We start from the raw sequence: 55,996 nt of genomic DNA, 5'->3' as shown, positions 1-55,996 counted from the left end.
TGCAAGTCCACTTCAACGGCGATCACGCCCAGAACGTCGCCCACTGCAGTGATTTTACGCGAATAGATAAAGGAAAAACCACCTGCTTCGCGAGGCGTGACAGAAAAGGACGTGCCATTGTTGCGCAGCGCATCAAGAAAAAATGGATCGGTGCGGTGATTGGTGCCCAGCCGATTGCGGTCCGTGGCGGCAACTGCACGCCCGTCATTGTTCATAAGCATCAGGTTGGCGGCGCCGGTTTCTTCGACAAATGAAATCAGACGTTGTGTGGATCGTTGATAATCCGCTGAGTTCAGCGCGCCTATCAGTGCCGGGTCACGAGCCAAGAGTTGCGCCACAATCGCGTTCTGACTGAGCTCGCTTTGCAGGTTCCCGGAATAGAGCGCCAAACGCAGTTCGGCACGGTTGCGTGTGGTTTCAGTGAACTGGTTCGTCAGCAACCGATTGGTGAAAAAGACCGTGGCGATGGCAGCCCACACAAGAAGAACTAGTGCAAGACGCACACGCCAACCTACGCTGCGCGGCGCTTGGTCGGTTTCTGAACTGTGCGTTGCCGGCTCCATGACAGCACTGTAGGCGTCCGTGCGGGGCCGCTCAAGTCACGCAGTGGTCAGCTGAGACGCCATTGCGCGGAACAGCGCCTGCCCGTCGGTGCCTCCATGGCCCGAATCCGCCGCTCGTTCGGGATGCGGCATCATGCCAAGCACGCGACGGTTGTCGGACAAGATGCCAGCGATGTCGCCAAGCGAACCATTGGGATTGTCGGTGTACTTGAAGGCAATGCGATCTTCGCCCTTGAGGCGTTCAACCATTTCATCATCGGCAAAGTAGTTGCCGTCGTGATGTGCGATAGGGATGTCCACAACGTCCCCTGCATTGTAGCCTTTGGTGTAGATGGACTGCGAGGTTTCAACCTTGAGACCAACCGTCTTGCAAATGTATTTCAAGCCAGCGTTGCGCAACAGTGCGCCGGGGAGCATGCCAGTTTCGGTGAGCACCTGAAAGCCGTTGCAGATGCCAAGAACGTAACCGCCCCGATCGGCGTGCGCCTTAACCGCCCGGCAGATGGGTGAATTTGCCGCGATAGCGCCGCAACGCAGGTAGTCGCCGAAGGAAAAGCCACCCGGAACGCCGATAACGTCGACGCCACTTGGCAGGTCCGTATCCTTATGCCAGACCATCTCGACATCGGCCCCTGCCGCGCGAAACGCTACGGCCAGATCACGGTCACAGTTTGATCCGGGAAAGACGACGACGGCCGCCTTCATGTCATTTCCACCCGGTAGGATTCGATGACTGTGTTGGCGAGCAGTTTTTCACACATCGCGGTCACATCCGCCTCTGAGGTGCCATCGGCCAGATCAAGTTCGATCACCTTGCCCTGACGCACGCCCTGCACCCCGTCAAATCCGAGGGCTCCAAGAGCATGGCGCACAGCTTCTCCCTGCGGATCCAGTACTCCGGTCTTGAGCATGACATGTACGGTTGCTTTCATACTGCGGTCCTCATTCGGTCTTAGTTTATCAACGTCGGCTTGGTGATCGGCGAGGACGTCTTGGGCATTACACCCAAACGCCGGGCCACTTCGGTATAGGCATCTGTCAGATTGCCCAGATCGCGGCGGAACACGTCTTTGTCGAGCTTCTGGCCCGTTTCAATGTCCCACAGACGACAGCTGTCTGGGCTGATCTCGTCCGCGACTATCAGGCGCATAAAGTCGCCGTCATAAACGCGACCGACCTCGATTTTGAAATCAACCAGACGAATGCCGACTGCCATCATCACACCACTGAGAAAGTCATTTACGCGCAGCGCGAGACTCAGGATGTCGTCCATGTCCTGTTGGCTGGCCCATCCAAAGGCGGCAATGTGCTCTTCGGTGACCAGCGGGTCGCCAAGGTCATCGTCTTTGTAGCAGTATTCCACAATCGGCCGAGGCAGTTGCGTGCCCTCTTCGATCCCTAGCCGTTTAGACATCGTACCTGCGGCATAATTGCGCACGATGACTTCCAGCGGGACGATCTCGACCTGGCGCACCAACTGTTCGCGCATGTTCAGGCGCTTGATAAAGTGGGTCGGCACGCCGATCTGGGTCAAACCTGTCATGAAGAACTCGCTCAGGCGGTTGTTCAACACGCCTTTGCCATCGATCACTTCTTTTTTCTGTGCATTAAAGGCTGTGGCGTCGTCCTTGAAATACTGAACGATTGTGCCCGGCTCCGGACCTTCATAAAGGATCTTGGCCTTGCCTTCGTATATTTTTTTGCGTCGCGCCATGGGCGTCCTTTCGCTTGGGCGCGGTCACTGAGTCTGCCCCGCCTCGCGCCCTCATAAGCAATCAGTTGTGGTGTCGCAAGCAAAGGGGTTGCAAGCCGCGTGCGGCCTGCGCATATCTTGATCAACCAATAGACACTACGGAGTTGCCCCATGAGCACTTTTGATGACCGCGAACACGCATTTGAGAACAAATATGCCCATGATGCAGAAATGCAGTTCAAAGCAGAGGCGCGCCGCAACAAGCTGTTGGGTTTGTGGGCCGCTGGTTTGATGGGCAAGGCAGGCGACGCTGCAGACGACTATGCGCGCGAAGTGGTCGCGTCCGACTTTGAAGAGGCCGGCGACGAGGATGTCTACCGCAAAGTGTCCGGCGATCTGGGCGATCTGGCAGATGAAGCGACGATCCGCACTCAAATGGTACAGCTGATGGCAGAGGCCAAGTCACAGGTTATGACCGAAGTCGATAAATAACAGCCAGGTACAGGCGGTACTTCACGTATTTTAAGGCGCACAGCTGACAGGCTGTGCGCCTTTTTTCGTGTCTGCGCCGGGTGAGCTGTGGGGTTTGCATCGGCTTAAAATCATACACAACTCATAATCTACATGAATATTATGAACTGGTTTCAATCACGCATGCGTGAAAGGACGAACGGAGTACGCGCGCGCGAGGAGCAGACCATGACCAACCCATTCAGCGATCTTTTGGCCGAAAAAGGCACTCTGCTGGCTGATGGTGCCACGGGCACCAACCTGTTTGAAATGGGGTTGATGGCCGGGGACGCACCCGAATTGTGGAATGAAACTGCACCGGAAAAGATCACGACCCTCTACAAAGGGGCCGTGGATGCGGGCAGCGATGTGTTTCTGACCAATTCTTTTGGTGCTAACGCCTCACGGCTGAAATTGCATGATGCAGGGCACCGTGCCTTTGAATTGAGCAAAGTGGCCGCCGAAATTGCGCGCAACGTCGCAGATCAAGCGGGTCGCACCGTGATCGTGGCGGGCTCGGTCGGGCCAACCGGTGACATTATGGAACCCGTGGGCACGCTCAGCCACGCTGACGCGGTTGAGATGTTCCACGAAACCGCTGCAGGCCTAAAGGCTGGCGGGGCCGACATCGGCTGGCTGGAGACCATTTCCGCCCCCGAAGAATACACCGCCGCGGCCGAAGGTTTCGCGCTGGCCGGCATGCCTTGGGTCGGCACGATGAGCTTTGATACAGCTGGGCGCACAATGATGGGTGTGACCAGTACGGACCTCGCCTTGCTGGTTTCGCGGCTTCCCAACCCACCACTGGCCTTCGGTGCAAACTGCGGCACTGGTGCCTCGGACCTGCTGCGCACGATTCTTGGTTTTGCCGCAACTGGCAGCCCCATCCCTCTGATCGCTAAGGGAAATGCCGGTATCCCCAAATACCATGACGGGCACATCCACTATGATGGGACGCCTGAGTTGATGGCAGACTATGCCGTTCTGGCCCGCGATTGCGGGGCCTCCATCATTGGCGGATGCTGTGGCACCACACCTGCTCACTTGCGCCAGATGCGCACCGCACTCGACACGCGGCCCAAAGGAACTGCGCCAACCCTCGATCAGATCGTTGATGCGCTTGGCGCGTTTTCATCGGCCAATGACGGCACCGGTGAAAACACGGCACCGACGCGCAAGCGGCGCGGCAATCGTCGCGTTGCGTGAGCTAAAACAGGCTCAGCTGTGCGGATTCGGGAACCGGGCGTTGGAATAGGTCGGTGCACATGGCAGTCGCGGTTTCCTTTAACCCCAACCGCTTGATCGCCACCGCAAAGCGGGCGGCCACCATCTCGGCATAGGCACCCTCGCCTTTCATTCGGTGCGCCCAACGCGCATCGTATTCCTTGCCCCCGTGCATTTCGCGCAACCGCGCCATAATCCGCCCCGCGCGGTCGGGGTAATGGGCCGCCAGCCAGTCTTGCCACAGAGCCGACACTTCACGCGGCAAACGCAACATGATCCAACTCGCCGTTCGCGCACCAGCCTCCTTGCCACGTTTCAAGATCTCTTCCAACTCGGGGTCGGTCAACGCAGGCACCATCGGGGAGGCCATGATCCGCACTGGAACCCCTGCTCGGCTCAAGTGTCGGATCGTCTGCAATCGACGCTCAGGTGCCGGAGCGCGCGGCTCCATCAAACGCGACAACACACGATCAAGGGTAGTTACCGATATTCCAACGCGGACAAGCCCACGCCGCGCCATGCGCCCAAGAATATCAAGGTCTCGTTCAATCAAAGCGCCCTTTGTGACAATGGCGACTGGATGGCCACAGTCTTCAAGCACCTCAAGGCAGGCCCTCATGATACCGTGCTCTTTTTCAATTGGTTGATACGGATCGGTGTTGGTTCCAATGGCTATCGGCGCAACAGAATACGTCCGCTTGGCCAGTTCAGCTCGCAAAACATCCGGCGCATCCGGGCGCGCGACCAGCCTTGTTTCGAAATCCAACCCCGCAGAGAGACCCAGATACGCGTGGCTCGGACGGGCGAAACAATAGACACACCCGTGTTCGCAGCCGCGATAGGGATTGATCGAACGATCAAAAGGCAAATCGGGAGAGCGGTTATATGTGATGACAGTGCGTGGGCGTTCAATGCTTACCTCAGTACGTAGCGTCGGCAATTCCTCATCACGGCCCCATCCATCATCGACCGAATGGCGCGTGATGGGCTCGTATCGCCCAACCACATTGCTAAGCGCAGAGCGCCCCCTGGGACTTCTTGTTTGCAGGTCTTTATTCATTCAGAAATACTAGAACATAATGGGAACATACACCAGAAAACAGTTCCAAATCAGACACAGCAAGGGCAAAATGCAACGACGCTATGCGCCTCAGGTCGCGGCTGATCCGAACCATGTCGTAATTCGGACAGTCCATCTGCGGCAATCTGACAAATTGGCGATTAAATTGGCACGGCGCTTGCGCGCCCGAACTTCAAGGAACGGCCATGTCTGACGAAGACGAAATCATCCTGTCGGAACTCGACGACGAAGAGCTTGTCCAACAGATGTTCGACGATCTCTATGACGGTTTGCGCGAAGAGATCGAAGAAGGCGTGAACATCCTGATCGAGCGGGGCTGGGCTCCCTACGACGTGCTGACCAAGGCACTTGTCGGTGGTATGACCATCGTCGGGGCTGATTTCCGCGATGGTATCCTGTTTGTGCCTGAAGTGCTGCTGGCAGCCAACGCCATGAAAGGCGGCATGGCCATCCTCAAACCCCTGCTTGCCGAAACTGGCGCGCCGCGTGTGGGCAAGATGGTGATCGGGACGGTCAAAGGCGATATCCACGACATCGGCAAAAACCTCGTGTCCATGATGATGGAAGGTGCAGGTTTCGAAGTTGTCGATCTTGGCATCAACAACCCTGTCGAAAACTACCTGGAAGCCATTGAAAACGAAGGCCCGGATATCCTTGGTATGTCCGCCCTGCTGACCACCACGATGCCCTACATGAAGGTCGTGATCGACACGATGGTCGAAAAAGGCATTCGCGATGATTATATCGTTCTGGTCGGCGGCGCCCCTCTGAACGAGGAATTCGGTAAAGCCATCGGCGCGGACGCCTATTGCCGGGACGCGGCAGTGGCAGTTGAGACGGCCAAGGAATTCGTCGCGCGCAAACACAACCAACTGGCGGCCGGCTAACCTTCGGCCACTCGCAAGATGCGAAAGGACGGCCATGCTGACAGGACCTCCTGTATGTGAATTTGGTTGGGCCGCACCTGCGTTCGAGTTGCCCGACGCGGGTGGAACCATGCATCGTTTTGATCAGCACCTTACTCCAAAAGGGTTGCTCATTGCCTTCATTTGCAATCACTGCCCCTATGTGATCGCCATTGCAGACCGTCTGGCAACCGATGCTAAGGCATTGATGGACGAAGGGATTGGCGTTCTCGCCATCATGTCCAACGATTATCAAAGCTATCCGGCAGATTCGCCTGACCGGATGACTGAATTCGCCGGCAAATACAGCTTTTCTTTCCCCTATCTTGTAGACGGGGATCAGACAGTCGCACGGGCCTATGATGCAAAATGCACCCCTGACTTTTTCGGACTGAACGGCGATGGCCTCTTACAATATCGTGGGCGCCTAGATGACGCGCGGATGGGCGATGCGGCGGAACGCACCTCCGAGTTGGTCAACGCTATGCGCATGATCGCCAAGACCGGCGCAGGTCCGCAGGATCAAACTGCCAGCATGGGCTGTTCGATCAAATGGCGCTAAGCGATTCCCACCTCACTGAACACGGGCTGGAGGCTGAAGGCAGCGGTCCGATACTACTGATTGCCTGTGGCGCGCTGGCGCGTGAAATTCTTGATCTCAAGGCGTTGAATGGTTGGGGCCATATGGATCTGACGTGCCTGCCTGCAAAGCTACACCTTTACCCCGAAAGGATCACAGACGAGGTGCGAAAAGCGGTCGCAAAGCACCGAAACTCATATTCTAAAATCTTCGTCGTCTATGCCGATTGCGGGACTGGAGGGCTGCTTGAAGCGGCCTGCACACAGCTTGGCGTCGAGATGGTTTCAGGCCCCCATTGCTACAGCTTTTTCGAGGGAAATGAACGCTTTGCATCGCATAGTGAAAGTGAAATTACAGCTTTTTACCTGACCGACTTTCTGGTGCGCCAGTTTGAGGCATTCATTCTGAAACCCATGGGGTTGGATCGCCATCCCGAATTGCGCGACATGTATTTTGGCAACTACGAAAAGCTGGTTTATCACGCACAAACCGACGATCCTGCCCTTACGGCCAAGGCGAAAACGGCCGCAGACACCTTGGGGCTGGAATTTGAGCGTCGGTTTACAGGCTATGGCGATCTGAAAACCACGCTCGCCAACCTTTGACTATCATTGTTTTCAGGCCCGTGTCAGCAGAGGAACGATTGCAGAGGGAACTTTCCAAAGGAAATCCCGCTACCCAGCGGCCACGCTGCGCACGCGCTCGATCATCGCGCGCAATCCGTTAGAACGCTGCGCAGACAAATGGTCGTTCAACCCTAGCCGCGTCATCTCTGCACGCGCATCCACTTTCAGTACGGATTCGGGTTCCAATCCGTTGTAAAGACGACGTAAAAGCGCGATCAAACCTTTGACAATCATCGCGTCACTGTCGCCATCAAAATGGAACTGGCCATCTTCGACGACCGCGTGCAACCACACCTGCGATGCACAGCCCTCTACTTTGGTCGCAGGCACTTTGAGCGCGTCATCCAGCGGGGCCATCGACTTGCCCTGCTCAATGACATAGCGATAGCGATCCTCCCAGTCCTCAAGGAACTCAAAGTCTTCTACGATCTCTTCGAATGCAGCCGTTGCCATGTCACCCTCACGTCAGTCAGTCTTCCCGGTGACCTAGGCGCTGTCCCGGCAAAGGTCCAGTGCACCAATGGACGCTTTTCAAGCGGTGCGACTTCAGTTACCAACATGCCAAGCAAAAACACGAGCAGACAATGCGCCTTTTGACCACATCAGTTCTGATCGCGACGCTCGGTCTGAGCGCCTGCGGCGAAAGTCGCCTGAACCCAGTGAACTGGTTCGGAAACGGTCGCTCACAACCCGTTGCACAGACGACCACTGTTGAGACCAACCCCCTTATCCCCACTGAGGAACGCGGCAATCTGTTCACTGTTTTTGGCCGTCGGGACGTGGAGTATACGGGAGCTCCGGTGGATCAGGTCACGGAATTGGTGATCGAAAGGGTGCCCGGAGGTGCGATCGTGCGCGCGGCAGGGGTCGCCTCCTATGATGGCCCATTTGGCGTGCAGCTGACCCCGGTCAACGAAGATGCTGAACCTGTTGACGGTGTTTTGACTTATCGGCTCGAGGCCGAGAGGCCACGCGATGCCGGGCGGACCACTGCAACGCAGGTCCGCACCGTCAATGCAGCCGTTCGGTTGACCGATCGTGACCTTGCTGGTGTGAAAACGATCCGTGTCGAAGGCGTTCGCAACGCGCAAACCTCTGCCCGTCGGTAAGACTTTCGTTAATCGAGCGCGATAATACGCACATCCGCCCCATTGGCCGTCAGCGCCACACGCCCCTCGCACAGGCGAATTGCGTCTTCGCCAAACACTTCTGACCGCCAACCTTGCAGCGCAGACACGTCCCGCATCCCAGCCGCCAGTGCGTCCAGATCAGAAGCGGTTGCAATCAGTTTTGCCGCGACGCCCGCACTTTCGGTCTTTGCCTTCAACAATACCCGTAACAAATCAGCAAGAGCCGGGTTAACTTGCAGCTTTTCGCGGCTGCGATCCGGTTTGGGTTGAGCCTCGGGCGGCATCGCCACACCGCGCGCCACAGCCGACAGAATGCCATCGGCAATTTCGCCCTTGCGCGCCTCACGCAAAAGCAGCCGTGAACGGCCCAGATCCTCATGGCTTTTGGGTTTGTTACTGGCCAATTCAACCAAAGCATCGTCCTTGAATACCCGGTTGCGCGGGATGTTGCGGTTTTGCGCATGGCTTTCTCGGAATGCGGCCAGCTCCTGCACGACAGCGAGGAACTTTGATGACGAGGTTCGCGTCTTGACCCGCTTCCAGGCGTTCTGTGGATCAATGATGTAAGTCTCCGGACTCAGCAGAATTTGCAATTCTTCGCTGACCCAGCGCGCCCGTCCGCTTTCTGCCAATTTCGCGGCAAGGAACTCGTAGATTTGGCGCAAATGCGTGACGTCGGCGAGCGCATAGGTCTTTTGCGCATCCGTTAGTGGGCGACGAGACCAGTCCGTAAACCGCGATGTCTTGTCCAGCGGCTGGCGCGCGATTTTGCGCACGAGTGTTTCGTACCCGACCTGCTCACCAAAGCCGCAGACCATGGCTGCAACTTGCGTGTCAAACAGCGGCTCGGGAAAGACCTGCGCATCTACATAGAAGATCTCAAGGTCCTGCCGCGCGGCATGAAATACCTTCACCACGGATGTGTCACGGAACAGGTCGTAAAGAGGCTCCAGTGACAAACCATTGGCCAAGGGATCAACCAGAACAGCACCGCTGTCATCTGTGCCGGGCATCGCCAGTTGCACAAGGCAAAGTTTGGAATAGTAGGTGCGTTCCCGTAAAAACTCCGTATCGACCGTCACATAATCATGTTGCGCCGCCTCTGTGCAGAATGCGGCGAGGTCTTCGGTCGTGGTGATCGTTTTCATACAAGAGCTTCTATGCTGCGCGGTGGTCATCACCGACTGGTTTGAATGAAGCTATAGCAAAGCCAAAAGGGTTGCTAGAGCGTGATGGGCGTCGTATCTCCGGCAGCAAAGCGGCGCAAAACGGCTGGATAAAGGATGTGTTCCTTTGCCAGCACCCGGGCCGCAAGACTGTCAGGGGTGTCTTCAGGGTCGACTGGGATCCGCGCTTGCCCGAGGATGGGTCCGTCATCCAGCACAGGTGTGACCAGATGCACGCTACAGCCGTGGTCTGTATCGCCGGCTTCCAGCGCACGGGCATGGGTATGAAGCCCCTTGTACTTGGGCAGCAAAGACGGGTGAATATTCAGCATCCGGCCCTGCCACGGGGTCACGAACCCAGCCGTCAGCACGCGCATGAACCCCGCAAGACAGATGATGTCCAAGGCGTACGGCGCGAGTGCACTGTTGATCGCGGATTCAAATGCGGCGCGGTCTTCGCCGAATGGCCGGTGGTCGATGACTTCAGTGGCAATGCTTTGCGACCGCGCCCACGCAATCCCGCCGGCAGTTTCATTATTGGACACGACCACCGCTGGGCGCGCCGGGTGATCGTCGACCATATCCTCGACCAGCGCGCGCATATTCGACCCGCCGCCCGAGACAAAGATCCCGACCCGTTTTTTCACCAAAGCGCACCCGTGTAAGAGACGCCCTGCCCCGCTGTGATCGACCCGAGTGGGACGACGGTTTGGCCTGCATCGCTCAGAGCCCTTGTCACGTCAGTGGCAGCCTCCGGTGCGACCACAACAATCATCCCGATACCAGCATTAAAGGTCTTGAGCATTTCTGCGGCTTCCATGCCGCCGCCTTGGGCTAGCCATTTGAACACGGGCGGCAAGTCCCATGCATCCAGATCTACTTGTGCGCCCAGACCGTCTGGCAGGACACGAGGCAAGTTCTCAGTCAAACCACCCCCAGTGATGTGGGCAAATCCATGTACTCCACCCGCTTTGATCGCGGCCAAGGCGGCACTCACGTAAAGCCGCGTAGGTGTCAGAAGTGCCGCACCCAAAGTGCCCTCACTCCAAGGACAGGCATCATTCCACGCAAGACCCGAGGCTTCGACAATCCGGCGCACCAATGAGTAACCGTTCGAATGCACCCCGTCTGAGGCAAGGCCCAGCAGAACGTCGCCCTCGGTGACCCCCGCAGGCAGCGCCGAGCCACGCTCCATCGCGCCCACGGCAAAGCCTGCCAGATCAAAGTCACCTTCCGGATACATCCCCGGCATTTCAGCCGTTTCTCCACCGATCAGAGCGCACCCGGATTCGGCACAGCCTTTGGCAATCCCTTCAATGATCCGCGCGGCCTGATTCAGTTCAAGTTTTCCAGTGGCGAAATAGTCGAGAAAAAACAACGGTTCTGCACCCTGGCAAACCAGATCGTTCACGCACATCGCCACCAAATCGACGCCCACGCCGTCCACGTTGCCCGTATCAATGGCAATGCGCAGCTTGGTCCCGACGCCGTCCGTTGCTGCGACCAGAACAGGGTCGGTGAACCCTGCCGCCTTTAGATCAAAGAGCCCCCCGAATCCGCCCAGCCCCGAAGCAACACCGGGTCGCTTGGTTGCTGCTGCCGCAGGCTTGATCTGTTCGACCAGCGCGTTTCCCGCATCAATGTCCACACCCGCTTGGGCATAGGTCATTCCGTTTTTCTTGGGATCGGTCATTGCAGGCTCCGGTACTGGCAGTTTTGCCTCCCCTACCAAGGGTGTCTCGCGGGGTAAATGGGCTTGGGCCTCGCGGCGACCTTTTCAACTGCTTGACCTTTGGCGATTGGCTGGCTAGCCAAGCACCCATGGCGGGCCTGTAGCTCAATTGGTTAGAGCAGAGCGCTCATAACGCTTTGGTTGCGGGTTCAAGTCCTGCCGGGCCTACCAACCGCCTCAGTAGAATCGTAAGAGACGCTTTTCTAAATTCTATCGTTTCGGCTGCTTGCGAAATCTTGGTGCCGCATCGGCTTGTGACCCAACAGCAAAAGCAAAGGGATTGCGACCAGAGGCGTAAGAAGGCTACTGACCAGAACCCCAAAACCATGGATTGCGTCGACGCTTATTTGCCATCTGGACGGGCACCAGGATGAACAACCAGAACCAAATGATGAGAACAACGACTGCAACGACACTGAAGGCCAAATTCTCCATCATAGTCGCTGTCATGATTTGGGTTGCCCGCCAGTTTTCACATGCCAGTCGACATGCATGGTCACAACTGTATCGCCCGCCTCATCATGGATATCTACGTCGACGGAAAACGTGACCTTGCCCACATCCTGTAACGTCGCCAACAACTCTGCTCCTGGTGCGCTGGTTTTTGCGGTAGCTGTCAGGCGCCCTTTCGCTATCTTGACGTAGGAAATCTGCGCACCGGACGCGACCAGTCGCACGTCCAGCAACACTGGTGCCAGCGCCCCACCCAACGCGGCCCCCGACGCAGCCTCGCCCAACGTGAACATCGCACCTGCATGTTGAGTCTGGATATGGTTTGACGTCTCGCGGCGCTGATCCAATGCGGCTGTCGCGGTCCCGTCCCCAATTTCAATCAGCTCAATGCCGACATGCGCGGCAAAGGGGATGGCTTGGGTCATGTGCGCCTTGATCATGTCATAAGGGGTCATCTGCGTGCCTCTTGGAAACCGGGTATGCTCTTGGTTAGGGCCCGCACCGAACCCAAGGCAAGCGTGCCGTGGCGGAACAAGCGTCTCAGCGCGCGATCACGATGTCTGCGCGCAAACCGCCCAAGGTTTCACTGCGCCCCAGACGCAGCACACCTCCATGGGCGCGCGCGATATCCGTGGCGATGGCCAGTCCCAGCCCCACGCCAGAACCACGATCCTGATTGCGAGACTGGTCCAGACGCACAAAGGGGCGTTGCGCGTCTGCACGCATATCTTCGGGAATACCCTGGCCTTCATCTTCGACGCGAAACCGCAAGGAAGTTTCGCTCAGGCGGACGGACACCTCAGCCCGCTGTCCATATCGCACAGCATTAGCGATCAGATTGTCCAGTGCTCGTTTCATTGCTGCGACACGCAATGTGACGGTCCCTGTCCCCTCAATCTCTCCCATGGTAACGGGTTGGCCGCCGCGCTGTGCGTTGGCCACTAGTCCAGCCGCCAGTGCAATCGGATCAGTGTCTTCCGGCTCGGCCTCACTTTCACCTTTCGCAAAACTGAGAAACGCATCAATCATGCCCTGCATGTCATCTACGTCACGCTCAAGTGGAATGCGATCTTCATCGTCCAGCATAGAAAGCGCGAGTCGCATCCTCGTTAACGGTGTACGCAGATCATGGCTGACACCTGACAACATGAGGGTCCGGGTTTCAATCTGACGTTCAATCCGCGTACGCATATCAACGAAGGCAGTACCTGCAGCCCTGACTTCCGTAGCACCCGAAGGTGTATAGGGGATCACGTTTCCGCGCCCAAAGGCCTCGGCCGCATTGGCGAGCCGCTTGATCGGACGCAGTTGATTGCGCATGTAAATAAAGGCGACAATGGTGATCAGCACCCCAAAAAAGACCATGTTGACCAGCAATTGGTGGGGGGCGGACGCCGATACGCGACGCCGATCAAACAGCAACTCGATCCAACCTGCCTCAGTGTCAAGGATCAACCGGACCACACGGTCATTTGACAGATCGACCGCAGTGACTTCAGGCACCTGAATATGTAGCCATTCCGTTATGGTAATGCCGGTAAAGTCATACCAGTACTTTTGGTCGGTCTCTTCTGCGGCACCCACTTCTGCCCGTCGGAGCGACATCGCCAAGGGGCCTATGATAGGCGCAGCTTCGGTTGCTATATCGGTGGCTTCGTCTGCGTTCGCGAACACCGACAGGACCAACCGCACTTCTCGCGAAGCCGTGATCGTCATCTGTCTTGTGACATCCTCGTAGTGTTCCTTTACAAAAACGAAGGACACAACAGCTTGCACAAAAACAACTGGCAGCACCATGATCAGCGCAGCACGGGCATAAATGCCCCGGGGCAAGTAATTTGTGAGCCATTGGAACGACATGCAGTTATTCTATCCGGTGCGGACAGTGACTTAAAGGAACAAGGCAAGACATGCTGTGCAGATGAACGACTTTGATCCCCCAATTGGTGTGCCTGTGCCCATAGAACCGGGTTTGCGACGGATCGTAGCTCCCAACCCTTCTCCCATGACCTTTCGCGGCACGAACACTTACCTTTTGGGCACCACGGGGCTAGCGGTCGTCGATCCCGGTCCCGACAGTCTGCCACATCTTAAGGCGATCCTCAGCGCTGTCGAACCAGCAGAGAGGATCACTCACATTATCGTCACCCACAGCCACCTTGATCATTCCCCCCTCGCCCGCCCTTTGGCGCAGGCCACTGGTGCACCAATCCTCGCCTTTGGCGGGGCCGAGGCCGGGCGCAGTGAGGCCATGGATGCCTTCGTGAAGGCCGGGATGTCAGGTGGCAGTGAAGGCATTGATCATGCCTTCGCCCCTGACACTATTCTTTCAGATGGGGATGAGATCGGTGGCGACGGCTGGACGCTTGATGTTATCCACACCCCCGGCCATCTGGGCAACCACATCTCACTGGCATGGAAGGACGCCTGTCTTACAGGGGATCATGTAATGGGTTGGGCCAGTTCTCTTGTCTCGCCACCGGATGGAGATTTGACGGATTTCATGGCCTCCTGTGCGCAACTTGCACGCCATTCCTGGCGGGTGTTCTACCCGGGGCATGGTGCGCCGATCACAGACCCGAACGCGCGGCTTGACTGGCTCATTGCACACCGCATGGGTCGAGAGGCGGCAATTCTGTCTGCTTTGGAACCGGGCCCTGCCCGTGCTGATGAAATCGCCTACACAGTTTACGCGGATACACCGGCGGCACTGCTGGCTGCGGCAACCCGCAATGTGCTTGCACATCTCATTGACCTCACAGGAAAATCCAAGGTGCGCCCGCTGGACCCGTTGACCGGCAACGCCCGATTCGAGCGTATCCCGCCATCTTAAACTTTTTGCTGTGCGGGCTGGAAAAGCCTCTGGACGGGCCAAATCGGCCTTGCTATACGGCGCGAACCGTTCCGGCGTAGCTCAGCGGTAGAGCAGTTGACTGTTAATCAATTGGTCGTAGGTTCGATCCCTACCGCCGGAGCCAAAATTCCCAAATACTTTCATTGACTTACCTCGTCATGTAGGCGGGATGCCTACGGGCATTCCCCGTTCCTGGCTACGATTTCGCCGCGCATTTGCAAAGCACCAATAGTCGTGCTCCTACAAGCCGTATTCCCTCCTCGCCCATCAAATGACCCTTTGTTCGTATCGGGATCGTTCACAGCTATCTGGAATCTGTTTTGGGCGTCGGGGGTGTGCTGCAACTGCTGCTGATGCGTATCGATCCGCTAAAGATGCAATTGACCGACACCTTGGCCGCCGCGATGCTATCGCTCGATGTGCTCAAGGTGATTGGATACAAGGGCTTCGGCATTGACTATGCCGATTATATGCCCAACATCATCGGAGCGACCATCGCCCGGTTTTTTGGCACATGGCTGGGTAAACGGGGTACGTATCACGTCTCCGAAACGCCGTTCAGACGATTGTTTCGGATACTGGTTTCAGTTGTGGCGTTGCGATTTGTCTACAACGGACTGTCAGGCATCTGAGATCAGCAATACCGTTCAGGTCCAGCCCATTGCCCAACAGAGTACCGGTCGCCATGCGCCCAACCGATGGGCAGAACAGTCTCGATCCGTGCGACGTCCTCTGCGCTCAGGTTGATTTCGCCACCCTGTACCAGCTCTTTCAGATGTTCCAGTTTCCGGGTGCCGGGAATGGCCATGACCTGTTCGCCTTGATGTAGGACCCAGGCGATCGCCAAAGAGGCCGCAGGCATACCCATATCTGCGGCAAGGGCCCTGAACTTCGCATTGTACGCAAGGTTCGCACTCAGGTTCGGCTCCATGAAACGTGGGTTACCCTGCAAGAACGGCATTATCTCGATCTGCTCGGCGCGATGTGGACGATCTGTCAGCAAAGCGCGGCCAACAGGGGAAAATGCCATCAACGTAGCGCCAATCTCGGCGCAAGCCTGGACAAGGCCCATTTCTGGCGAACGGGTGGACAACGAGTATTCAGACTGCACCGCCGCGATGGGATGAACTGCATGGGCGCGGCGCAGAGACGAAGGGGCGATTTCAGAAAAGCCGATGGCTTTGACCTTGCCCGCTTTGACAAAGCTAGCCATCGTTTCGGTCACCTCCTCGATCTCGTGCCGAGTGTCGCGCCGATGGACATAGTAGAGGTCGATCACCTCAACCCCGAGCCGCTTAAGGCTCTCGTCAAGCGACTGGGTTAAATGGTCTGGCGCGTTATTGAAGCGGTGTTCGGGATCCCTTGTGATCCCTACTTTGGTGGCTATGGTAAATGGGTTATTTCCCCCCCGTGCCCGCAACCATTCGCCGATGACGTTTTCAGATCGTCCCATGCCATAGACGTTTGAGGTGTCGATATGGGTGATCCCCATCTCGACGCATGCGTCCAGAACTTTCAGAGATTCCGCATCCACCGCCGGACCGTAGAAGTCTGTAAAAGACATCGCGCCATAGCCAACTGAACTGACGAGCGGCCCATCCTGCCCAAGTTTGCGCTGTTTCATTCGTTTACCCCGGCTGATTGATCCCAATCTGAGTAAGTCAGGCCAACGTCGTTTGACAATCCCTCTTGTTCGGGTGGCCTAATCCGCCTGTTCCAGTTTTTTGGGCACAGAAGGTAGTCGTTCCGCGTTGGGAAATAAAATGAACGACCGCACAGTCTTTCAGTATCTCTGTTTTCAACAGGGAATTGCCCGCGACGTCCTCCTCGGCATTCAAAAGGCGGTCCATCAATTGCAACACCCGTTTAAAGTCACCGTTCGCACGGCCCCTGGTAATCGCCACAAGTGCAGCATCTACGCCTCCTACAAGGTCGATGAACGGGGCTGCCTTGTGCCTTGGCTCCATCGGATCAAGTGACGTGGAAATTCCTTTAAAACAGCCCAACGTCCAAAGGAAATTCGCAGGGGCTTCAAAATAGACGCGGCCGTAGTTATTGCGCACGTCGGGCGTTTCGGCCAACTCCGGTGGAAGCTTTACGCTGTGGATCAGGTCATCAATTGTCATACCTCCATCCCTTGCGGAGCGCGTCTGCTCAACGACATGCGGGATGGCGTTACTGACGCCTCGTTTCACATGTCATTTCAGTAGCATTCCATCGCCGAACCTGCGAATTTAGCGATCAGGCCAGCTTGGTCACATGTCACAACCTTGGAGCATTCAAGTGCGAAACAGACGTATTTGGACAGCAGCTATACTGGTTGCTGGCATGGTTTTCTTAGGTGTATGGCTGCTTTCAATATCCTCGCCATACGATATTTGCGTCAGCTACTACACTAAGGACGCCGCTTCGAGCATGGGAGGCGGAGCACAGAACTACGCTGAAAATTTGTGTGAAAGAAAACTGAGGTTTTGGAAATAAGACCCCCACAAACGAAAATTTCGGAAGGACCACCTGACCTCTTATCCCTGCACGAATTGCTACAGGTCAGTTGCATAATTTTGCGGTTGAACCGAGCATTTCGACGGTCTCAATCGCTTCAAATCCAAAACTCGGTGTCGTTTACTTCTAAGGCTGCTAGTTAAACGAAGACGACGAACGACGAAGCTCTCGAAAATTGTGGCTTTGGACACCTTCGTCCGTAGACGGCCGTTCAACGAACAAATACTTTGGGACGAACGGATTGTACGTGCGTCCTTAGAACCCGAAGGCTCATACCCATCGCGCTTATGGCCTGTTCGTTAAGCTAGGAAAGTTTTGACAATGGACGGAAAATCCCCGAGCGCTCTCTTGATTGTTGCTCTCTCAATCAGCGCCACGATCGCTATTTGGGGCATTATTGACCCACAGGGGTTAGGCAGTCTTGCTGCGTCGGCGGTCGCCAAGCAATTTGACAGTCGCGGTTGGTTCATAATGCTTGAAGCGAGCGGTCTGCTCTTTGTGGCGCTTTATCTTGCATTTTCACGGTACGGTGACATTCGCCTCGGGCCGGATACGGCTGAACCCGAATTTTCGACCCCGGCTTGGATTGCCATGTTATTTGCGGCGGGCATGGGAGTCGGCCTTTTGTTTTACGGTGCCGCCGAACCGCTGACTCATTTCGAAGAAATTCGCAAATATACCGGAGATCCGAAGGCTGCCGAATATGGGCTTTTTGTTACTTACCTGAACTGGGGCCTGCATGCATGGGCCATCTACGGGGTTGTTGGTCTTATCATTGCCTATTTTGCCTACCGTCGTGGAGGCAGTCTTTTGCTCAGCGCTCCCCTTACCGAGGCGCTCGGCACCGTCTGGTGGGTCCGCATACTGGCGTGGATTTTTGATTTGCTTTCGATTGTTGCCATTGCTGTAGGCTTGGCTGGATCGCTGGCCATGGGCGTATTCCAGGTCCAAACGGGGCTTGCTGGGTTGATTGGGGTCTCCGACCCTGCCATTCTGACTATTCCAGTGTTCGTTGTAATGTGCATCGCATTTGTCATCCCACTCAGACGCGAATTGGGTGATGGGATGGCCAAGTTGTCCAACGCGGCCATGATGATTGCGATTGGATTGCTAGTCTATCTCCTGCTTTTGGGACCCACATCGTACTTGATGAACAGCATCGTTTCGGGTTTAGGCCGGTATACTTTTGGGGCTCTTCCGGCTGGCTTCTCAACGGCCGAATTCTTTGATCAGGGCATCGTAGACTGGTTCCAGTCCTGGACGCTGAACTACATGATCTGGTGGTTGGCGTGGTCACCCTTTGTCGGCATTTTCATCGCGCGGATTTCCCGTGGACGCACAATTCGAGAGTTTCTCATCGGTGTGATCATCGCGCCAACGCTGTTTTCCATTGTGTGGTTCGGGGTGTTCGGGGGGTTAGGCATTTTTGATGCGCTCAGACAGGAAGGCGCATTGTCGACAATCAACAACGAAAACCTGGATGCAACGACCTTTGCATTGCTCGATCGCTTCCCACTAAGTGGCATCACGCATACTGCGACGATTGTTGCCGCATTCTTGTTTGTGGTTACGAGCGTCGTGAGCGCAGGGTTCACACTCGCAATGATCGGCACGGGCGGCAATGAGAACCCATCACCCAATATTCGTACCGTCTGGGGTGGCATACTCGGGGCTCTCGGATTGGCAATGGTGCTGGTAGGAGACATAGCCATGGTGCGATCGATCATAGCTCTGTCGGCCATCGCTTTCGTTTTCATTGTTCCTGTGCTTGTCGTGTGTTTGTTTCGGTCATTGAGACGAGAGGAGCGAGAATGACAGGTGATCTTATCGACTCAATTTTGAATGTTAGTGTGTTCGCTTACGTTGCGTTTCTCGTCTGGTTGAGCTGCCGCCCCGCCCCCTGATAACCAATTTCAGGGGGCGCGGAACTTCAAAATTTCCGTTTGATGCCGACGACTGCCTTGGGATCAGAGCAATTGTCCGCTGCGACCACAATGAGCATCTTCAAAGGGTTCAATGCCGATCTTAGTCAGCACCCGCGCCGATGTCTGCCACGCAGACGAAGCTGCCATTCGCCACAACTCACACCAATGGCCGCGATGCGGACAAAACGTGCTCCAACTTAATTCACCACGATCAGAACCTGGGTCTTCCATTGGTGAAGCAACGCCGGCCATTAACCGCCTTTCGGCAATGCTGCATCGTTGCAAGCGCAATATTGGAAGTAACCCAGATGTGTGGAGCGCGGGCCGAGCGGACGTTTAAGGCTCAATGTCAGAAAATTTTTTGTTTGCCCGGTTTGACTTGACCACCAAGACAGAGCGTACCTACGTTGCCAGACGTGTGGGAGGATTAGATGGCTGAGTTGCAAATAAAACCGCCGTTGGCTGGGGTGCGCGTATTGGAGTTTGGCCAAATCGCTGCTGGTCCTTTCGCGGGGTCGTTGCTGGCCGATTTGGGTGCGGATGTCGTTAAGGTTGAGCGTCCAGATGGCGGCGACGGCATGCGATCTTGGCCGCCGCTGACCGACAATGGCGCAGGTGATTTGTATTCAGAGAATTTTGCATCCCTCAATCGTAACAAGCGATCGATCACAGCAAATCTCAAAGATCCAGAAGATCTTGCCTGGCTGAAACGCCTTGCCGCTGAATGTGACGTTATAGTTGAGAACTATCGCCCCGGCGTGCTTGACCGTTTGGGATTAGGATACGGCGCATTGAGCGCCAACAATAGCGCTTTGGTCTATTGCTCAATCTCTGGATATGGGCAAACGGGGCCGTATCACAAGAAGGGGGCATTTGATGTCACCGTTCAAGGAATGAGCGGGTTGATGAGTGTTACTGGCGAAAAAGGTGGTGTTCCCGTCAAGGCAGGTGTGCCCGTAGGCGATTTTTGCTCGGGGCTTTATGCTGGTTACACCATTTTAGCAAAACTCATGCAGGCACGTGAAACCGGACAAGGTGGGCACATCGATTGTTCGATGCTTGGCAGTCTTCTTGGTGTCGCAGCATTGCAAACCTCACAGTACTTTGGAACCGGCGAAGCCCCAGAAGCTCTTGGCTCGGCGCACCCACGCAATGCACCTTATCGTGCGTTCCAAGGCAGTGACGTGCCGTTTATCATTGCCGCAGGCAATGACAAGCTATGGGAACAAGTGGCCCATGCGGTTGGCCTGTCACACCTGATAGAAGATCCGCGCTTTGCGACACAGCTTTTGCGCGCAGAAAATCAGGATGGATTGTTCGATCTGTTGCAACCTGAATTTGAGAAACAAACGGCAGAGTATTGGTTGACGGAAATGGACAAACGCGGTGTCCCCTGTTCGCCGATTAATACATACCCAGAGGTCTTTGAGGGGGAGCAAGTCAAACACATGAATTTGGTGCGCTCGGTCACGCTGCCCAATGGGCAGAAAACGCGGACAACAGCCTTTCCAATTCAAATGACCGGTTACGATTTTGAGATATTCCGTGATCCCCCCAAGCTTGGTGCACACAATGAAGACGTCGTGGCAGATTGGCTTTCGGCAGAGGGTTTACGGTGACGGGCGCTGTCATTTCGAAACGGGTTGGCGATTGCTTGTATGTCACTCTAAGCCGCCCCGACAAACTTAACGCATTCAATGCCGAACTGGTCGAAGGTTTGCATGGCGCCGTACAAATGGCCGCTGATGTCGAAGCGCGCGCTGTCATTTTTCGGGGCGACGGACGGGGATTTTCGGGTGGTTTTGACCTGAGCGCACTGGATGACGAAAGTGACGGTGATCTTCTCTACCGATTTGTGCGGGTAGAGCAGCTGTTGCAATCTGTTGCACACGCGCCGTTCGCAACGATCGCTTGCGTCCATGGCCCCTGCTACGGAGCGGCCGCAGATTTGGTCGCGGCTTGCCAATCACGTATTGGCACCGCTTCTGCACGCTTCAGAATGCCCGGCGCCTTCTTTGGCTTAGTGCTTGGGACAGGTCGCCTTGCGGCGCTTGTTGGCGCAGATCACGCCCGTCAGCTGGTGCAAAGACCCAAGCCATTTGGCGCAGAAGAAGCCTTGGAAACGGGGTTTCTGACGGCGATCGTCGAAGACGTTGAGTGGGAGACATGGATCGAACAGCGGATGACACACGTGCGCATGTTTGATGCGATGACCTATGCCAACATGTCTGCGCGGCAGCGCGTGGACACGCGTTCGACAGACTTGGAGACATTGGTGAACTCCGTCACTTCCTCCTCGATAAAGGCGCGCATCCAAGCTTATGTTAGCAGCCTCAATCTGGAATAGAAGGGTGTGCGGCATGTTCATCCGAACACGGTTCGGGGCTCCGTCGCGCGCGACGGTGCTGTATCGCCGCTAGCCGCCTCAGTGCTCGGTTCATACCGGCCCGAATGCACGGTAGATGTCTCTGGCTTGGGGTCTCCCTTGGCTCGCCAAACACGTGTTCAGCTGTGGCTTAAATCAATCGGTTTCCGAGGATCGCGCCCACAGATTGATTGCTTCTTCTGAACTGATTTCGTCGATCCGGGCCAGCTCTGCTTTGGTGAAGTCCAGATTGGCAACGGCCCCTGCACAATCCACGATTTGCTCGGGTCTGGACGCTCCGATGAGTGCCGTCGTCACCCGTTCGCCCCGCAGCACCCATGCCAGCGCCATCTGAGCCAAGGTTTGGCCGCGTGCTTCGGCCATCTCGTTCAGCGCCTGAACACTCGCCAGCGACCTTTCGTTGATCATCCCTTCTAAAAGGGACTTACCTTGGGTTGCTCGGCTGTCTTCGGGAATGCCGTGCAGGTATTTTGAGGTCAGGATGCCCTGCGCGAGCGGTGTGAACGCGATCGAGCCTACTCCCATTTCATCCAATGTATCCAAAAGCCCATCATGCTCCACCCAACGATTGAGCAGGTTGTAGGATGGCTGATGGATCAGGCACGGCGTGCCCAAGTCATTCAGGATTGCAAGCGCTTCGCGCGTGCGCTGGGAATTATAGCTTGAGATACCAACATAGAGCGCGCGCCCGGAGCGCACGATATGATCCAGCGCGCCCATCGTTTCTTCCAATGGGGTATCGGGGTCAAAACGGTGCGAGTAGAAGATATCAACATAATCTAGGCCCAGACGTTTGAGCGATTGATCGCAAGAGGCGATAAGGTATTTTCGCGACCCCCATTCGCCGTAAGGTCCGGGCCACATTCCATAGCCTGCCTTTGTCGATATGATCAGTTCATCCCGGTGGCCCGCAAATTCGGCACCCAATATTTTACCGAATGCTTCTTCCGCAGAGCCTGCGGGCGGACCATAGTTGTTCGCCAGATCGAAGTGAGTGATACCGAGATCAAAGGCCGTTGCGCACATATCGCGTTTGACCTGGTGCGGGGTATCTTCACCGAAGTTGTGCCATAGCCCAAGGCTGATTGCGGGCAGCTTGAGCCCGGATTGACCACATCGGCGATAGACCATTTGATCATAGCGTCGGGGGTCAGGATGATATGGTTGGGACGGCGGTTTCGCGGGGCGCTGTGGATTTGTCATAAGGACATCAAAGCCGAATGACGCGTCTTGTCAAATCGCCAGACGGGTTCGTGTACACACTTATTCCTCTTTCGTCCCCGCCGCAGGGGTCAATTGAGATGTACTTCCATGGCGGCTGCGATCAGCCCCGCGCATAGCAACACAGACTTGATTAACGCGCCCTCATCAAAATCAAAATTCGGGGTGTGATGATCGTCTGCCAGATCAGCCCCCAGAACGAAGATACCACCTGTGCCGCCCCTTTGGTGCACCCGGCGCGCGAGCGTCGCTGCATCCTCGCTTGCGCCGAAAAAGAAGTCTTGCATGGGGTTGGCAAAGGCGCCGGTTGCAATGTTCACAGCTTCGGCCCAGCTTGCCAGCGTGGCGGGGTTGGAGTGCCCCGCGGCCCCTCCGCCTTGGGACAATTCGCACTCGACCCCATGCGCCTGCGCAATCGATTCAACCAATGCACAACAGCGGGCTTCCAACGATTGAAGATCCTCGGTCTCTTGCGCCCGCATTTCAAAAGTGAACCGCGCTTCATCCGGCACGATGTTTACTGCCGTCCCGGCCTGCATCATCCCGACGTTCACGCGGATGCCCGGCTGGCTCGATTGCGCCATCGTTTGCAAACCTAGGACAGCCTGGCATGCTGCGACCAGCGCGTTGCGCCCGCCTTCCGGTGTTTTGCCAGCATGGGATGCGCGCCCCGTCATCGTCACGTCATAGCGGGTGTTGGCCAAAATCCCATGCACCGCAAATGCCGCATTGTCTGATGGCACCCCTAGCCCCAGATGAATGGCAAAGAACAGATCCACATCATCCATCCATCCCGCATCGGCCACAGCCCGTCCCCCGCGCCCACCTTCTTCGGCGGGTTGGAACAGAATTTTCAACCGTCCCCGGCCAGTGTCCAGATAGGGTTTTAACATGCGCGCCGTTGCCAACCCGATAGCGGTATGCCCGTCATGGCCACACGAATGCATCACACCGGGGCTTGTCGACGCAAACCCTTGCGCGAAAGGGGCGTGATTGCCGCCCGCTTCGGTGATCGGCAGAGCGTCAATGTCCACGCGCATGCACACCGTTGGGCCGGGTCTGCCACTGTCAAAAAGCGCGACGCACCCTGTATCGCCTTCGCCGGGGATCGGATCGGCGCTCATGCCCATCCTGACGGTATCACCAAGAAAGGCGGGGCCTGACACAACATTGTAACCCGCTCGCGTCAGATCGGCGACAATTGCAGATGTCGTTTCCACTTCTTGCCAGCCCAGTTCGGGCGAGGCGTGGAAGGCGCGCCGCTGTGCGATGACCTTCGGCTCTTGCGCGACGGCTGCGCGTTTCAAGCTGTCGGCAACATCAGGGGGCAAACTGGAAAGCAATGAAAAGTCTGACATCGTCAAATGTTAGGCCCGTATAGCTGCTGTAGCAATCTGCATACCGTGCCGTGGGCCCGGATAGAATGAGCATGGCTGTATTCGTGCCTCGACAAGACCTGCCTCTAGACGGCCGATCCACTGTCGCCTTCCACATATGCGCTGACCCGCTTTTCACGAAATGCGATGAAGACGCCACATGAGAAGATCACCGCCGCTCCGATCCACGTGAAAATATCTGGGACCTCGGCAAAGAACCACGCCCCAATCAATGCCGTCCACACCAGTTTCAGAAAATCGAACGGCATCAGCGCGGTTGGATCCGTTTCCTTCAATGACTGGCTGAGCGACATTTGCGCGATGGAGCCGAACAGCCCGATCACCACCATCCAAGCCAGTGTTTCCAGCCCGAACGGCTGCCAAACCCACACCGCCGGACCGATGGAAAAGAGCCCCAGAAAAATCCCCATATAAGCGACAATTGTGACGCTGGATTCGGTCCGGGACAGCATTTTGATAATGACCATCGCCACGGCCCAAAGTGCTGCTGAGGCGGTTACCAGAAGCGCGCCAATGTCGATGGCGACCAGCCCGGGCCGCAGGATGATGAGCATCCCCAGAAACCCGAAAAGGATGGCCAGCCAACGATAGAAGCGAAACCGCTCTCCCAGAATGAGCACCGACAGAATGGCCATGAAGATTGGCGCGGTGAAACTTAGTGCCGTGACCTTGGCGAGCGGAGAAATCGACAGTGCCGTGAAGAACATGAGCATCGCGCCCACGTTAACGACGCCGCGCAACGCATGAAGCCCGATCCGCTTTGTGCGCAGCATGGCAAAGCGCGACCGCATCAGCAAAGGCAACAAAAATGCCAGCCCGAAGATGTTTCTAAAGAATGCAATTTGGAAAGGTGGCAAGATCTCGGACACAAAACGCACCAAACCATGCATAATCGAAAACGCCACTGTCGACAGACACATCAGCAATATGCCACGCAAGGCTGGCGTTTGACTGGACCAGAGCATCCCAAGCTGCTGTCTGCGTGACGTATGAGGTGTCTTTTCCATCCTGCTCGTTCTCTGAGGCGTCAGTTCCAAGCGTCAAAGCGTGCCAAAACGATCTGGCCGCTGGTCGCAGCCATAAAAGGACTGGTTGTGCCCAAGTCTGCCACTAGCAGACGAGGAGGGGCAAGCCATGCAATTGCGTCTCTATTCACTCCTTGGTTTGCGGAAGACCCATCTTGATGCCGCCGAAATCTCTTCGGCCTTTGCCCAAATCAAGTGCCACATCTGTCAAAAGCCGCCCCGCAGGTGGTATTTGGTGCAGTTGGTATTCCACGACCAATCACACTGAAACTGTAACAGATGCAGGCCACAGAATCCTTCAAGGTGGGGGGCGTTCAACAATCTGTTCATTCGGGACGTGCTGCCCCGCTGCGTATGACAGCTTTGTCCCGCAACTCGGTCATAGCCTCATCGAACCTCGCTGTGGGCGGAGCGAATGTCTGCTCTGGGCTTGAAGCAGTCACTTACTGCGGCCTGCATGAAGGACCGCTATGCGGACCAAGCGGCAAGTCTGCTACCTGCGCGAACAGCTACAGTCTTCGCCTTGCCACGGTCGCGAGTTCCGACTGAGCCGCATTACGTCTGATTGCGGCAAGGTCTAAGGCACGTTGTTTAACTATTAGTCATCTTTCGGATAGATAAACCCGTTCACTGGATAGGGCCTGCCATACTGACCGGGCCGGCTTTCTACCCGGACGAGCGTCCAGTCGTTGTTCTTTGAAATGTCGACGACACCCATTTCCAAGGACACCTGGTTCCGGTTCCAATTGGCATGGTTCACGACGACCTGCCGGTCGGTGACAACCTCGGCCACGACAGCTACATGGCCCAATGACATCCCACTGGTCGCCCGGAACGACATTACTGAGCCGACAACTGGTTCGTTGCCGCGTTCATAGGTGTTGTGCGCCCTGCCCCACCAATCTTTGGCGTTGCCGCGAATATTGATGCCGCTGAGGTTTCGTGCGTAAGGCACGCACCACACCCTGTGTCCTCGGGCCTGCTTTTGCTTTACTTCGACCAGCGCAAACGCTTGGCGTTCCTGATCAATGACGTCCTGGTTCAGGTTCTGAGAGCAGGCAGAGACAAAGCCAAATAGCGCGAGCGCAACCAGCGTTCGGGTGATTGTGGACGGGCGCGCCCGAACCATTCTCATTTTGCGTGCGATGTATTGCAAGAAACTTCGTTGCCTGTGTGAAATCCCAAGCCGTATTACGGCGATCCGCTTGGGAATGAAAGGATGCCGGCCAATGCAATGGCAAGTTTTTGCCAACTTCCCGTTCCTCGTTTCAATCAATCGCAAAACTGACGAGCGAATACACGACGGTGGCAATGACAACTGAGCTTGAACAAACATGGAGAGCACCGTGGATTTGCATCCTCGAACCAGTCAGGGCGACCTAGGATCTGCGTCGCTGGCCATCGGGTAGCGAAACACAAAATGAGCTGCGAGTGGGACGGGTATTGAAGTGGCATACGATCATGATGAGCTCTTTTTTGGAGCAAACATGCCTGCGCCTGCTTTGACGTATTTGAATGCAAATGCGAGCGGAACGACGCTTGCAAAGAGGATCATGGCCAACCAGATGGGACCTCGAGGTTGCCCCGTTGCATCCAGGATCGCTCCGGCGGCAGGGGGCGTGGCGAGCATGATGGCATAGTAAACCGTAAAGAAGACCCCCATGCCAAAAGCGCGGACCTCTGGTCGCAATGCAAGTCCGGCAAGTGCCATGATGACACCGGCGGGCGCCATCCCAACCAGCCCAAAGAGCAGGCTAGCCACTAGCCCCGCCCCTGGGAAGCTCAGCAGCCAAAGGGCAATCACTGCCCCCGTCATACACACCGAGAGGACCAGATTGCGGTGGCCAAACCGATCGACGATCTGACCACAAAGCGCACCAGAGCCGATCATCAGCCAACTTCCGACACTTATGACGCCCGCGGCCGCGATTGCCGTCTGTCCAAGGTCCTGCAAAACTTTTGGTCCGAACGACAAGTACGTCACATAGGCCGCATTAAAGACGCCCCAAGCCCCACTCGCAAAGAACACCAAAAGCCACTCTTGCTGGGTCAGGCGGTCCGCGCCGCCAGATTTTACGGCCGGCAGGTCGCTACGCGTTCGATAGAAGAAAAAGACGGCTGACGCTGCAAGCAGACAATAAACCGATGCGATTTGGAACGGCACCCGCCAGCCATAAAGCTCTGCCAGCCAGGCATGCCCGACCTGCCCCATCGCGATGCCAAAGGGCCACGACATGACAAGGATGCTCATCGCGGTTGCGATCTCGCGTCCGTCGAACCAGTCGGCAACCATCTTCGTGAAATAAAGATTTATGATGAGAAATCCAATGCCAGCGATCACACGCCCAACCCCGATACCTATGCTTGCACTTGCGAGCGCAGAGACAAGCCCGCCCACGGCCAGCGCCATAAGCCCCAGAACTGCCATATCGCGATCAGAAATCAGCCGTCCAAGGTATCCGGCAGGAAGGGCAAGGATCAGCCCAGGCGCCATGAACAGCCCAATCAACAGGCCAACACTCGCGTAGTCCAACCCGAAGGCGACGATCAGACCGTCGCCCACAGAAGCCAGAGTCTGGAACTGTAATCCCATCCCGACCCGGGCAAAAAACAGCAAGGTCAGGATTCTCCAGCGCATTATGTCCAGCCAAGCCCGCGCAGCGCCGGTACATCGTTCCAGATCTTGGTCATATGGACGATCTTGTCACCGTCAAATCGGATGACGTAGGCGTAGTCAGACACCACAGCTTTTCCGGTTGGCGCCACTGGCCCGCCCGGTCCGGTTTGCGTGCCATGGAACTCGGCTGCTGCAACGGCGGTGCTTCGAGCGTCATCCATCGCGAAAGCAGTCAGCACGTAACGCCCGTCGGGAACGGGGGTCAGCAAGCCCTTCATCCATTCGCAATAGTCTGCGAGGGTCTTGGTCTCGGCAAGCGCGTCCGCCTGGCAGGCGAAGGTCGCGCCCGTCGCACACCAGTCTTGGCAGACCTCCCATCCTTTTCCGGTTTCGCAGGCGTCAAAGAGTGCTTTGGCGGTTTCAAATTGTGTCATGTGAATATCCTTTGTGCGTTTAGTTTCCTCTCAGTTTACGCATTGAGCTTTGCGCCGTGTATCGTGCAGATGCTGTAATTTCAGAGACAGATTTGCAGTATTTGCCTACAACATCTGTAGGATGGTTCGGCTGTCGGCGTTTGATGGCGCCGAATTTCCACGATCGATGGATACTAACAGATGCATCACGACAACGACCTCAGCCCCAGAGAGCAGCAGATTGCCGAACGCTACGCTGATGGCAGCAGCTATCAGGAGATAGCGACGGATTTGCACATTGCGCCCTCTACTGTGCGAACCCATTTGGCCACAATTTATCGCAAGCTTGAGGTGTCATCCAAGATCGAACTGGCCAATCGTCTCGCCGGTGCCACCGCCACCCCGCGCAGTCAGGTTGACCATGCGGCCGTTATTTCAGAACTTGCGTTGAGCCTTGAAGAAGCGTTGAGCCGCGAAAAGGCGTTGAGTGAGGTCTTGCGGATCATTGGCGCGTCCCAAGGCGATCTGAACTTGGTCATGCCAGCGATCCTGCGCTACGCCTTGGATCTTTGCGATGCAGAGTTCGGAATTCTCTTTGAATACCGGGACGCCAAGAGATTCCGAGCGAGCTTTACGCTGGGTATCCCGACTGCCTTTCAGGACTGGCTCGACGAAAGCGGAACGTTCAGCGTGAGTGATCAGACAGGGCTCGGCCGAATGGTCACGCAACGCTCGGTGGTAAACATCGTAGATGTAAAGTCAGAGACGCTCTACCGCTCAGATGACCCGTTGCGGTTGGCCACTGCTGACTTGGGTGGAGCCCGGTCATTTGTTGCAATTCCGATGCTTGCTGCCGACCGGCTTGTTGGAGCCTTCACGATCTATCGCCAATCGGTGCGCCCGTTTTCCGAAGATGCGCTGCGGTTCGCACAGATGTTCGCCGTACAAAGCGTGATCGCCTTAGAAAACGCGCGCCTGATTGGCGACTGCGGAAATAAGCCTTGATACTTGAAACTGCAGTTTTGAATTCGAACGTTGGAACCGGCTTTGACGAATTGCAAGTTTATGCTGCGCCGCGATGCTCATACATCCCAGCTACCACGCTGTATTCACGAGATGACTCCCTCACAGGGTTTGCCCAACAGAGCCGTCAAAGGGCAAAAACAAAGGCTATTCCTAAGCTTTGCTCTGGTTTGAACAATCTCGGTGGCATCCCACCTCTGCCACTGTCATGATGAGACCATGAGCGATCAAATCACCATTCGATCAGACCAACTGCGCGCTACCTTTTCGCGTAACGGCGCGCGTCTCGAAACGCTCCATCTGGGCGGCGGGCCGTCGCTGGTCCTGCATGCAGATGCCGACGAACACACTGAATGGCGCGATTGTTACGCCGGCGCGATTGTAGGTCCCATCGCCAATCGGGTGCGCGGCGGTACGTTTGATCTGGACGGCCGGCGCCATCAAATGCCTCGGAATGAAAATGGGGTGACGGCGTTGCATTCGGGACCGTATGGAATCGACAGGCAGGATTGGGAGGTTTCCCAACTGCAAGACGGCAATGTGGCATTTTGGATTGAGTTGGCAGATGGCGATGGCGGGCTGCCCGGTGCGCGGCGGATCGAAGTGGCATACACAATCGAAGGGGCAACTTTGCGCCTGGAGATCAAGATGACAACGGACCGGAGTACGCCTGCGGCCTTTGCTCATCACCCCTATTGGTGTCTGGGGGACGCATCAGCCCACATACTACAGGTTAATGCGAACTACTATCTGCCCACTGATGGGCAAAACCTGCCGACGGGCGAACGAGCGCTCGTTGCGAACACCTCGTTCGACCACCGGATTGCGGCAGCGCCCGACCCTGCCATTGATCACAACTTTTGTATCTCAAATACACCCGTGGAAACCGCACAGCCGGTTGCCACGCTCAGGGGAGCAAATGGCTTGCGGCTACAGATCGACAGCACAGAACCGGGGTTACAGGTCTATGCCGGAGCGTTCTTGCCGACATTACCAGGTACCGGGATCAGCCCCGGCGCGGGCCTCGCTCTGGAACCTCAGGGGTGGCCCGATTCAGTGAACCATCCGAACTTTCCAAGCGTGCTGTGTACGCCCGAACAACCCTATCGGCAGGTCACACTCTACCAACTCAACACTGTCACATAATCTGCGCAATTGCGCCCTGCTCCCGGCAAACCCATCTGTTTTAACAAGCCGGTCATCACTGTGGATGGCGCTCATGAAAGGCAGCGTTATGCCAACCCAATCGCGCCCCCCGCGCCCACACCTGTTCCCAATCCTGCGCCCAAGCCTCGGCCAATGCCGGTGATCACCGACTACGCGAGCCTCTGAAGCCCGCGTGACAGGACCCGCCCGGCGCACTAAAGTCTCGCAATGGGTAATCCTGTCTCAACCATACGCAATCTCGGACCGGCGATGGACGCCGCTTGCGCCGCCGCGGGCATTCCTGATGCGGAAACCCTGCGCACACTGGGTGCGGACGCGGCTTACGCCAAGCTGCTGCAATCAGGTACGCGCCCACACTTCATCGGCTACTACGTTTTGGTCATGGGATTGCAAGGCCGACCGTGGAATGACTGCAAAGGGGAAGAGAAAAAGGCCCTGCGCGTTCGCTTTGATGCAATCAAGGCAAGCAGTTTTGACAAGGGTTTGTCCGAGTTTGAACGCACACTGAACGAGATCGGCGTAGTCGCTAGACGCGGATAGAACTACGGAATATAGCGCGCTTTTTAGGGTCGGTTATGTAGACATTCCCACCTGTGTTTTTCGAACAAAAAGGGCAGTCACGTCGCAACCGCCGATTGGGTTCAGCTTTTCTGATCTTTAACTTGGAGCATACCAAATCGGCGATGTGTATGCGCGTTCCGTTGTGATCATTGGGACGTAATCTGGCATCTCGACACCAAAACGCTTTGCTTCGTAGGCGGTCCAACGGGGGGTCGGGATTTCGATGACCCGTGCGTAGTAAAAGGCTTGTAGCGTCGGATCAAAATCAGGGTCTTCCCAAACACCAACCAACTCGGAAGCACCAATAGAGTTGGTCCATGTGGCGTTCTCAACATCAACTGTGTTGCCTACATCTGGCAGGTTCCCGGTTTCACCAAGTTTGCGATCGCCAGACCACGCCACGTTGTAAATTTTCTCCTGCGTTTCACCGTTGGCATCGACCCATCCTTTGACAATCTGGATCCGGTCAAGGTTTCCGGAAAGCGGATCTTTTATTGCGGCAACAAGGAACGACGGGCGCTCTCCCTCCTGTGCGGCGTTCAAATTACCGCCCATCGGCACGCCTTTTTTGTAGCCTGCGTCGGCTGGCAGGCGAAGTGCAGCATCTTCTTGGGTGAAGTTGTACCCGCCGAAAAACCGAACCCCCATGCGCGAACCGGTCGTCGCATACGTCTCTTTGCGTTGCATGGCGTCAAAGATGGCCTCGCGGGTGTTCTCCATTGCCCAAACCGCGCCAAGGCCACCTGCCGCCTGTTTCCACCCATAGATCGAAAGATCAGGGTCCGGCGCTTCGATCACCAAGTGTTCCCAACGGTTCGGCTCAGGTTCAACACCGGAGTGTTTGCCGAAAAAGTTATCTTCTTGCGCTGTTGCCATACCGGTGTGCGAGTCCGTCGCGCCGACCATGCCGAATTTAAACGGGTTCACCCCAAGCTCTTGCTTAATGAGCATACCGCGCTTCAACGCTTCGCGGGCATATTCCGCTGCAAGCATCTCTGGTTTCTTTAGCTCGGTGCCATTCAGATTGGCCGCATCCCATGTATCAAAATCCGCAAACTCGTCGTCAGGGCTCAGGAATGGATGGGCTTCACCATCGCCCTTGATTTGCGTTGCTTCGTAAAGCGGTTCAAACCGGGCGCGAAGGCTCGCAATTTCCTCAGTCAGTTCCGAACCATCATAGGTATTCATCGAAAACATACGTCCGTTTGAAAGATTGCCATTGTGTGCAATCGCCAAAACTTCGCCACCAGTTCGCTCTTCATATTCGGCCAGGAACGTCCATAAGTCTTCAGGGTTTTTGCTATCATATTGAGAAAAGGGCCGGGTCTGATTTGCCCGGATCTGCCCGTCACGGAACAGCACGTTGCGATGAAGATTATTCGCGCCTTCCGTGGTGTATTCGTACCCAATGATGGCAGAAAACACGCCAGGCTCGTTAAAGCGATCGGCGGTCTTGGTGTATTCTTCCCAAGCATGTTTGATCGCCTTGGGGTTGTTGATTGGCGGCTCGTCATTTGACAACGACGCGACGATCTCCATGGCTGTGGTAAAGGCCAGTTGAGGGTCGCCAGCGGTAAGCGCCTCATACCAGGCCTTGCCTTTCTCGGTGGCCAGCACCTCCGCGTTCCCTGCCAATAACTGCGGCATAAGGCCGTACATCTCAGCGTGATCAGACACCACGATCCAGTCCAGAGGCCGTGACAGCTTTGCACGCAGCCCATGGGTTGTCGTCACTTCTTCGCCGCGCGCAAAGCGGAATGCCTGCTCCTGAGAGAGACGAGTCATAGTTCCGGCGTCAACCGAAACAGACGTATGCAAATGCGAGTCCCCCCAAAGTGGTCTTTGCGGAAAGTTGCGGCCTGCGTAGGGCGAGAAAGCATCGGGCGCGAGAACGACTTCTGTATTTTCCTGTGCAGTTTGGAACTCTTGCGCGGCAACAATTGATGCACACGAGACCGACAAACCGAGCGTCAGGCCCGCACACGCGCCAATTTTTGAAAACGAATTATGAAGAGTTGAGTGTGGCACGGCGATCTCCCAGGTTATCACGTTTTAGTGAAGACGAGTGTAGTCGGCATTTATTGAGTCACTCAAACAAATACTTAACGGGCACAACGAGCCCTAATCGCCAAACGTATGGAAAAAGGTGTGCGATGGGCTTAACCCGTCAATTGCGGCAAATCCGTTTGCGGCCAGACACCCAGACTCCAAAAAGAAAAAGGGGCCGCAGCATTCGCTGCAACCCCTGGCGATCTTCAATAGTTCTTTGTGGCTTAACCGACCAGCTCGAGGCCGGAGAAGAAATACGCGATTTCCACGGCCGCTGTTTCTGGCGCGTCCGATCCGTGGACCGAATTTTCACCAACCGATTCAGCGAAATCTGCGCGGACTGTGCCGGGGGCTGCGTCAGCCGGGTTTGTAGCACCCATCACTTCACGGTTCTTGGCAATGGCGCCTTCGCCTTCCAGCACCTGGCAAACGATTGGAGCCGAGGCCATGAATTCGCACAGTTCGTCGTAGAACGGACGCTCGGCGTGGACCGCGTAAAACACGCCGGCTTGTGCCTTCGTCAGGTGAATGCGCTTTTGTGCGACGATGCGCAGGCCGGCTTCTTCGAACTTGGCGTTGATTGCGCCTGTCAGGTTGCGGCGGGTTGCATCTGGTTTGATGATGGAAAAGGTACGTTCGAGGGCCATGGGTCTCTCCGTGTCAGCAGCGCGCGGGACCATCCCGGGCGCGAAATTCTGCGCCCAGCTATCATGCGATTTTCACCTTGAAAACCCCTGTTCCTCGCGGTCCCAAAGTGCGGCAACCAGTGCCGCGCATAGTGCCACACCGACCACAGCCAGCATCAGTAAGAGCAAAGCCTCAGGCGTGGCTGACCGGCTGAGGACTGCGGTCGTCGCCCAGCTTAGCGCGGCCCCAAGGCTGAGCGAAACGGCGCCGTTCACACCTGACGCACTGCCTGCAAGATCGGGGCGCACAGACAGTGCACCGGCATTGGCATTGGCCAGTGACGGCCCGTTCCCGATGCCCACCGTCACGGTGCCCAGAAACAGCGGCAACACTTGTCCGCCCCCGCTCGCGTAGTAGATCAAGGCCGAGCCCAAGCCGACGAGCGGAAACACCCGGCCTACTAGGATCAGCCGAATAGGTCCGAGCCTTTGAACCAATCGCGCCGACAGCCCTGCGCCCAACATGAACCCAGCCGTCGTTGACCCCAACGCGATGCCAATCTGTGCCGGGCTTAACCCAAACACGTCTGCGGCCACAAACGGTGCGCCCGTCAGAAAGATGTAAAAGGTCCCTACCCCAAAGGCTTGCACCGACACATAGGTCCAGAAAAGACGAGACTGGAACAAGGCGCCAAACGCCATGCGCTGCCCCCCCTCACCATGATGCGTCTCTCCCAGATCGCGCAGACACCACAGCAGCAGGCCAGCGCCCAACAGCGCATATGTGACAAAGACCGAGCGCCAGCCAAAAGCAGCCTCAAGCATTCCACCCAGCATCGGGGCAAGCATTGGCGCCACAGCCATCGCCGAGGCAATCAATGACAATTTGGCCGCCGCCGTGCGCCCCTCGTACAAATCTCGCACCACGGCAGACCCAAGAATGCCACCCCCCACGGCAACCGCCTGTCCTGTGCGTGCAATTAGGAAAACGGTAACGTTGTCGGCGAGCAAGCACATGATTGAGGACACGACATAAACGCACAGCAACCCAAGGATCACAGGTCGCCGCCCAAACCGATCCGACAGCGGGCCCAAGACCAGCTGCAAAACGGCCGCCGCAAGCATGTAAAGCGAGATTGCACGCCCCATTACCGCTTCTGAAACCCCAAAAGCCTCACGCATCGCAGGCAGTGCGGGCAGGAACATGTTCAGCGTCAGCACTGTCAGTGCAGTGAGCAAAACGAGGGTCACAAGATGGGGGGGTGTTTTGGTCATCGCACGGGGCTAGCACGCCCCGTTCGCCTCTGCTAGAGCGCGCACATGTTGCGCATTTCTGATATCTCATACGCCGTTGCTGGCCGCCCCTTGTTCGAGGGCGCGAGCGCCGTCATCCCCGAAGGCCACAAGGTTGGCCTTGTGGGGCGCAACGGCACAGGTAAGACCACGCTGTTCCGCCTGATCCGAGGTGAATTGGCGTTGGAAGGTGGCGATATATCTCTGCCCACTGGCGCGCGCATCGGCGGAGTAGCCCAAGAGGTTCCAGCCTCTGCCACCTCCCTGCTCGACACAGTTTTGGCCGCAGACACCGAACGCGCCGAATTGCTGGCGGACGCCAGCGATGATCCCGCCCGCATCGCCGAAATCCAGACCCGTCTGACAGATATCGACGCATGGAGTGCCGAGGCGCGTGCCGCCACGATCCTCAAGGGGCTCGGCTTTGATGATCACGAACAACTCATGCCCTGCTCTGAGTTTTCGGGCGGATGGCGGATGCGTGTCGCTCTGGCGGCTGTGCTCTTTGCCCAACCCGATTTACTGCTGCTCGATGAGCCCACCAACTACCTCGACCTAGAAGGGGCATTGTGGCTGGAAAGCTACCTCGCAAAATACCCGCACACGGTTGTGATCATCAGCCACGACCGCGGCTTGCTTAACCGGGCTGTCGGCGCAATCCTGCACCTTGAAGACCGAAAGCTCACTTATTACTCCGGGCCTTACGATCAGTTTGCCCGTCAACGGGCCGAACGACTGGCCGTAGCGGCGGCGATGGCTAAGAAACAGGATGCGCGCCGCGCGCACCTGCAATCCTATGTGGACCGGTTCCGCTACAAGGCCGACAAGGCGCGCCAAGCCCAATCGCGGCTCAAAGCGCTGTCAAAGATGCAACCCATCACGACACCGCAAGAGGCTGGCCTCAAGCGGTTCGATTTCCCCAATCCCGAAGAACTCTCGCCCCCGATCATTCACCTTGACGGGGCGTCCACAGGCTATGGCGACACGACAGTTCTGTCCAAACTGAACCTGCGCATAGACCAGGACGATCGCATCGCGCTACTGGGAAAGAACGGACAAGGCAAATCAACGCTCTCCAAATTCTTGTCGGATCGCCTGCCTGCCATGAGTGGCAAGTTCACCAAATCCAGCAAGCTGCGCATTGGTTATTTTGCCCAGCATCAGGTGGACGAGTTGTTCATCGACGAAACCCCTCTGGACCATTTGCGGCGGGAACGCCCCACTGAAGGCCCCGCTCGGTGGCGCGCGCGCCTTTCGGGCTTTGGACTCATGGCGGATCAGGCGGAAACCGTGGTTGGCAAACTGTCTGGCGGGCAAAAGGCGCGGCTGTCTCTGCTGCTTGCTACGCTTGATGCGCCTCACATGTTGATCCTCGACGAGCCAACAAACCACCTCGATATCGAGAGTCGCGAAGCGCTGGTCACTGCGCTGACCGCATACACAGGTGCCGTTATCCTTGTCAGCCACGACATGCACCTGCTGGAACTGGTGGCAGACCGGCTGTGGCTGGTCTCAAATGGGACAGTAAAACCTTTTGAGGACGATCTTGAGGCCTATCGCAAAATGCTGCTGTCAGACGGCAAACCGCCGAAGGCTGCACAGGAAAAGCCCAAACCAAAGAAAATTGGCCGCGATGCCATTCTGACGCTCAAGTCCGAGGCGCGCAAATCCGAAGCACGCGTAGAAAAGCTGAACGATATGCGTGACAAGCTGGCCAAGAAACTGGCCGATCCGGATCTCTATGAGGACGCAAAGATCGGCGAGATGGAAGTCTGGCAAAAGAAGTATGCCGAGGTCATGGAAGCGCTGGAACGCGCCGAAACACTCTGGATGAAAGACCTCGAAAAGCTCGAGACCGCTCAAACAGCCTGAATTTGTTCGGGCTCGAATTACTGCTGGGTAGAGGCTTTACGGCGACCGGGGCAGCGCCCTAAACATGAAACGCGCCGCAAAGCGCACTTTTAGAAAACACCGATGATCGACACAGCCTTCCTCATCACCGCCTTTGTGACCATGTTCGTGGTAATCGACCCCATCGGGCTTGCGCCATTGTTTGTGGCGCTGACCCAAGGCGTTCCTGAAAACCAGCGGCGCCGAATCGCGTTGCGTGCCTGTGGGCTTGGTATGGCGATCTTGATCGCTTTTGCGCTTTTTGGTGAGGCGCTGTTGGGCTTTGTCGGGATTTCCATGCCTGCGTTTCGGGTTGCGGGCGGCATTCTGTTGTTCCTCACAGCACTCGATATGCTGTTTGAACGGCGCACCCAGCGTCGCGAAGACCAGAGTGAGGACAGCCACGACGACCCATCGGTGTTTCCTCTGGCCATTCCGCTGATTGCCGGGCCGGGTGCCATCGCGTCGGTTATTCTGCTCACCGGTCAGAAACCGGGGATCGAGGGACTGGCGCTGGTTCTTGCGATCACAGCACTGGTCCTTGCGGTGTGCATGGTTCTTTTTCTGGCATCGGGCCTGCTGGAGCGCGCTTTGGGTAAGACCGGTATCACGGTCGTGACACGCCTGTTGGGGATGTTACTGGCCGCCCTATCGGTCCAGTTCGTTCTGGACGGGCTGAGCGCATTCGGGCTTCTTGCGGGCTGACATGGGGCGCCGACACCCTATATTGACCTCATGAGCAGCGGTAACATTGATCAACTGATTTATCTTGGCATCCTCGGCATCGTCCTTGGTGGCGCCTTCCTGCTTAACTCACGACTAAAACTCAGCCAGACACTACAAATGGCAGGCATATGGGCGCTGATCTTTGTCGGCGCCATCGCTGTCGTGGGGCTGTGGGGTGATATTCAAGACGATCTCTATCCGACCCAAACGCGTTTTGACGAAAGCGGCACCATCACAATCCCGCGCGGACGCGATGGACACTACTACATCACCCTCGACATCAATGGTGCGGCGATCGACTTTATTGTCGACACAGGCGCCACGGACATCGTTTTGAATCAAGCGGATGCAGCCACTGCAGGGCTAGAACCGGAAACACTCGTCTTTTTGGGTCGCGCCTCTACCGCAAATGGCGAAGTGCGCACGGCCGCGGTACGTCTGGACAGTGTCAGCATCGGGCCACATACCGACACAAATGTGCGGGCCGTGGTCAACGATGGAGAGTTGTGGCAATCGCTCTTGGGCATGGGGTACCTGCAAAACTGGGGCAGGATCGAGATTGCAGATGGTGAAATGCGCCTTAGCCGCTAGGCTCAGGATTCACGTTTCCGCCTTTTTCTCCCACTTCCCACCTTCTTCAGACCAATATTGCGCTGAAGCGCCCGCGTCTTTGAGGGCCTTCCATTGCCCGCGCGCTGCCTGCAAGGCATCCATATCGTTGCCATCAAACAGCACACATACCCGATCAAGCGCGGCGACTTCATCTGCCGTTACTTCAGCTCCATCAATGCTCATGACGCAAGCCGCACCGTTCGCTGCAGCGCCGGTGGTTAACAAAACGGGCTGGTCCGTATCATGTGGTCCACCCGCCAGACCATGGGGCAGAAACCCGTCTTCGACTCCTAGCCACAACCGCTCATCCAGCCATGCAAGGCGCTCGCCGTTGGTGCCGCGTACCGCAACGCGCCAACCCGCACCCAACGCCTTGCCAAGCAGCATTGTCAGCGTTTCCTCTAATGGCCGGCGCGTCAGGTGGTAGAAGTAGGCGACGCCCATGTCACTCGGTCTCGTATGCGTCCGCCACAAGGCGATTCAACGCCATAACACCCCATCCCGTCGCTCCGGCAGGGGCCAGCGAAGTGGCTGATTTGACCGACGCAACGCCAGCGATATCAAGGTGTATCCAAGGAGTTTCGTCTTTCACGAACCGCTGAAGGAACTGCGCGGCTGTGACAGACCCCGCCGCACGACCACCAATGTTCTTCATGTCCGCAATCCGGCTTTTAAGAAGGGCATCATAGGCTTTGCCCAAGGGCATGCGCCATGCGCCCTCACCCTCGGCCTCTGCCGCCTTCAGGAATGATTTGCAGAAATCATCATTGTTTGAGAACACGCCCGCATTTTCGTGGCCAAGTCCGATAATAATCGCGCCCGTAAGCGTCGCCAGATCGACCATACCGACCGGTGAAAACCGCTCTTGGGCGTACCACATCACATCACACAGCACCAAACGGCCTTCGGCGTCCGTATTGATAACCTCAACCGTGTCGCCCTTCATCGAAGTGATGACGTCACCCGGACGCACTGCATTGCCCGATGGCATGTTTTCCACGAGGCCAACGAGACCCACGACATTTGCCTTGGCCTTGCGCAAGGCAAGGGAGCGCATCGTTCCGGCGACAACGCCAGCCCCGCCCATATCCATGGTCATATCTTCCATGCCCGCGCCGGGTTTGAGGGAGATACCGCCGGTGTCAAACACAACGCCTTTACCAACCAGAGCCAGCGGGGTTTCGCCCTTTTTCCCGCCGTTCCATTGCATAACAACAACCTTCGACGGGCTGTCAGACCCCTGCCCCACACAAAGCAACGTGCGCATCCCCAGTTTTTCCAGATCGGCTTCTTCCAGCACCTCGACCTCAAGGCCAAGCGCGCTCATCTCGGCCAGACGATCTGCGAATTCGGTTGTGGTCAGTACGTTGGCCGGCTCATTGGTGAGATCGCGGGTCATGAAGGCGCCTTCGGCGATGGCCATCAAAGGGGCTGCATCCGTGCTTGCGTCATCTGGATTGGCGCACATGACAGTGATTGCTGTATCATGGGTTTCGGCGTCGCTTTTGTGATCTGAGAACGTGTAGTCGCGCATCACCAGACCAAAGCTAACTTCGGCCACGCGGCGCAAACCATCGGCTGCAAAAAGCATTGTCTTACCATCGCGCAGTTTGGCCAGTGTCGCCCCAGCCTTGCGGGCCTCAGCAACCGACGGATTGCGTGGCAGGCACAGGATATCCAGTGCCTCTGCTGTCATCCCCACAGGCCAGGCTATGGTGGTGACCTGCCCCACCTTGATCTTCTCGAATCCTTCGGAGGCCACAAAACGGGCGATCGCCCCCTTGGTTAGACGATTGGCGCGCCGGGCGGCCTGCCCCATTTTGCCGTCTGGGGCCACAATCACGGCGACCCGCCCGGTTGCAGTGGCAAGGGCGTCAATGTCAGTGGCGGCAAAGGTCAGTGGCGTGAGGGCGGTCATGGCAGGCTCCGAATTTTCAAATCCAGACAGAGGTAACGCGCCCATGCCCCCCTGACCAGCACTAGAAAAGAGTTTTCCCGAACTGCCCCTTCCGCTACCCTGCGCAAAACGCGACAGCGCAAAAGCAAAAACAGGCAAACCCGGAGGGCTCCTTGGTCAGATTTGACCGATACATGCTGTCACAACTGATGTGGCTGTTTGGGTTTTTCGCCCTCGTGCTGGTGGCCGTGTTCTGGATCAACCGCGCAGTACGGCTATTCGACCGTCTGATTGGTGATGGTCAGACGGCGCTGGTATTTCTGGAGTTTTCGGCCCTCGGCCTGCCGGTCCTGATCACGCGTGTGCTGCCCATCGCGACCTTTGCAGCATCTGTTTACGTGACCAATCGACTCAGCAATGAAAGCGAGTTGACGGTGATGATGTCGTCGGGTGCTTCGCCTTGGCGCATGGCACGGCCCGTTGCGGTGTTTGGCCTGATCTCAGCGCTGATGATGTCGCTGCTGTCTCACGCCCTTGTGCCCATCGCCTCCCAGCAACTGGCCGAGCGCGAAGTCGAAATTTCCAAGAATATTACCTCGCGATTGCTGACCGAGGGCGAATTCCTGAGCCCGGCGCAAGGGGTGACTTTCTACACCCGCAGCGTCGATCAGGACGGTGTGTTGCGCGATGTGTTCTTGTCTGACCGGCGCAACTCTGAACAGCGAATGATCTACACCGCGTCCGAGGCCTATCTGGTACGCAACGCCTCCGGAACGTCTCTCATTATGGTGGATGGGCTGGCCCAACGGCTGACTGAGGAAACTTTCAGTCTGTCGACTGCCAAGTTTCGGGATTTCAGCTTTGATATCACTTCGGTGATCAAAACCGAAAAACAGATTGTTGAACGTCTTCCATTCATGACGAGCAATCGGATTCTAACGGATTGGGAAGGTGTTGCAGAGCGGCTAGGCACGACTCAAAGTGTGGTTGCCGAAGAGTTGCACAGTCGGTTTGCGCGCGCGGCGTTCTGCCTCGTCACAGCACTTATCGGTTTCGCGACTCTACTGGTCGGGGGCTACTCACGCTTTGGTGTGCGTCGCGAGATTTTGATCGCCTTCGTTTTACTCGTTGCACTGGACAGTATGCGGGGCAGTCTTTCGGGGCCCGTTTTGGCCAATTCCGGTTTGTGGCCGATCCTCTATTCACCTTCTGTACTCGGTGGATTTATTGTGTGCGGATTGCTTTGGCGCGCCGCTGGCGGGCGGTTGTTCAGGCGAGCAGTGCGGGAGGCGACATGATTCTGCATCTCTACTTTGCGCGACGTTTTGTGGTGTCCTTGCTGGTGATCGCGGGGGTCCTAACGGCGCTTGTGGTGATGGTGGACCTGTTTGACCAGACACGCCGGTTCTCGGAATTCGATATTGGCTTTGCCCGGTTGGCTGAATTGACACTGCTGAACGTGCCCGAAACGTTGGACCAGATGCTGCCACTGATCACGATCCTTGGCACCATCAGCCTGTTTTTGGCCCTCGCCCGATCCTCAGAACTGGTTGTCACTCGGGCGACGGGACGTTCGGCGATGCGCGCATTGCTATCTCCTGTTATTGTCGTTCTAATAATTGGAGTGTTTGCGACCACCACCTTGGGTCCAATCGTGGCGGCAACCTCCAAACGCTATGCAACGCTGGCAGATAGCTACCGCTCAGGCGGGATATCGGCACTGTCGGTGTCTGAGGACGGGTTGTGGTTGCGTCAGGGCGACACGTCGGGCCAAACAGTGATCCGAGCGGCGCGCTCGAATGCGGATGCCTCTGTGCTTTATGATGTGACCTTCGTGGCCTACACCCGTGACGGCGGCCCAGCACGGCGGATTGAGGCCGCAAGTGCGGCCCTGCTTGACGGGGAATGGTCTTTGCGCAAAGCCAAAGTTTGGCCACTGGCTTCTGGTCTTAATCCTGAAGCGACAGCCGCAGTGCACGACCTTCTCAAAGTGGACTCGACCCTTACCCTTGACCGGATCCGGGAATCTTTGGGCACACCTTCAGGTGTGTCGATTTGGGACATGCGCGAGTTCATTACCCAATTGGAGCTGGCAGGCTTTTCGGCCCGCAAGCATGAGGTGTGGCTGCAATCACAACTTGCCCGTCCGCTTTTCCTTGTTGCCATGGTTCTTATTGCTGCAGCCTTTACCATGCGCCATACCCGGTTTGGGGGGACCGGCACGGCGGTGCTGGCAGCGGTGTTGTTGGGATTCAGTTTGTACTTCATTCGTAGCTTCGCACAAATTTTGGGAGAAAGCGGGCAGATCCCTGTGATCCTATCGGCCTGGGCGGCTCCCTTGGCAGCCGTGCTTTTGGGTCTTGGGTTGCTACTGCGGACGGAAGATGGATAGCGCGCGGCAACTTTGGCGACTATGGGCCAGCGTGCTGGTCCTTGTCCTTTGCGCGTGGAGCGTTTCAGCCCAAGACATCGCACCAATGGGCCCGGCTGTTCTGGTGGCAGATGATATCCAGATCACTGTGGACAGACGTTTGATCGCGACAGGCAACGTCGAGGCATTTCAAGGCCAAACACGACTGACCGCACAAGCGATCGCCTATGATCCGGGCACCGGTCGGCTGACTGTGACCGGTCCAATTTCCATTGACGATGGGGTGGGCGTCAGGATCCTCGCCGATCAGGCCGAATTAAGCAACGACATGCAAAACGGGCTTCTCATGGGCGCGCGGCTTGTGCTGGACGAGCAGCTGCAACTGGCGGCCGTACAGGCCAACAGAGTCAACGGGCGCTATACCCAGCTGTACAAAACGGTGGTCACATCCTGCAAAATCTGCGCCGACGATCCGCGTCCACCGCTATGGCAGATACGGGCCAAGCGGGTTGTGCACGACGAAGAGGGCCAACAGCTATACTTTGACCAGGCGCAGCTGCGGGTCCGGTCAATCCCAATACTCTACCTGCCACGCCTGCGCGTACCCGACCCAACTCAGACACGGGCTACCGGGGTGCTGCTGCCCGAATTGCGCGTGGATTCGCTTCTCGGAACTGGCATCAAGGTGCCCTATTTCATCAAACTGAACGACTATCGTGACCTGACGCTGACGCCATATCTGTCCAACAAAACCCGAACTCTCGAATTCCGCTACCGGGAGGCATTCAAACGCGGGCGCATCATTTTCGAAGGGGCATTTTCCAATGACGATCTGCCACCTAGTGATAGCCGCGGGTATTTGTTCGCCGGCGGACGGTTTGATCTGAATAGGGATTTCAGGCTGCAATTTGATATCGAAGTGGTGTCTGACGATGCTTATCTGTCAGATTATGATTATTCTGACCGCGACCGTCTGGACAGCCAGATACAGGTCAGCAGGGCTCGGCGGGACCAGTTTATCCGTCTGTCCTATATCACCGTCGAGTCGTTGCGAGATGATGAAGACGACGACGTGTTGCCATCGGATGTCGTCGAGGCACTCTATGAACGACGGCTGTTTCCTCGCGCCCTTGGAGGTGAGTTGCGGCTTGCCGCCGAAGCGCATGCGCACCAACGTTCGTCGTCGCTGGACTTCGACGACAATATGGACGGCGTTGTCGATGGGCGCGACGTATTGCGGTTTAACGTCGAGGCCGAATGGCTGCGCACCTTCCAGATGGGCGGACTGCAGGCGCAAACACGATTGGGCGTGGTCGGCGGTGCCTACGATATCAGAGATGACAGCACGACACCCGAGTCCGAAAGCGAATTGGCACCCACAGCGGCGCTGGTTTTGCGCTATCCCATGGTCAAACAGGGAAAGGACGGCGCGCGTCATGTGCTTGAACCGGTAGCACAATTTGCCTGGATTGGTGGCGATACGCTGAACATCCCAAATGAGGAAAGCACGCGGGTAGAATTTGACGAAGGGAACCTGCTCAGCCTGTCCCGTTTTCCAGCGCCAGACCGGAGAGAACGAGGATGGTCAGCAGCGATCGGCGCCACATGGTCCCGCATTCATCAAGACGGCTGGTCCATGAGTGTTACAGGAGCCCAGATCCTGCGCCAAGATGCGCAACCGGACTTCACGTCCAGTTCAGGCCTGTCAGGAACGCAGTCCGACTTTCTGCTTGGCGGTCAAGTGAAGTTGCAGGGTGGGCTTGCGGTATCCGGGCGGACACTTTTCGATGATAGTTTCGACATCACAAAGGCTGAACTGCGTGGCGATTGGAGCAACGCCCGCCTTGATCTCGGCGGCAGCTATATCTGGATCGACGAAGATGCAGCCATCGACCAGTTTGAACCGATCGGAGAAATCACTTTTGACGGATCCTATAGGATTGACCGGTTCTGGACCGCCAGCGTGGACATGCGATACGACATCGAAGCAGGACGCACCGCCATCGCGGAAGCCGGGCTCACTTACGAAAACGAATGCGTTCGCGTAGGCGTGAGCCTCAAACGCAGCTTTGCGGACTCGACAACTATTGAGCCCTCCACCAGTCTGGGGTTAACAGTGTCCTTGCGCGGGTTCTCGGCCAATACCGGAGAGCGTGTCGAAGTACGATCATGCGGAAAGCAGGCGAAATGAGCAGTCAGACAATCGTAAAATCAATCCGGGTGAAATGCGCCATTGGCGCTGTCGCGCTGATGACCTCATTTGGCGTTGCTCAAGCACAAAACCTGTTCTCACCTGCCGCCAAAGTCGACGAAGCGGTGATCACGGAATTCGAAGTGGAACAACGCGTTCTCTTTTTGCAAGCTTTGAACGCACCAGGTGGCTCTCGTGCCGAAGTCATTGAGGAGTTGATCAGGGACCGCCTGCGCTTGGCAGAAACTTCGCAGCTCGGCATCTCTCTCACGCCCGATGAATTGGACGCAGGGATGACGCAGTTTGCGGCCCGTGCCGAACTTAGCCGCGAAGAATTCGTTGCCGCACTGGAAGAAAGTGGGATAGCCGCAGAAACCTTTCGGGACTTTGTGGCTTCGCAACTGCTCTGGCGCGACTATATTCGCGCGCGGTTTGGCGGCCGGGTACAGATCAGCGACCGCGAGATAGACAACGCAGTTGCCGGGGCCACTGTGAACAGTGGGATCGAGGTACTCGTGTCGGAAATTATTATTCCGGCTCCACCGGAAAACGCAGAAGTCGTCTTGGAACAAGCAGAAGTGATTGCGCAGAGTTCCAGTGAAGCCGAATTTTCAGATTACGCGAGCCGCTTTTCAGCCACCGCGTCCCGCGACTCTGGAGGGCGCTTGCCATGGACTCCGCTCACCGACCTGCCCCCGGTGTTGCGCCCCCTCTTGCTGGCGCTTGGTCCCGGTGAAGTCACTGCGCCTCTTCCAATCCCGGATGCCGTTGCTTTGTTCCAATTGCGTAACATACGCGAAACCGGAGCCCAGAGCCGCAAATTTTCTGCAATAGAATATGCCGCTTACTACATTGCCGGTGGCCGCTCTCCTGACGCGTTGAGCCGCGCGCGCGAGGTTGCGGCGCAAGTCGACCGCTGTGACGACCTTTATGGGGTGGCAAAAGGTGAGGCAGATACGAATCTCGAACGCGGCAGTTTGGCTCCCGAGGACATCCCTGCCGACATCGCGTTCGAACTCTCCAAACTCGATCCTGGAGAAATCTCCTATGCGCTGACCCGTTCAGAAGGGCAAACATTGGTATTTTTAATGCTATGCGGACGCAGCCCGGTGTTGGAAAAAGATCAGGAAATCGACCGCGACGCCATCGCGGATCAACTGCGCAACCAACGCCTGACTGCGTTTTCCGATAACCTGCTGGACCAGCTGGCCGCCGAGGCGACAATCACCGTTTTCGAATGAATACGCCACTGATCGCGATCAGTTGTGGTGAACCAGCAGGCATCGGGCCTGAAGTCGCAGCATCGGCCTGGGCTGCCTTGCGCAAAGAGCTGACAATGCTGTGGATCGGCGATCCCAGACACTTGCCGAAAGGCATTCCGATTGCAGAGATTGATGCTCCAAACCGAGCTGTGCAAGTTTGTCCTGATGCCCTGCCCGTTCTGCGCCACGACTTTGCTGCGCCTGCGCAGCCCGGCCGAGCTAACCCGGAAAACGCTGAAGGCGTCATCGACGTGATCTCGCGCGCTGTGTATTTGGCCAAAACCGGCAGTGTCTCAGCCATCTGCACAGCGCCCATCCACAAAAAAGTGCTGATGGACGGTGCCGCGTTCGCTTATCCGGGTCACACTGAATACCTTGAAGCCCTCACAGAAGCGCCGCGCGCCGTGATGATGCTGGCCAGCGACGCGCTGCGTGTCGTCCCCACCACCATCCATATCGCGCTTGAAGAGGTGCCTCGCGCCCTCACCCCTGAGCTTCTGCGTCACACCATAGAGATCACGGCCCACGACTTGAGCGCAAAGTTTGGGCTCGCGGAGCCCCGGCTGGTTGTGGCGGGCCTGAACCCGCACGCAGGAGAAGGCGGCGCGATGGGGAGGCAGGAACTCGACTGGATCGCGCCACTTGTGGCAGAGATTGCAGCTACAGGCATCAACGTCACAGGCCCATGGCCGGGTGACACACTTTTCCATGCTGCGGCCCGATCTCGCTACGACGCGGCGATCTGTATGTACCATGATCAGGCCCTGATCCCGATCAAAACTCTCGATTTCGACAGGGGCGTTAACGTGACACTGGGCCTGCCAATCATCCGGACCTCACCCGATCACGGGACAGCCTTTGACATTGCAGGCAAAGGTATCGCCAATCCGACCAGCATGATCGAGGCTATCCGCTTGGCTGCAAGGATGGCCGCGTCATGAGCGCTATCGACGACCTGCCCCCTTTGCGTCAGGTGATCGCGGACCACTCTTTGAGTGCGCGCAAATCTCTGGGCCAGAATTTCTTGCTGGATTTGAACCTGACAGCCAAGATCGCGCGACAAGCTGGTGATCTCAGCGGAACGGACGTTCTGGAAATTGGCCCCGGCCCCGGCGGCCTAACACGTGGGCTTCTGTCGGAAGGCGCGCGCAAAGTGCTGGCAATTGAAAAGGATACCCGTTGCCTGCCCGCGCTGGAAGAGATCGCAGCACGATATCCGGGTCAATTGCAGATCATAGAAGGCGATGCGCTGGATGTTGATCCGTTGGCCCACCTGACGCCACCAATCCGCGTTGCGGCCAACTTGCCCTACAATGTGGGAACCGAATTGCTGGTGCGTTGGCTCACGCCACCTATTTGGCCGCCATTCTGGCAATCGCTGACGCTGATGTTCCAAAGGGAAGTAGCCGAACGGATTGTGGCAGCCCCAGGATCCAAGGCTTATGGACGGTTGGCTGTTCTGGCCCAATGGCGCTGCGATGCCCGGATTGCGATGTCGCTGCCGCCTGAGGCGTTCACACCGCCCCCAAAGGTCTCAAGTGCTGTGGTTCACCTAAGCGCCCTTCCCGCCCCGAAATTCGAGGCTGACCCGGACGTTTTGTCCCGTGTCGTGGCAATGGCATTCAACCAACGGCGCAAAATGCTGCGCGCCGCCCTAAAAGGATTGGGTGCGGATATCGAGGACAGGTTGCAAGCCGCCGGGATCAAACCAACTGAGCGTGCGGAGCAGGTGCCGATAGAGGCATTTTGCGCATTGGCGCGGGCGGTGGCCGCCCGCTAAGCAGACTATTCCGCTGCCTCGGGTGCAGCACCGCCGTCTTGTGTCGGCTCTGACGCATCATCAGCTTTGCTCGTCGGCTTGTTGCGTGGCTTGCGGCTGCGTGGCAGTTTGGGCTTGGGTTGGCTTTCTGGCGTCTCAACCAGACCGCTCTCGCCGTCTGCCTCAACGATATCAGGCTGCGGAGCCTGTGCAGGATCCGCACTTGGCTCGCTGGCCGCCTCTTGCCGCTGCGCATTTCGCTCACGGTCCCGTTCGGCCTGACGATCACGGTCAGCCTGACGTTCGCGATTCTGACGTTCCTGTTCTTCGCGCCGCGCTTCGATTTCTCGCTGCGCTTCGCTCAGCAGACGCAGGTAATGTTCAGCGTGCTGCTGGAAATTCTCGGTGGCGACTCGGTCGCCGGACAGCTGCGCATCGCGCGCCAACTGATTGTACTTGTCAATGATCTGCTGGGGCGTGCCACGCACTTTGCCCTCGGGGCCTGAACTGTCAAACACACGATTGATGACGTTGCCGCCGCTGTTGTTATTGTTGCGGTTGCGATTGTTCTTGGACCGTGACCGTGATCTCGAAGATTTCATGAAGGTATGTTCCGCTCTCAGCGTGTCTTTTTTGATCAGCCGCGGCGCGCTTTGCACCAGTTCAAATTGTCTCGGCGATCTTGAGGATATGATGCCTGCACATTGCATGGCCTTCGGCCTCAGCATCTAGCAATGAATAAGCATGAGATTAGGGCCGGGACAAGTCCAAAAGGTGGTTTTTAGCCATTTTTGACGGGCTTATGCTGGATTTCTTGCAACCACAACGCGAGGTCGGCCATTCAGATCCGGTAAAAGCCGTACATCGCCCCATCCTTCAGCCTCGAAGATGGTACGGACATCCGGCCCTTGCGTTGATCCAAATTCACAGATCACCCGGCCTTGCGAGGTCAGGTAGCTACCCGCCAGAGCGGCTATCTCGCGGTATGCCGACAGCCCGTCACCCTCGTCAGTGAGAGCCATACGCGGTTCATGATCGCGTAATTCCGGCGCGACCTCATCCATTTCAAAGACTGCAAGATAGGGCGGGTTTACGACGATCAGATCAAAACGCCCCTCGACGGGATCAAACCAGCTGCCATTGATAATCTGTGCACGCTCCGCAACCTCGTGCATCACTGCATTCGCGCTCGCTTGAAGGCAGGCCGCTTCGCTCAGGTCAACGGCCACGCCAGTGGCGTCCGGGCGTTCGGCCAGCAGCGTAACGAGCAAACAGCCCGACCCGGTACCCAGATCAAGCACCCGGTCAAAGTCTTCAGCCAGCGCCGCCTCAATCACGGTTTCCGTCTCAGGGCGCGGGTCAAGGACATCAGCGCTAACCTTGAAACTACGCCCGTAAAACCCGCGTTTTCCAATCAAATGACTGACAGGCACGCGTACCGCGCGCAAAGCCACCAGATTGTCGTAGCGTTCGGCAATATCGGGGCCGATATCCTCGGGTGCGATCAATGTCACCCGGGCGGCGTCGACCTGTGCCGCATGGGCCAGCAAAACACGTGCATCCCGCGCCGGGTCCGGTACTCCAGCCGCACGCAAACGAGCGGTGGCCGCAACCATGGCTTCTGCAGCGGTGGTCACGAGTCCATCTCCGCCATAAGGCGCGCTTGTGCGTCTGCAGTCAGTGCGTTAATCACTTCGTCAAGATCGCCCTGCATAACCTGATCCAACTTATAAAGGGTCAGGTTGATCCGATGATCAGTCATGCGCCCCTGCGGGAAGTTGTATGTCCGGATCCGCTCAGAGCGATCGCCTGACCCCACTTGTGCTGCACGATCAGCCGAGCGTTCACTGTCTACGCGCCCCCGTTCAAGGTCATAGAGGCGTGCACGCAGTACCTGCATGGCTTTATCACGATTGCGGTGCTGGGACTTTTCGCTGCTGGTTACAACAATCCCGCTGGGCAAATGAGTGATGCGCACAGCGGAATCGGTTGTGTTGACATGCTGCCCGCCTGCACCAGAGGACCGCATTGTATCGATCCGGATGTCGCCGGGATTGATTTCGATATCAACCTCTTCGGCTTCTGGCAGCACGGCAACGGTCGCTGCAGAAGTGTGAATGCGTCCGCCGCTTTCCGTGCTGGGCACCCGCTGCACACGATGCACACCGGATTCGTACTTCATCCGGGCAAAAACGTTCTGGCCTGTGATGTGCGCAACCACTTCTTTGATTCCGCCAAGCTCTGTAGCCTGTTGCTCGATCACATCAACTTTCCAACCCTGTGCCTCGGCATACCGCAGGTACATCCGCAGTAGATCACCGGCAAACAACGCCGCCTCATCTCCGCCCGTTCCCGGTCGAATTTCAAGCATCGCAGGGCGCGCATCCGCAGCGTCCTTGGGCAAAAGCGCGACCTGCAACGCTTCTTCTGCAGCTGGCAGCGCGTGGGTCAATCGCTCGACCTCTTCCTGGGCCAACTCTGCCATGTCCGGGTCACTCAACATTGCCTTGGCATCATCGATCCCGTCAACGAGGCCAATGTAATCCTCTATCTGTTCGACTACTGGCTTCAGATCGGAATACTCCTTGGCCAGTGCCGCAATATCGCCGGACCCATCAGACATGGCCGCTTCAAGGTACTGAAAGCGGTCTCTTATCTGGAATAGGCGGTCCTGTGGGATCATGCGCCGGGTGTGCGACAAGGTGGGGCTTTGGTCAAGGGGCGGACTGTGCTATAAACGAGGCATGTTACGCGTCATTTTTATCTCCGCTCTCATGGCCAGCCCTGTACTGGCTGATGTAACCTCGCCCTCCGGCAAAACGGTTGAATGCTATTGCACTGACAAGCAGCGCAATAGGGTTGAATTGGGCGAAACCGTTTGTTTACAAGTGGATGGACGCATGTTCATGGCCCAGTGTCAGATGTCATTGAACGTGCCGATGTGGCGCGAAGTGCAAAAGGGGTGCCTCAGTTCTTCACTTGATGGTGGCGAGAACCTGAGTAAGCCGGGCGGCGTTAACCCCAAGATCTGATCCACCGAACCGCGAGCGGGCAAACAATTTGAGCGTCCCGTTTTCGAACTGCACAGTGGTGTAGTCAGGGAATCCCCAAATCTGCGAGCGGGTTACGTAAGTTACCAACCCATTTCCCACTGTTCCTGCCAGAACCTGCGTTCGTGGCAACGTCTGCATCACACTGTCCACTTTTTCAAAGCTAGCCCTGTCACCTTCCATCACACGGATTGCTCCGTTGGCAAAGTTCACTTCGGTGTTGGCCTCAATAGGTTGGTGCCAACGTGCTTCATAGGATGGCGCGACACGTACATACACGGCAAATAAAACAACAAGAAATACAACTAAGCCAAACAGATACATCGCAACTTTCATCCTCGGACCTCAGGAAAATCAACGATAGGTCACGCCCGGCAGGATACAGAGCAACTCATAGAGGATGTTGGCTCCGGTCAGGGCTGTATTGCCGCTTGTGTCGTAAGGTGGCGAAACTTCTACCAGATCACAGCCTACTACATGGACGCCGCGCAGGGCACGTATCAACTGTAACGCCTGTGGCGTGGATAGCCCCGCAATTTCGGGTGTGCCCGTACCCGGAGCATAGGCGGGATCAAGACTGTCGATATCATAGGTGATATACGTCGGCACTTCACCAATATCACGGCGGATTTCTGCGCCTTGTGCGCTCAGGTCGCGCCCCCAAAGCTCGTGAGCCGGAAACTGTTGAAATCCCCAACCTGCAGCCTCGGTAAAATCCGAGGCCGAATAGCCTGTGCCGCGCAATCCCACCTGGTAGGTCTTGTCTGGCTGGATCAACCCCTCCTCATAGGCACGGCGAAAAACGGTGCCGTGGCATTCCCGCTCGCCAAACATTTCGTCATTCACGTCAGCATGAGCATCCACATGGACCAAGGCCACAGGCCCATGGCGCCGGGCTATGCTTCGTAGAATAGGCAAGGTGATGGAATGATCGCCACCAATCGCAGCTGGCACCACGTCATACTGTAAGATCGCATCATAACTGTCTGAAATAATGCTTAAACTGTCCGACAGAGAAAAGGTGTTGATCGCCAAATCACCGATGTCCGCTATCTGAAGGCTGTCAAACGGTGCCGCCCCAGTGGCGAGATTGCAGGGCCGGATCATGGCGGATTCGTTTCGAACCTGCTTTGGCCCAAACCGTGTGCCGGACCGCCACGATGTACCAATATCAATGGGCACACCCAGAATGGCTACATCAAGCTTGTGCAATTCATTGCTGCTGGGAAGGCGCATAAAGGTGCCAGGCCCGGAAAATCGGGCCAGATCATTGCCACTCAGCGGTTGGTTCTTAGGCGCCACCGCGTATCCTCCACCCCAGCAACTGACACAGTTCCACCGCCACATGCGCTCCGGCAATGGCCGTCGCACCGGTGGTGTCAAAGGGTGGCGAGACCTCAACCACATCGCCGCCCTGAATGTTCACTCCGGCCAGACCGCGTAACAAGGCAGCAGCCTGTGCAGAGCTAAGGCCACCCCAAACCGGCGTGCCGGTTCCGGGGGCAAAGGCGGGATCAAGGCCATCAATATCAAAGCTCAGATAACATGGGCGATCCCCAACGATCTCGCGGGCACGTGCCGCTGCTGCCTCGGGGCCAATGCGATGAAACTCTCGGGCATCGATGATATTGACGCCCAGCGTGTCCTCGTTGCTGGTACGAATGCCAATCTGCACAGAAGTCGCGGGATCGACGATCCCAGACTTCACAGCCTTGTAAAACATCGTGCCATGATCCACGCGGTCCATGTCGTCGTCGACCCATGTGTCCGTATGGGCGTCGATCTGGATCAGCGACATCGGACCAAACTTCTCCGCATAGGCCTTGAGAATGGGAAACGAGATATAGTGATCTCCGCCCAACACAACGCTGGCGGCCCCTGCTTCAAGTATCCCCTTGATGTGGGCCGTCAAAAGGCCTGGGAAAGATGGCACATTGGCATAATCAAACGCCAGATCGCCATAATCCACAATCACCAGCTCGCTCATAACATCAAAGGGCCATCCATAAGCCGGATCCGGCGCTTGCAAGGTGGATGCCTCGCGGATCGCACGCGGTCCCAACCGTGTCCCGGGCCGGTTCGTCACAGCCTGATCAAACGGCACTCCTGTAACGGCAATATCCACGCCGGTCAGATCCTTGGTGTACCGACGACGCAGAAACGACGTAGCTCCCGCAAAGGTCAGTTCGAAAGACGGCCCCTTCAAATCGCTGCGGGTAAACGCGTGGTCCATCTCGTTCTTTGCATCTTCCAGAGCCATACTCTCAGGCGTCCTTCATCTAGTCTGTTTCAAAAAGCCCCGCGGGCTGAGCTCCAATCAGGTGCGTGGCTGCGCGGTTTCGACCAACCGGGCAAAAAACGACGCCCCAATAGGAGCAATCTCGTCATTGAAATTGTACATGGGGTGGTGCACGCCTGCCCCGTCGCCCTGCCCCAGCATCAGATAAGCACCAGGTCGGGCTTCGAGCATATATGAAAAATCCTCCGCCCCCATCACAGGGGTTATGGCATCATCCACACCCTCAGCACCCGCGACATCCGCTGCGACCCCGACCGCAAAGGCAGCCCTGTCCGCATCATTCACAGTGGGTGGATAACCGTACTCGATCTCAAGTACCGCCTCACAGCCGTAGCCTGCCGCAACGCCTGCCACGACCTTTTCCATTCGGCGCGCCACCATAGCCTGCACCTCTTTGTCAAAGGTGCGGATGGTGCCGTTGATATAGGCCGTCTCGGGGATCACATTGTCTGTTGTGCCGGTATGGATTTGCGTTGCCGAAATGACCAGCGTGCCTGCCGTGTTGTGATTGCGGCTAACAATGGTTTGCAGGGCCGTGACGATGCCACAGGCCGCCACCACCGGATCGACGCAATCATAGGGGCGCGCGCCGTGCCCGCCCTTGCCTGTGATGTTGATGTGGAAGGTGTCGGCGGCAGCCATTATTGGACCAGCTGTGGTATGGAATTTGCCGAAATCCTTTCCTGGCGCGTTGTGGATGGCATAGACTTCGCCGATGTCGAACTTGTCCATGATGCCCTCCTGCACCATGACCTCGCCACCGCCACCGGCCTCCTCCGCAGGTTGGAAAATCAACGCGACTTTGCCACTGAAATTGCGCGTCTCAGCAAGATAAGTCGCGGCGCCCAAAAGCATCGCGGTATGCCCGTCATGGCCACAGGCATGCATCTGACCGGGATGGGTTGAAGCGTATTCAACCCCCGTCTCTTCCGTGATCGGCAAGGCATCAAAATCTGCGCGCAAGCCGATCGTCGGACCGTCACCAACCCCTTCAATGATCGCAACAATACCTGTCTGCGCAATCCCATCATGGATCGCATCCACTCCGATTTCTTCCAGCCGTTCCTTGATAAAGGCTGACGTCTTTGGGCAGTCAAAAGACAACTCGGGGATCGTGTGCAGATGCTGGCGCCACGCGGCCATTTCGGGGCCAAGATCGCCAATGCGGTTGATGATTGCCATGGGTGGACTCCTCGCCGACAGATGCGTCACATGTCAGCAAACGCGAAACCCGAAAGGCTTGCAATGGCTCAGGACCTGATTAACGATCAAACTGCCGGGATCGAGCGGCTTTTGGAGATTATGCGCCGCCTTCGTGACCCAGAAACAGGCTGCCCTTGGGATATCGAACAGACGTTTCAGACAATTGCGCCCTACACCATCGAAGAAGCTTATGAGGTGGCAGACGCCATTGAGCGGCAGGATTGGCCCGAATTAGAGGGAGAATTGGGCGATTTGCTGCTGCAATCGATCTATCACACTGCCATTGGCGAAGAGGCCGGGCATTTTTCGTTTCAGTCCGTCGTGACCAACATCTCTGACAAGATGGTTGCGCGTCACCCGCACGTGTTTGGCGACGAAAGCCGGGAAAAATCCGCCGATCAGCAAACCCGTGACTGGGAGGCGATCAAGGCCACCGAGCGCGCGGGAAAAGCACAAAAAGGCACACTGGACGGGATCGCGATGAACCTTCCTGCCCTCCTGCGCGCCCTCAAGCTGCAAAAGCGCGCCGCTCGGGTCGGGTTTGACTGGCCCGACACGTCTCACGTTCTTGACAAGATCGTTGAAGAGGCGGGCGAATTGGTTGAGGCGCGCGATACCATGGATCACGAAGACATGGTGGACGAAATGGGCGATCTGCTGTTCGTGATGGCGAACCTCGCCCGTCACCTCAACATCGACCCCGAAGAAGCGCTTCGGCGGACCAACGCCAAGTTCACCCGCCGCTTCGGCGCGGTCGAGGCGGCACTTGCCGCACGTGGAAAACGGCCCGAAGACAGCAACCTTGAGGAAATGGACGCGCTTTGGGATGAGGTAAAAGCGCGCGAAAAAGCTGCCAACAGCTAACGGCGCTGGGTGCAGTAATCTGGACAAGCCAGACTAAATCCCGCACAGGATCAACAAAAAAGCAGGAGACAAACGTGGCCCCCCGTAAAATCATCATCGACACTGATCCCGGTCAGGATGACGCCGTCGCTATCCTCCTTGCTCTGGCGAGCCCAGAAGAGATTGAGGTGGTCGGCATTACCTCTGTCGCAGGCAACGTACCACTCGCGTTGACAACAAAAAATGCCCTTATGATCTGTGAGTTGGCGGGCAAAGCCGATGTACCGGTCCATGCAGGGTGCGACCGGCCGATGGGACGCGAACTGGTCACAGCCGAATACGTACATGGCGCGACCGGCATGGATGGCCCCAACCTGCCAGACCCCACAATGCCGCTTCAAGAGCAGCATGGCGTCGACTTCATCATCGACACTCTGCGCAGCAATCCTCCCGGGACGATTACGCTTTGTCCCCTTGGTCCGCTGACCAATATCGCCACCGCTTTGGAAAAGGCACCAGACATTGCGGAACGTGTGCACCAAATCGTTCTGATGGGAGGCGCCTATTTCGAGGTGGGCAATGTAACCCCAGCGGCGGAGTTCAACATCTACGTCGATCCACAAGCTGCAGAAATTGTGTTTAAATCCGGCATCGATATCGTTGTCATGCCTCTGGATGTGACCCACAAGGCGCTGGTGACCAAGGAACGCAACGCGGCCTTCCGCGCACTCGGCAACGCTGCGGGCACCGCTGTGGCCCAAATGACCGACTTTTTCGAACGCTTTGATCGTGAAAAATACGGCAGCCCTGGTGCGCCTTTGCATGACCCTTGTGTCACCGTATATTTGATTCGACCCGAACTGTTTTCGGGCCGCCACGTGAATGTAGAAATCGAGACAACCTCTGAACTCACCATCGGCATGACGGTTGCGGACTGGTGGGGCGTGACGGATCGCAAACCCAATGCGACATTCATGGGCTCAGTGGATGCGGACGGGTTTTTCACACTGCTGACCGAACGGCTGGCCCGGTTGTGAGCCTGCTGGTGCCCTATGACGGCACCTGGCCGACCCAGGCCAATGACGAAATGCAGCGCTGGCATGACACCGTTAAGGGGCTGATAACCGTGCATCACATCGGATCAACCTCGGTGCACGGTCTGCCGGCCAAG

The 55,996-nt window shown here is 56.8% G+C and carries 57 protein-coding genes and 2 tRNA genes (2 of these 59 only partly in view); 28 read left to right on the top strand and 31 right to left on the bottom strand.

Annotated features, from left to right (window positions below; all coding sequences use genetic code 11):
- The 4 genes in view from ABJD00_RS07265 to purC are tightly spaced (at most 36 nt apart) and all read right to left on the bottom strand, a layout consistent with a single transcriptional unit that may run on beyond the window.
- Positions 1 to 563, bottom strand: the beginning of a protein-coding gene (locus ABJD00_RS07265; RefSeq protein WP_413831481.1) for a sensor histidine kinase. The gene continues 1,222 nt to the left of window position 1, outside the view; 563 of the gene's 1,785 nt are visible here — the first part of the coding sequence; its start codon is at positions 561 to 563; the stop codon falls past the left edge of the window.
- Between the two features lie 36 nt (positions 564 to 599).
- Positions 600 to 1,268 carry a phosphoribosylformylglycinamidine synthase subunit PurQ gene (gene purQ, locus ABJD00_RS07260; RefSeq protein WP_413831479.1) on the bottom strand — a complete coding sequence of 223 codons (669 nt, stop codon included), beginning with the start codon at positions 1,266 to 1,268 and terminating at the stop codon, positions 600 to 602.
- Positions 1,265 to 1,495 carry a phosphoribosylformylglycinamidine synthase subunit PurS gene (gene purS, locus ABJD00_RS07255; protein ID WP_413831477.1) on the bottom strand — a complete coding sequence of 77 codons (231 nt, stop codon included), beginning with the start codon at positions 1,493 to 1,495 and terminating at the stop codon, positions 1,265 to 1,267. The genes purQ and purS overlap by 4 nt, the downstream gene beginning before the upstream one ends.
- Positions 1,496 to 1,515: 20 nt before the next feature.
- Positions 1,516 to 2,277 (bottom strand): phosphoribosylaminoimidazolesuccinocarboxamide synthase, encoded by a 762-nt coding sequence (gene purC, locus ABJD00_RS07250; RefSeq protein WP_413831475.1) that lies wholly within the window; start codon positions 2,275 to 2,277, stop codon positions 1,516 to 1,518.
- Positions 2,278 to 2,427: 150 nt separating this feature from the next.
- Between purC and ABJD00_RS07245 the strand changes: the two genes are divergently transcribed.
- Positions 2,428 to 2,748 carry a DUF1476 domain-containing protein gene (locus tag ABJD00_RS07245; protein WP_108837847.1) on the top strand — a complete coding sequence of 107 codons (321 nt, stop codon included), beginning with the start codon at positions 2,428 to 2,430 and terminating at the stop codon, positions 2,746 to 2,748.
- 207 nt (positions 2,749 to 2,955) lie between these two features.
- Positions 2,956 to 3,972, top strand: a complete 1,017-nt coding sequence (gene bmt, locus ABJD00_RS07240; protein ID WP_413831473.1) for a betaine--homocysteine S-methyltransferase — start codon at positions 2,956 to 2,958, stop codon at positions 3,970 to 3,972.
- 1 nt (position 3,973) lies between these two features.
- Here bmt and ABJD00_RS07235 read toward each other — a convergent pair whose 3' ends face one another.
- The gene (locus ABJD00_RS07235; protein ID WP_413831471.1) at positions 3,974 to 5,050 is read right to left on the bottom strand and encodes a PA0069 family radical SAM protein; all 1,077 of its coding nucleotides are present in this window, start codon (positions 5,048 to 5,050) and stop codon (positions 3,974 to 3,976) included.
- 206 nt (positions 5,051 to 5,256) lie between these two features.
- On the opposite strand from ABJD00_RS07235, the gene ABJD00_RS07230 reads away from it, so the two are divergent.
- The 3 genes from ABJD00_RS07230 to ABJD00_RS07220 are packed head-to-tail and all read left to right on the top strand — an operon-like array spanning position 5,257 to position 7,161.
- A complete protein-coding gene (locus ABJD00_RS07230; protein WP_413831469.1) occupies positions 5,257 to 5,958 on the top strand; it encodes a corrinoid protein in 702 nt (233 codons plus the stop codon).
- Between the two features lie 34 nt (positions 5,959 to 5,992).
- Complete coding sequence (locus tag ABJD00_RS07225) at positions 5,993 to 6,538, top strand: thioredoxin family protein (RefSeq protein WP_413831467.1); 546 nt, start codon at positions 5,993 to 5,995, stop codon at positions 6,536 to 6,538.
- Positions 6,529 to 7,161, top strand: a complete 633-nt coding sequence (locus tag ABJD00_RS07220; protein ID WP_413831465.1) for a DUF1638 domain-containing protein — start codon at positions 6,529 to 6,531, stop codon at positions 7,159 to 7,161. Before ABJD00_RS07225 ends, ABJD00_RS07220 begins: the two co-directional genes overlap by 10 nt.
- A gap of 69 nt (positions 7,162 to 7,230) precedes the next feature.
- Here ABJD00_RS07220 and ABJD00_RS07215 read toward each other — a convergent pair whose 3' ends face one another.
- Positions 7,231 to 7,635 (bottom strand): SufE family protein, encoded by a 405-nt coding sequence (locus ABJD00_RS07215; protein WP_413831463.1) that lies wholly within the window; start codon positions 7,633 to 7,635, stop codon positions 7,231 to 7,233.
- 131 nt (positions 7,636 to 7,766) lie between these two features.
- On the opposite strand from ABJD00_RS07215, the gene ABJD00_RS07210 reads away from it, so the two are divergent.
- Complete coding sequence (locus tag ABJD00_RS07210) at positions 7,767 to 8,291, top strand: hypothetical protein (RefSeq protein ID WP_413831461.1); 525 nt, start codon at positions 7,767 to 7,769, stop codon at positions 8,289 to 8,291.
- Between the two features lie 8 nt (positions 8,292 to 8,299).
- On the opposite strand, the gene rnd is transcribed toward ABJD00_RS07210, so the two are convergent.
- The 3 genes from rnd to purM form a co-directional block, all read right to left on the bottom strand.
- On the bottom strand, positions 8,300 to 9,460 hold the full coding sequence (gene rnd / locus ABJD00_RS07205; RefSeq protein WP_413831459.1) for a ribonuclease D: 1,161 nt from the start codon (positions 9,458 to 9,460) through the stop codon (positions 8,300 to 8,302).
- 74 nt (positions 9,461 to 9,534) lie between these two features.
- A complete protein-coding gene (gene purN, locus ABJD00_RS07200) occupies positions 9,535 to 10,125 on the bottom strand; it encodes a phosphoribosylglycinamide formyltransferase (RefSeq protein ID WP_413831457.1) in 591 nt (196 codons plus the stop codon).
- Positions 10,122 to 11,171, bottom strand: a complete 1,050-nt coding sequence (gene purM / locus ABJD00_RS07195; RefSeq protein WP_413831455.1) for a phosphoribosylformylglycinamidine cyclo-ligase — start codon at positions 11,169 to 11,171, stop codon at positions 10,122 to 10,124. Before purM ends, purN begins: the two co-directional genes overlap by 4 nt.
- 133 nt (positions 11,172 to 11,304) lie before the next feature.
- On the opposite strand from purM, the gene ABJD00_RS07190 reads away from it, so the two are divergent.
- Positions 11,305 to 11,381: transfer RNA gene (locus tag ABJD00_RS07190), tRNA-Ile, on the top strand.
- 275 nt (positions 11,382 to 11,656) lie between these two features.
- Here ABJD00_RS07190 and ABJD00_RS07185 read toward each other — a convergent pair.
- Both ABJD00_RS07185 and ABJD00_RS07180 read right to left on the bottom strand, forming a co-directional pair.
- Entirely contained in the window at positions 11,657 to 12,118 is a 462-nt protein-coding gene (locus ABJD00_RS07185; protein ID WP_413831453.1) for a YiiD C-terminal domain-containing protein, read from the bottom strand.
- Between the two features lie 85 nt (positions 12,119 to 12,203).
- A complete protein-coding gene (locus ABJD00_RS07180; RefSeq protein ID WP_413831451.1) occupies positions 12,204 to 13,523 on the bottom strand; it encodes an ATP-binding protein in 1,320 nt (439 codons plus the stop codon).
- A gap of 61 nt (positions 13,524 to 13,584) precedes the next feature.
- Here ABJD00_RS07180 and ABJD00_RS07175 point away from each other — a divergent pair, with 61 nt between their 5' ends.
- The 3 genes from ABJD00_RS07175 (at position 13,585) to ABJD00_RS07165 (ending at position 15,149) form a co-directional block, all read left to right on the top strand.
- Complete coding sequence (locus tag ABJD00_RS07175; protein ID WP_413831449.1) at positions 13,585 to 14,496, top strand: MBL fold metallo-hydrolase; 912 nt, start codon at positions 13,585 to 13,587, stop codon at positions 14,494 to 14,496.
- A 70-nt stretch (positions 14,497 to 14,566) separates the two neighbouring features.
- Positions 14,567 to 14,641 (top strand) — tRNA-Asn (locus tag ABJD00_RS07170).
- 163 nt (positions 14,642 to 14,804) lie between these two features.
- On the top strand, positions 14,805 to 15,149 hold the full coding sequence (locus ABJD00_RS07165; protein ID WP_413831587.1) for a hypothetical protein: 345 nt from the start codon (positions 14,805 to 14,807) through the stop codon (positions 15,147 to 15,149).
- A gap of 2 nt (positions 15,150 to 15,151) precedes the next feature.
- Here the strand turns inward: ABJD00_RS07165 and ABJD00_RS07160 are convergent, their stop codons facing one another.
- Positions 15,152 to 16,141 (bottom strand): aldo/keto reductase, encoded by a 990-nt coding sequence (locus tag ABJD00_RS07160; protein ID WP_413831447.1) that lies wholly within the window; start codon positions 16,139 to 16,141, stop codon positions 15,152 to 15,154.
- 37 nt (positions 16,142 to 16,178) lie between these two features.
- Positions 16,179 to 16,643: an alkyl sulfatase dimerization domain-containing protein gene (locus ABJD00_RS07155; protein ID WP_413831445.1), complete on the bottom strand. Its 465-nt coding sequence runs from the start codon at positions 16,641 to 16,643 to the stop codon at positions 16,179 to 16,181.
- A gap of 697 nt (positions 16,644 to 17,340) precedes the next feature.
- Here ABJD00_RS07155 and ABJD00_RS07150 point away from each other — a divergent pair.
- The 3 genes from ABJD00_RS07150 (at position 17,341) to ABJD00_RS07140 (ending at position 21,291) form a co-directional block, all read left to right on the top strand.
- Positions 17,341 to 18,834, top strand: coding sequence for a BCCT family transporter (locus ABJD00_RS07150; RefSeq protein WP_413831443.1), 1,494 nt, complete (start codon positions 17,341 to 17,343; stop codon positions 18,832 to 18,834).
- A gap of 541 nt (positions 18,835 to 19,375) precedes the next feature.
- On the top strand, positions 19,376 to 20,563 hold the full coding sequence (locus ABJD00_RS07145) for a CaiB/BaiF CoA transferase family protein (protein ID WP_413831441.1): 1,188 nt from the start codon (positions 19,376 to 19,378) through the stop codon (positions 20,561 to 20,563).
- On the top strand, positions 20,560 to 21,291 hold the full coding sequence (locus tag ABJD00_RS07140) for an enoyl-CoA hydratase/isomerase family protein (RefSeq protein WP_348420242.1): 732 nt from the start codon (positions 20,560 to 20,562) through the stop codon (positions 21,289 to 21,291). The genes ABJD00_RS07145 and ABJD00_RS07140 overlap by 4 nt, the downstream gene beginning before the upstream one ends.
- Before the next feature lie 174 nt (positions 21,292 to 21,465).
- On the opposite strand, the gene mgrA is transcribed toward ABJD00_RS07140, so the two are convergent.
- From mgrA to ABJD00_RS07110, 6 genes are all read right to left on the bottom strand, one after another.
- Complete coding sequence (gene mgrA, locus ABJD00_RS07135; RefSeq protein ID WP_348420243.1) at positions 21,466 to 22,533, bottom strand: L-glyceraldehyde 3-phosphate reductase; 1,068 nt, start codon at positions 22,531 to 22,533, stop codon at positions 21,466 to 21,468.
- 89 nt (positions 22,534 to 22,622) lie between these two features.
- A complete protein-coding gene (locus ABJD00_RS07130; protein WP_413831438.1) occupies positions 22,623 to 23,909 on the bottom strand; it encodes an amidohydrolase in 1,287 nt (428 codons plus the stop codon).
- A gap of 104 nt (positions 23,910 to 24,013) precedes the next feature.
- Positions 24,014 to 24,913 carry a DMT family transporter gene (locus ABJD00_RS07125; RefSeq protein ID WP_413853722.1) on the bottom strand — a complete coding sequence of 300 codons (900 nt, stop codon included), beginning with the start codon at positions 24,911 to 24,913 and terminating at the stop codon, positions 24,014 to 24,016.
- Positions 24,914 to 25,571: 658 nt separating this feature from the next.
- Entirely contained in the window at positions 25,572 to 26,102 is a 531-nt protein-coding gene (locus ABJD00_RS07120) for a CHAP domain-containing protein (protein WP_413831434.1), read from the bottom strand.
- Positions 26,103 to 26,432: 330 nt separating this feature from the next.
- Entirely contained in the window at positions 26,433 to 27,611 is a 1,179-nt protein-coding gene (locus ABJD00_RS07115; RefSeq protein WP_413831432.1) for a CynX/NimT family MFS transporter, read from the bottom strand.
- Positions 27,611 to 28,024 (bottom strand): ester cyclase, encoded by a 414-nt coding sequence (locus tag ABJD00_RS07110; RefSeq protein WP_413831430.1) that lies wholly within the window; start codon positions 28,022 to 28,024, stop codon positions 27,611 to 27,613. Before ABJD00_RS07110 ends, ABJD00_RS07115 begins: the two co-directional genes overlap by 1 nt.
- A 180-nt stretch (positions 28,025 to 28,204) precedes the next feature.
- Between ABJD00_RS07110 and ABJD00_RS07105 the strand changes: the two genes are divergently transcribed.
- The 3 genes from ABJD00_RS07105 to ABJD00_RS07095 all read left to right on the top strand — a co-directional run bounded on the left by ABJD00_RS07105 (position 28,205) and on the right by ABJD00_RS07095 (position 30,733).
- Positions 28,205 to 29,008, top strand: a complete 804-nt coding sequence (locus tag ABJD00_RS07105; RefSeq protein ID WP_413831428.1) for a LuxR C-terminal-related transcriptional regulator — start codon at positions 28,205 to 28,207, stop codon at positions 29,006 to 29,008.
- Between the two features lie 237 nt (positions 29,009 to 29,245).
- Positions 29,246 to 30,172, top strand: a complete 927-nt coding sequence (locus tag ABJD00_RS07100; protein WP_413831426.1) for an aldose epimerase family protein — start codon at positions 29,246 to 29,248, stop codon at positions 30,170 to 30,172.
- Between the two features lie 228 nt (positions 30,173 to 30,400).
- Entirely contained in the window at positions 30,401 to 30,733 is a 333-nt protein-coding gene (locus tag ABJD00_RS07095; protein ID WP_413831424.1) for a TfoX/Sxy family DNA transformation protein, read from the top strand.
- Between the two features lie 117 nt (positions 30,734 to 30,850).
- On the opposite strand, the gene ABJD00_RS07090 is transcribed toward ABJD00_RS07095, so the two are convergent.
- The 3 genes from ABJD00_RS07090 to ABJD00_RS07080 all read right to left on the bottom strand — a co-directional run bounded on the left by ABJD00_RS07090 (position 30,851) and on the right by ABJD00_RS07080 (position 34,704).
- Positions 30,851 to 32,782, bottom strand: a complete 1,932-nt coding sequence (locus ABJD00_RS07090; protein ID WP_413831422.1) for a DUF3604 domain-containing protein — start codon at positions 32,780 to 32,782, stop codon at positions 30,851 to 30,853.
- A gap of 245 nt (positions 32,783 to 33,027) precedes the next feature.
- On the bottom strand, positions 33,028 to 33,450 hold the full coding sequence (gene ndk, locus ABJD00_RS07085) for a nucleoside-diphosphate kinase (RefSeq protein ID WP_413831420.1): 423 nt from the start codon (positions 33,448 to 33,450) through the stop codon (positions 33,028 to 33,030).
- Positions 33,451 to 33,522: 72 nt separating this feature from the next.
- Positions 33,523 to 34,704, bottom strand: coding sequence for a multidrug effflux MFS transporter (locus ABJD00_RS07080; RefSeq protein ID WP_413831418.1), 1,182 nt, complete (start codon positions 34,702 to 34,704; stop codon positions 33,523 to 33,525).
- A gap of 45 nt (positions 34,705 to 34,749) precedes the next feature.
- On the opposite strand from ABJD00_RS07080, the gene ABJD00_RS07075 reads away from it, so the two are divergent.
- From ABJD00_RS07075 to ABJD00_RS07065, 3 genes are all read left to right on the top strand, one after another.
- Complete coding sequence (locus tag ABJD00_RS07075; RefSeq protein ID WP_413831416.1) at positions 34,750 to 36,594, top strand: ABC-F family ATP-binding cassette domain-containing protein; 1,845 nt, start codon at positions 34,750 to 34,752, stop codon at positions 36,592 to 36,594.
- A gap of 102 nt (positions 36,595 to 36,696) precedes the next feature.
- Positions 36,697 to 37,317 carry a MarC family protein gene (locus ABJD00_RS07070; RefSeq protein WP_108839361.1) on the top strand — a complete coding sequence of 207 codons (621 nt, stop codon included), beginning with the start codon at positions 36,697 to 36,699 and terminating at the stop codon, positions 37,315 to 37,317.
- A 30-nt stretch (positions 37,318 to 37,347) separates the two neighbouring features.
- The gene (locus ABJD00_RS07065; RefSeq protein WP_413831414.1) at positions 37,348 to 37,929 is read left to right on the top strand and encodes a TIGR02281 family clan AA aspartic protease; all 582 of its coding nucleotides are present in this window, start codon (positions 37,348 to 37,350) and stop codon (positions 37,927 to 37,929) included.
- 9 nt (positions 37,930 to 37,938) lie between these two features.
- Here ABJD00_RS07065 and ABJD00_RS07060 read toward each other — a convergent pair whose 3' ends face one another.
- Positions 37,939 to 38,394, bottom strand: coding sequence for a DNA polymerase III subunit chi (locus ABJD00_RS07060; protein ID WP_413831412.1), 456 nt, complete (start codon positions 38,392 to 38,394; stop codon positions 37,939 to 37,941).
- A gap of 1 nt (position 38,395) precedes the next feature.
- Positions 38,396 to 39,868 carry a leucyl aminopeptidase gene (locus ABJD00_RS07055; RefSeq protein WP_413831410.1) on the bottom strand — a complete coding sequence of 491 codons (1,473 nt, stop codon included), beginning with the start codon at positions 39,866 to 39,868 and terminating at the stop codon, positions 38,396 to 38,398.
- A gap of 173 nt (positions 39,869 to 40,041) precedes the next feature.
- On the opposite strand from ABJD00_RS07055, the gene ABJD00_RS07050 reads away from it, so the two are divergent.
- The 6 genes from ABJD00_RS07050 to rsmA are packed head-to-tail and all read left to right on the top strand — an operon-like array spanning position 40,042 to position 47,451.
- Positions 40,042 to 41,145: an LptF/LptG family permease gene (locus ABJD00_RS07050; protein WP_413831408.1), complete on the top strand. Its 1,104-nt coding sequence runs from the start codon at positions 40,042 to 40,044 to the stop codon at positions 41,143 to 41,145.
- Complete coding sequence (gene lptG / locus ABJD00_RS07045) at positions 41,142 to 42,239, top strand: LPS export ABC transporter permease LptG (protein WP_413831406.1); 1,098 nt, start codon at positions 41,142 to 41,144, stop codon at positions 42,237 to 42,239. The genes ABJD00_RS07050 and lptG overlap by 4 nt, the downstream gene beginning before the upstream one ends.
- Positions 42,232 to 44,409: an LPS-assembly protein LptD gene (locus tag ABJD00_RS07040; RefSeq protein ID WP_413831404.1), complete on the top strand. Its 2,178-nt coding sequence runs from the start codon at positions 42,232 to 42,234 to the stop codon at positions 44,407 to 44,409. Before lptG ends, ABJD00_RS07040 begins: the two co-directional genes overlap by 8 nt.
- A complete protein-coding gene (locus ABJD00_RS07035) occupies positions 44,406 to 45,650 on the top strand; it encodes a SurA N-terminal domain-containing protein (protein WP_413831402.1) in 1,245 nt (414 codons plus the stop codon). The genes ABJD00_RS07040 and ABJD00_RS07035 overlap by 4 nt, the downstream gene beginning before the upstream one ends.
- Positions 45,647 to 46,612, top strand: a complete 966-nt coding sequence (gene pdxA, locus ABJD00_RS07030; protein ID WP_413831400.1) for a 4-hydroxythreonine-4-phosphate dehydrogenase PdxA — start codon at positions 45,647 to 45,649, stop codon at positions 46,610 to 46,612. The genes ABJD00_RS07035 and pdxA overlap by 4 nt, the downstream gene beginning before the upstream one ends.
- Complete coding sequence (rsmA, locus tag ABJD00_RS07025) at positions 46,609 to 47,451, top strand: 16S rRNA (adenine(1518)-N(6)/adenine(1519)-N(6))-dimethyltransferase RsmA (protein WP_413831398.1); 843 nt, start codon at positions 46,609 to 46,611, stop codon at positions 47,449 to 47,451. The genes pdxA and rsmA overlap by 4 nt, the downstream gene beginning before the upstream one ends.
- Positions 47,452 to 47,456: 5 nt before the next feature.
- Here the strand turns inward: rsmA and ABJD00_RS07020 are convergent, their stop codons facing one another.
- The 7 genes from ABJD00_RS07020 to ABJD00_RS06990 form a co-directional block, all read right to left on the bottom strand.
- Positions 47,457 to 48,032, bottom strand: a complete 576-nt coding sequence (locus tag ABJD00_RS07020) for a DUF4167 domain-containing protein (protein WP_413831396.1) — start codon at positions 48,030 to 48,032, stop codon at positions 47,457 to 47,459.
- A 198-nt stretch (positions 48,033 to 48,230) separates the two neighbouring features.
- The gene (gene prmC / locus ABJD00_RS07015) at positions 48,231 to 49,046 is read right to left on the bottom strand and encodes a peptide chain release factor N(5)-glutamine methyltransferase (RefSeq protein ID WP_413831585.1); all 816 of its coding nucleotides are present in this window, start codon (positions 49,044 to 49,046) and stop codon (positions 48,231 to 48,233) included.
- Positions 49,047 to 49,063: 17 nt separating this feature from the next.
- Entirely contained in the window at positions 49,064 to 50,113 is a 1,050-nt protein-coding gene (gene prfA, locus ABJD00_RS07010; RefSeq protein WP_413831583.1) for a peptide chain release factor 1, read from the bottom strand.
- 292 nt (positions 50,114 to 50,405) lie between these two features.
- On the bottom strand, positions 50,406 to 50,816 hold the full coding sequence (locus tag ABJD00_RS07005) for a DUF1499 domain-containing protein (RefSeq protein WP_413831394.1): 411 nt from the start codon (positions 50,814 to 50,816) through the stop codon (positions 50,406 to 50,408).
- An 18-nt stretch (positions 50,817 to 50,834) separates the two neighbouring features.
- The gene (gene speB, locus ABJD00_RS07000; protein ID WP_413831392.1) at positions 50,835 to 51,782 is read right to left on the bottom strand and encodes an agmatinase; all 948 of its coding nucleotides are present in this window, start codon (positions 51,780 to 51,782) and stop codon (positions 50,835 to 50,837) included.
- Positions 51,772 to 52,740 (bottom strand): agmatinase, encoded by a 969-nt coding sequence (speB, locus tag ABJD00_RS06995; protein ID WP_413831390.1) that lies wholly within the window; start codon positions 52,738 to 52,740, stop codon positions 51,772 to 51,774. The genes speB (ABJD00_RS07000) and speB (ABJD00_RS06995) overlap by 11 nt, the downstream gene beginning before the upstream one ends.
- A gap of 57 nt (positions 52,741 to 52,797) precedes the next feature.
- A complete protein-coding gene (locus ABJD00_RS06990; RefSeq protein WP_413831388.1) occupies positions 52,798 to 53,961 on the bottom strand; it encodes a M20 aminoacylase family protein in 1,164 nt (387 codons plus the stop codon).
- A gap of 63 nt (positions 53,962 to 54,024) precedes the next feature.
- Between ABJD00_RS06990 and mazG the strand changes: the two genes are divergently transcribed.
- From mazG to ABJD00_RS06975, 3 genes are all read left to right on the top strand, one after another.
- Complete coding sequence (gene mazG / locus ABJD00_RS06985; RefSeq protein WP_413831581.1) at positions 54,025 to 54,846, top strand: nucleoside triphosphate pyrophosphohydrolase; 822 nt, start codon at positions 54,025 to 54,027, stop codon at positions 54,844 to 54,846.
- A 74-nt stretch (positions 54,847 to 54,920) separates the two neighbouring features.
- Positions 54,921 to 55,862, top strand: a complete 942-nt coding sequence (locus ABJD00_RS06980) for a nucleoside hydrolase (RefSeq protein ID WP_413831386.1) — start codon at positions 54,921 to 54,923, stop codon at positions 55,860 to 55,862.
- Positions 55,859 to 55,996, top strand: the beginning of a protein-coding gene (locus tag ABJD00_RS06975; RefSeq protein ID WP_413831384.1) for a GrpB family protein. Its footprint extends 372 nt past the window's final position; the window shows 138 of its 510 coding nt (coding positions 1-138); it begins with the start codon at positions 55,859 to 55,861; its stop codon lies beyond the right edge, outside the window. The genes ABJD00_RS06980 and ABJD00_RS06975 overlap by 4 nt, the downstream gene beginning before the upstream one ends.

Origin of the sequence: Tateyamaria sp. (assembly GCF_039945315.1) — a bacterium.
GTDB lineage: Bacteria > Pseudomonadota > Alphaproteobacteria > Rhodobacterales > Rhodobacteraceae > Tateyamaria.
Note: the sequence above shows the minus strand (reverse complement) of the source record. Positions and strands in the feature narration are given on the sequence as shown.

Bases quoted from the DNA above. Each gene is read 5' to 3' on its own strand.
- ABJD00_RS07055 (WP_413831410.1), bottom strand. From the start codon at position 39,868: ATGACCGCCCTCACGCCACTGACCTTTGCCGCCACTGACATTGACGCC.
- purM (WP_413831455.1), bottom strand. From the start codon at position 11,171: ATGACCGATCCCAAGAAAAACGGAATGACCTATGCCCAAGCGGGTGTG.
- ABJD00_RS07230 (WP_413831469.1), top strand. From the start codon at position 5,257: ATGTCTGACGAAGACGAAATCATCCTGTCGGAACTCGACGACGAAGAG.
- ABJD00_RS07120 (WP_413831434.1), bottom strand. From the start codon at position 26,102: ATGGTTCGGGCGCGCCCGTCCACAATCACCCGAACGCTGGTTGCGCTC.
- ABJD00_RS07245 (WP_108837847.1), top strand. From the start codon at position 2,428: ATGAGCACTTTTGATGACCGCGAACACGCATTTGAGAACAAATATGCC.
- ABJD00_RS07210 (WP_413831461.1), top strand. From the start codon at position 7,767: ATGCGCCTTTTGACCACATCAGTTCTGATCGCGACGCTCGGTCTGAGC.
- ABJD00_RS07105 (WP_413831428.1), top strand. From the start codon at position 28,205: ATGCATCACGACAACGACCTCAGCCCCAGAGAGCAGCAGATTGCCGAA.
- mazG (WP_413831581.1), top strand. From the start codon at position 54,025: ATGGCTCAGGACCTGATTAACGATCAAACTGCCGGGATCGAGCGGCTT.
- ABJD00_RS07225 (WP_413831467.1), top strand. From the start codon at position 5,993: ATGCTGACAGGACCTCCTGTATGTGAATTTGGTTGGGCCGCACCTGCG.
- ABJD00_RS06990 (WP_413831388.1), bottom strand. From the start codon at position 53,961: ATGGCAATCATCAACCGCATTGGCGATCTTGGCCCCGAAATGGCCGCG.
- ABJD00_RS07160 (WP_413831447.1), bottom strand. From the start codon at position 16,141: ATGAAACAGCGCAAACTTGGGCAGGATGGGCCGCTCGTCAGTTCAGTT.
- ABJD00_RS07115 (WP_413831432.1), bottom strand. From the start codon at position 27,611: ATGCGCTGGAGAATCCTGACCTTGCTGTTTTTTGCCCGGGTCGGGATG.
- ABJD00_RS07215 (WP_413831463.1), bottom strand. From the start codon at position 7,635: ATGGCAACGGCTGCATTCGAAGAGATCGTAGAAGACTTTGAGTTCCTT.
- ABJD00_RS07180 (WP_413831451.1), bottom strand. From the start codon at position 13,523: ATGTCGTTCCAATGGCTCACAAATTACTTGCCCCGGGGCATTTATGCC.
- ABJD00_RS07235 (WP_413831471.1), bottom strand. From the start codon at position 5,050: ATGAATAAAGACCTGCAAACAAGAAGTCCCAGGGGGCGCTCTGCGCTT.
- ABJD00_RS07110 (WP_413831430.1), bottom strand. From the start codon at position 28,024: ATGACACAATTTGAAACCGCCAAAGCACTCTTTGACGCCTGCGAAACC.
- ABJD00_RS07130 (WP_413831438.1), bottom strand. From the start codon at position 23,909: ATGTCAGACTTTTCATTGCTTTCCAGTTTGCCCCCTGATGTTGCCGAC.
- rnd (WP_413831459.1), bottom strand. From the start codon at position 9,460: ATGAAAACGATCACCACGACCGAAGACCTCGCCGCATTCTGCACAGAG.
- ABJD00_RS07040 (WP_413831404.1), top strand. From the start codon at position 42,232: ATGGATAGCGCGCGGCAACTTTGGCGACTATGGGCCAGCGTGCTGGTC.
- ABJD00_RS07065 (WP_413831414.1), top strand. From the start codon at position 37,348: ATGAGCAGCGGTAACATTGATCAACTGATTTATCTTGGCATCCTCGGC.
- pdxA (WP_413831400.1), top strand. From the start codon at position 45,647: ATGAATACGCCACTGATCGCGATCAGTTGTGGTGAACCAGCAGGCATC.
- ABJD00_RS07095 (WP_413831424.1), top strand. From the start codon at position 30,401: ATGGGTAATCCTGTCTCAACCATACGCAATCTCGGACCGGCGATGGAC.
- ABJD00_RS07220 (WP_413831465.1), top strand. From the start codon at position 6,529: ATGGCGCTAAGCGATTCCCACCTCACTGAACACGGGCTGGAGGCTGAA.
- ndk (WP_413831420.1), bottom strand. From the start codon at position 33,450: ATGGCCCTCGAACGTACCTTTTCCATCATCAAACCAGATGCAACCCGC.
- ABJD00_RS07020 (WP_413831396.1), bottom strand. From the start codon at position 48,032: ATGAAATCTTCGAGATCACGGTCACGGTCCAAGAACAATCGCAACCGC.
- purS (WP_413831477.1), bottom strand. From the start codon at position 1,495: ATGAAAGCAACCGTACATGTCATGCTCAAGACCGGAGTACTGGATCCG.
- ABJD00_RS07125 (WP_413853722.1), bottom strand. From the start codon at position 24,913: ATGCTCTGGTCCAGTCAAACGCCAGCCTTGCGTGGCATATTGCTGATG.
- purC (WP_413831475.1), bottom strand. From the start codon at position 2,277: ATGGCGCGACGCAAAAAAATATACGAAGGCAAGGCCAAGATCCTTTAT.
- bmt (WP_413831473.1), top strand. From the start codon at position 2,956: ATGACCAACCCATTCAGCGATCTTTTGGCCGAAAAAGGCACTCTGCTG.
- ABJD00_RS07150 (WP_413831443.1), top strand. From the start codon at position 17,341: ATGGACGGAAAATCCCCGAGCGCTCTCTTGATTGTTGCTCTCTCAATC.
- prfA (WP_413831583.1), bottom strand. From the start codon at position 50,113: ATGATCCCACAGGACCGCCTATTCCAGATAAGAGACCGCTTTCAGTAC.
- lptG (WP_413831406.1), top strand. From the start codon at position 41,142: ATGATTCTGCATCTCTACTTTGCGCGACGTTTTGTGGTGTCCTTGCTG.
- ABJD00_RS07070 (WP_108839361.1), top strand. From the start codon at position 36,697: ATGATCGACACAGCCTTCCTCATCACCGCCTTTGTGACCATGTTCGTG.
- purQ (WP_413831479.1), bottom strand. From the start codon at position 1,268: ATGAAGGCGGCCGTCGTCGTCTTTCCCGGATCAAACTGTGACCGTGAT.
- ABJD00_RS07175 (WP_413831449.1), top strand. From the start codon at position 13,585: ATGAACGACTTTGATCCCCCAATTGGTGTGCCTGTGCCCATAGAACCG.
- ABJD00_RS07080 (WP_413831418.1), bottom strand. From the start codon at position 34,704: ATGACCAAAACACCCCCCCATCTTGTGACCCTCGTTTTGCTCACTGCA.
- ABJD00_RS07050 (WP_413831408.1), top strand. From the start codon at position 40,042: ATGCTGTCACAACTGATGTGGCTGTTTGGGTTTTTCGCCCTCGTGCTG.
- ABJD00_RS07185 (WP_413831453.1), bottom strand. From the start codon at position 12,118: ATGACCCCTTATGACATGATCAAGGCGCACATGACCCAAGCCATCCCC.
- ABJD00_RS07060 (WP_413831412.1), bottom strand. From the start codon at position 38,394: ATGGGCGTCGCCTACTTCTACCACCTGACGCGCCGGCCATTAGAGGAA.
- prmC (WP_413831585.1), bottom strand. From the start codon at position 49,046: ATGGTTGCGGCCACCGCTCGTTTGCGTGCGGCTGGAGTACCGGACCCG.
- ABJD00_RS07005 (WP_413831394.1), bottom strand. From the start codon at position 50,816: ATGAAAGTTGCGATGTATCTGTTTGGCTTAGTTGTATTTCTTGTTGTT.
- ABJD00_RS07035 (WP_413831402.1), top strand. From the start codon at position 44,406: ATGAGCAGTCAGACAATCGTAAAATCAATCCGGGTGAAATGCGCCATT.
- ABJD00_RS07145 (WP_413831441.1), top strand. From the start codon at position 19,376: ATGGCTGAGTTGCAAATAAAACCGCCGTTGGCTGGGGTGCGCGTATTG.
- mgrA (WP_348420243.1), bottom strand. From the start codon at position 22,533: ATGACAAATCCACAGCGCCCCGCGAAACCGCCGTCCCAACCATATCAT.
- ABJD00_RS07100 (WP_413831426.1), top strand. From the start codon at position 29,246: ATGAGCGATCAAATCACCATTCGATCAGACCAACTGCGCGCTACCTTT.
- rsmA (WP_413831398.1), top strand. From the start codon at position 46,609: ATGAGCGCTATCGACGACCTGCCCCCTTTGCGTCAGGTGATCGCGGAC.
- speB (WP_413831390.1), bottom strand. From the start codon at position 52,740: ATGGCTCTGGAAGATGCAAAGAACGAGATGGACCACGCGTTTACCCGC.
- ABJD00_RS07075 (WP_413831416.1), top strand. From the start codon at position 34,750: ATGTTGCGCATTTCTGATATCTCATACGCCGTTGCTGGCCGCCCCTTG.
- ABJD00_RS07155 (WP_413831445.1), bottom strand. From the start codon at position 16,643: ATGACAATTGATGACCTGATCCACAGCGTAAAGCTTCCACCGGAGTTG.